Annotated in this window: 52 protein-coding genes and 1 tRNA gene (2 of these 53 only partly in view); 26 read left to right on the plus strand and 27 right to left on the minus strand. The window is 70.9% G+C overall.

The annotated features are described in order from the left end of the window. The 3 genes from ACIBSV_RS19405 to ACIBSV_RS19415 all read left to right on the plus strand — a co-directional run. A protein-coding gene (locus ACIBSV_RS19405; RefSeq protein ID WP_395864505.1) for a PrsW family glutamic-type intramembrane protease crosses the window boundary here: on the plus strand, positions 1–837 show its 3' end. It extends 864 nt beyond the left edge of the window; 837 of the gene's 1,701 nt are visible here — the last part of the coding sequence; the start codon falls outside the window, past its left edge; its stop codon occupies positions 835–837. A 34-nt stretch (positions 838–871) separates the two neighbouring features. After that, a complete protein-coding gene (locus tag ACIBSV_RS19410) occupies positions 872–1,360 on the plus strand; it encodes a YcxB family protein (protein WP_395864507.1) in 489 nt (162 codons plus the stop codon). Positions 1,361–1,854: 494 nt separating this feature from the next. Beyond that, positions 1,855–2,058, plus strand: a complete 204-nt coding sequence (locus ACIBSV_RS19415; protein WP_395864509.1) for a hypothetical protein — start codon at positions 1,855–1,857, stop codon at positions 2,056–2,058. A 130-nt stretch (positions 2,059–2,188) separates the two neighbouring features. On the opposite strand, the gene ACIBSV_RS19420 is transcribed toward ACIBSV_RS19415, so the two are convergent. The 3 genes from ACIBSV_RS19420 to ACIBSV_RS19430 form a co-directional block, all read right to left on the minus strand. Further along, complete coding sequence (locus ACIBSV_RS19420) at positions 2,189–2,479, minus strand: hypothetical protein (protein ID WP_395864511.1); 291 nt, start codon at positions 2,477–2,479, stop codon at positions 2,189–2,191. 67 nt (positions 2,480–2,546) lie between these two features. After that, positions 2,547–3,086, minus strand: a complete 540-nt coding sequence (locus tag ACIBSV_RS19425) for a nuclear transport factor 2 family protein (RefSeq protein WP_395864512.1) — start codon at positions 3,084–3,086, stop codon at positions 2,547–2,549. Positions 3,087–3,099: 13 nt separating this feature from the next. Continuing rightward, the gene (locus ACIBSV_RS19430) at positions 3,100–3,846 is read right to left on the minus strand and encodes a nuclear transport factor 2 family protein (RefSeq protein WP_395864514.1); all 747 of its coding nucleotides are present in this window, start codon (positions 3,844–3,846) and stop codon (positions 3,100–3,102) included. 230 nt (positions 3,847–4,076) lie between these two features. Here ACIBSV_RS19430 and ACIBSV_RS19435 point away from each other — a divergent pair, with 230 nt between their 5' ends. Continuing rightward, positions 4,077–4,499 (plus strand): hypothetical protein, encoded by a 423-nt coding sequence (locus ACIBSV_RS19435; protein WP_395864516.1) that lies wholly within the window; start codon positions 4,077–4,079, stop codon positions 4,497–4,499. Between the two features lie 28 nt (positions 4,500–4,527). Here ACIBSV_RS19435 and ACIBSV_RS19440 read toward each other — a convergent pair whose 3' ends face one another. After that, entirely contained in the window at positions 4,528–6,576 is a 2,049-nt protein-coding gene (locus ACIBSV_RS19440) for a serine/threonine protein kinase (RefSeq protein WP_395864518.1), read from the minus strand. 308 nt (positions 6,577–6,884) lie between these two features. Here ACIBSV_RS19440 and ACIBSV_RS19445 point away from each other — a divergent pair, with 308 nt between their 5' ends. After that, positions 6,885–7,076 (plus strand): ferredoxin, encoded by a 192-nt coding sequence (locus ACIBSV_RS19445; RefSeq protein WP_395864520.1) that lies wholly within the window; start codon positions 6,885–6,887, stop codon positions 7,074–7,076. A 32-nt stretch (positions 7,077–7,108) separates the two neighbouring features. On the opposite strand, the gene ACIBSV_RS19450 is transcribed toward ACIBSV_RS19445, so the two are convergent. Both ACIBSV_RS19450 and ACIBSV_RS19455 read right to left on the minus strand, forming a co-directional pair. Beyond that, positions 7,109–8,080, minus strand: coding sequence for an RDD family protein (locus ACIBSV_RS19450; protein ID WP_395864522.1), 972 nt, complete (start codon positions 8,078–8,080; stop codon positions 7,109–7,111). A gap of 218 nt (positions 8,081–8,298) precedes the next feature. Continuing rightward, entirely contained in the window at positions 8,299–9,408 is a 1,110-nt protein-coding gene (locus tag ACIBSV_RS19455; protein WP_395864524.1) for a S1C family serine protease, read from the minus strand. Positions 9,409–9,631: 223 nt separating this feature from the next. Here ACIBSV_RS19455 and ACIBSV_RS19460 point away from each other — a divergent pair, with 223 nt between their 5' ends. From ACIBSV_RS19460 to ACIBSV_RS19490, 7 genes are all read left to right on the plus strand, one after another. Beyond that, entirely contained in the window at positions 9,632–10,072 is a 441-nt protein-coding gene (locus ACIBSV_RS19460) for a nuclear transport factor 2 family protein (RefSeq protein WP_395864526.1), read from the plus strand. A gap of 53 nt (positions 10,073–10,125) precedes the next feature. Continuing rightward, complete coding sequence (locus ACIBSV_RS19465) at positions 10,126–10,602, plus strand: GNAT family N-acetyltransferase (RefSeq protein ID WP_395864528.1); 477 nt, start codon at positions 10,126–10,128, stop codon at positions 10,600–10,602. A 128-nt stretch (positions 10,603–10,730) separates the two neighbouring features. After that, positions 10,731–10,925: a hypothetical protein gene (locus tag ACIBSV_RS19470; protein ID WP_395864530.1), complete on the plus strand. Its 195-nt coding sequence runs from the start codon at positions 10,731–10,733 to the stop codon at positions 10,923–10,925. Further along, on the plus strand, positions 10,909–11,421 hold the full coding sequence (locus ACIBSV_RS19475) for a DUF6879 family protein (RefSeq protein WP_395864532.1): 513 nt from the start codon (positions 10,909–10,911) through the stop codon (positions 11,419–11,421). The genes ACIBSV_RS19470 and ACIBSV_RS19475 overlap by 17 nt, the downstream gene beginning before the upstream one ends. After that, entirely contained in the window at positions 11,418–12,284 is an 867-nt protein-coding gene (locus ACIBSV_RS19480) for a helix-turn-helix domain-containing protein (protein WP_395864533.1), read from the plus strand. Before ACIBSV_RS19475 ends, ACIBSV_RS19480 begins: the two co-directional genes overlap by 4 nt. Before the next feature lie 194 nt (positions 12,285–12,478). Beyond that, the gene (locus tag ACIBSV_RS19485) at positions 12,479–13,693 is read left to right on the plus strand and encodes a methyltransferase domain-containing protein (protein WP_395864535.1); all 1,215 of its coding nucleotides are present in this window, start codon (positions 12,479–12,481) and stop codon (positions 13,691–13,693) included. Between the two features lie 92 nt (positions 13,694–13,785). Beyond that, positions 13,786–14,319, plus strand: a complete 534-nt coding sequence (locus ACIBSV_RS19490) for a DUF6879 family protein (RefSeq protein WP_395864537.1) — start codon at positions 13,786–13,788, stop codon at positions 14,317–14,319. Between the two features lie 20 nt (positions 14,320–14,339). Here ACIBSV_RS19490 and ACIBSV_RS19495 read toward each other — a convergent pair whose 3' ends face one another. From ACIBSV_RS19495 to ACIBSV_RS19505, 3 genes are all read right to left on the minus strand, one after another. After that, on the minus strand, positions 14,340–14,663 hold the full coding sequence (locus tag ACIBSV_RS19495) for a hypothetical protein (protein ID WP_395864539.1): 324 nt from the start codon (positions 14,661–14,663) through the stop codon (positions 14,340–14,342). Positions 14,664–14,881: 218 nt separating this feature from the next. Continuing rightward, positions 14,882–16,030: a CapA family protein gene (locus tag ACIBSV_RS19500; RefSeq protein ID WP_395864541.1), complete on the minus strand. Its 1,149-nt coding sequence runs from the start codon at positions 16,028–16,030 to the stop codon at positions 14,882–14,884. Positions 16,031–16,111: 81 nt separating this feature from the next. Beyond that, the gene (locus tag ACIBSV_RS19505) at positions 16,112–16,648 is read right to left on the minus strand and encodes a hypothetical protein (RefSeq protein WP_395864543.1); all 537 of its coding nucleotides are present in this window, start codon (positions 16,646–16,648) and stop codon (positions 16,112–16,114) included. Between the two features lie 234 nt (positions 16,649–16,882). Between ACIBSV_RS19505 and ACIBSV_RS19510 the strand changes: the two genes are divergently transcribed. Next, positions 16,883–17,599, plus strand: coding sequence for a DedA family protein (locus ACIBSV_RS19510; RefSeq protein ID WP_395864545.1), 717 nt, complete (start codon positions 16,883–16,885; stop codon positions 17,597–17,599). A 111-nt stretch (positions 17,600–17,710) separates the two neighbouring features. Here ACIBSV_RS19510 and ACIBSV_RS19515 read toward each other — a convergent pair whose 3' ends face one another. After that, complete coding sequence (locus tag ACIBSV_RS19515; RefSeq protein WP_395864547.1) at positions 17,711–18,937, minus strand: LLM class flavin-dependent oxidoreductase; 1,227 nt, start codon at positions 18,935–18,937, stop codon at positions 17,711–17,713. A 356-nt stretch (positions 18,938–19,293) separates the two neighbouring features. After that, the gene (locus tag ACIBSV_RS19520) at positions 19,294–20,286 is read right to left on the minus strand and encodes a PP2C family protein-serine/threonine phosphatase (protein ID WP_395864549.1); all 993 of its coding nucleotides are present in this window, start codon (positions 20,284–20,286) and stop codon (positions 19,294–19,296) included. Between the two features lie 648 nt (positions 20,287–20,934). On the opposite strand from ACIBSV_RS19520, the gene ACIBSV_RS19525 reads away from it, so the two are divergent. Further along, positions 20,935–21,264 (plus strand): DUF2277 domain-containing protein, encoded by a 330-nt coding sequence (locus ACIBSV_RS19525; protein WP_395864551.1) that lies wholly within the window; start codon positions 20,935–20,937, stop codon positions 21,262–21,264. 209 nt (positions 21,265–21,473) lie between these two features. Next, positions 21,474–25,022, plus strand: a complete 3,549-nt coding sequence (gene dnaE, locus ACIBSV_RS19530; protein ID WP_395864553.1) for a DNA polymerase III subunit alpha — start codon at positions 21,474–21,476, stop codon at positions 25,020–25,022. Between the two features lie 149 nt (positions 25,023–25,171). On the opposite strand, the gene ACIBSV_RS19535 is transcribed toward dnaE, so the two are convergent. Continuing rightward, positions 25,172–25,573, minus strand: a complete 402-nt coding sequence (locus tag ACIBSV_RS19535) for a winged helix-turn-helix transcriptional regulator (protein ID WP_395864555.1) — start codon at positions 25,571–25,573, stop codon at positions 25,172–25,174. A 176-nt stretch (positions 25,574–25,749) separates the two neighbouring features. Between ACIBSV_RS19535 and ACIBSV_RS19540 the strand changes: the two genes are divergently transcribed. Then, the gene (locus tag ACIBSV_RS19540) at positions 25,750–26,610 is read left to right on the plus strand and encodes an SDR family oxidoreductase (RefSeq protein WP_395864557.1); all 861 of its coding nucleotides are present in this window, start codon (positions 25,750–25,752) and stop codon (positions 26,608–26,610) included. 238 nt (positions 26,611–26,848) lie between these two features. Here the strand turns inward: ACIBSV_RS19540 and ACIBSV_RS19545 are convergent, their stop codons facing one another. Then, positions 26,849–27,631 carry a helix-turn-helix domain-containing protein gene (locus tag ACIBSV_RS19545; protein WP_395864559.1) on the minus strand — a complete coding sequence of 261 codons (783 nt, stop codon included), beginning with the start codon at positions 27,629–27,631 and terminating at the stop codon, positions 26,849–26,851. Between the two features lie 321 nt (positions 27,632–27,952). On the opposite strand from ACIBSV_RS19545, the gene ACIBSV_RS19550 reads away from it, so the two are divergent. Then, the gene (locus ACIBSV_RS19550) at positions 27,953–28,381 is read left to right on the plus strand and encodes an SRPBCC family protein (protein ID WP_395864561.1); all 429 of its coding nucleotides are present in this window, start codon (positions 27,953–27,955) and stop codon (positions 28,379–28,381) included. Between the two features lie 20 nt (positions 28,382–28,401). On the opposite strand, the gene ACIBSV_RS19555 is transcribed toward ACIBSV_RS19550, so the two are convergent. Continuing rightward, positions 28,402–29,577, minus strand: a complete 1,176-nt coding sequence (locus ACIBSV_RS19555) for a macrolide family glycosyltransferase (RefSeq protein ID WP_395864563.1) — start codon at positions 29,575–29,577, stop codon at positions 28,402–28,404. Between the two features lie 269 nt (positions 29,578–29,846). After that, positions 29,847–30,680, minus strand: coding sequence for an NAD(P)H-dependent oxidoreductase (locus ACIBSV_RS19560; RefSeq protein ID WP_395864565.1), 834 nt, complete (start codon positions 30,678–30,680; stop codon positions 29,847–29,849). A 188-nt stretch (positions 30,681–30,868) separates the two neighbouring features. Here ACIBSV_RS19560 and ACIBSV_RS19565 point away from each other — a divergent pair, with 188 nt between their 5' ends. Next, positions 30,869–31,843: a helix-turn-helix transcriptional regulator gene (locus tag ACIBSV_RS19565; RefSeq protein ID WP_395864567.1), complete on the plus strand. Its 975-nt coding sequence runs from the start codon at positions 30,869–30,871 to the stop codon at positions 31,841–31,843. 69 nt (positions 31,844–31,912) lie between these two features. Here the strand turns inward: ACIBSV_RS19565 and ACIBSV_RS19570 are convergent, their stop codons facing one another. Both ACIBSV_RS19570 and ACIBSV_RS19575 read right to left on the minus strand, forming a co-directional pair. Next, on the minus strand, positions 31,913–32,044 hold the full coding sequence (locus tag ACIBSV_RS19570; RefSeq protein WP_395864569.1) for a hypothetical protein: 132 nt from the start codon (positions 32,042–32,044) through the stop codon (positions 31,913–31,915). Positions 32,045–32,189: 145 nt separating this feature from the next. Beyond that, positions 32,190–32,792 carry a CGNR zinc finger domain-containing protein gene (locus tag ACIBSV_RS19575; RefSeq protein ID WP_395864571.1) on the minus strand — a complete coding sequence of 201 codons (603 nt, stop codon included), beginning with the start codon at positions 32,790–32,792 and terminating at the stop codon, positions 32,190–32,192. A 200-nt stretch (positions 32,793–32,992) separates the two neighbouring features. Here ACIBSV_RS19575 and ACIBSV_RS19580 point away from each other — a divergent pair, with 200 nt between their 5' ends. Then, complete coding sequence (locus ACIBSV_RS19580; RefSeq protein WP_395864573.1) at positions 32,993–34,417, plus strand: MFS transporter; 1,425 nt, start codon at positions 32,993–32,995, stop codon at positions 34,415–34,417. A 6-nt stretch (positions 34,418–34,423) separates the two neighbouring features. Further along, the gene (locus ACIBSV_RS19585; RefSeq protein ID WP_395864575.1) at positions 34,424–36,148 is read left to right on the plus strand and encodes an MFS transporter; all 1,725 of its coding nucleotides are present in this window, start codon (positions 34,424–34,426) and stop codon (positions 36,146–36,148) included. Positions 36,149–36,219: 71 nt separating this feature from the next. Here the strand turns inward: ACIBSV_RS19585 and ACIBSV_RS19590 are convergent, their stop codons facing one another. After that, the gene (locus tag ACIBSV_RS19590; protein ID WP_395864577.1) at positions 36,220–37,587 is read right to left on the minus strand and encodes an MFS transporter; all 1,368 of its coding nucleotides are present in this window, start codon (positions 37,585–37,587) and stop codon (positions 36,220–36,222) included. A gap of 257 nt (positions 37,588–37,844) precedes the next feature. On the opposite strand from ACIBSV_RS19590, the gene ACIBSV_RS19595 reads away from it, so the two are divergent. After that, positions 37,845–38,291 (plus strand): winged helix-turn-helix transcriptional regulator, encoded by a 447-nt coding sequence (locus ACIBSV_RS19595; RefSeq protein ID WP_395864579.1) that lies wholly within the window; start codon positions 37,845–37,847, stop codon positions 38,289–38,291. A 285-nt stretch (positions 38,292–38,576) separates the two neighbouring features. Here ACIBSV_RS19595 and ACIBSV_RS19600 read toward each other — a convergent pair whose 3' ends face one another. Then, the gene (locus ACIBSV_RS19600; RefSeq protein WP_395864581.1) at positions 38,577–39,731 is read right to left on the minus strand and encodes an NAD(P)-dependent oxidoreductase; all 1,155 of its coding nucleotides are present in this window, start codon (positions 39,729–39,731) and stop codon (positions 38,577–38,579) included. A 207-nt stretch (positions 39,732–39,938) separates the two neighbouring features. Here ACIBSV_RS19600 and ACIBSV_RS19605 point away from each other — a divergent pair. Continuing rightward, a tRNA-Lys gene (locus tag ACIBSV_RS19605) sits at positions 39,939–40,011 on the plus strand. 601 nt (positions 40,012–40,612) lie between these two features. Here ACIBSV_RS19605 and ACIBSV_RS19610 read toward each other — a convergent pair. After that, complete coding sequence (locus ACIBSV_RS19610) at positions 40,613–42,118, minus strand: ATP-binding protein (RefSeq protein ID WP_395864583.1); 1,506 nt, start codon at positions 42,116–42,118, stop codon at positions 40,613–40,615. 662 nt (positions 42,119–42,780) lie between these two features. Further along, positions 42,781–43,515, minus strand: a complete 735-nt coding sequence (locus ACIBSV_RS19615) for a TetR/AcrR family transcriptional regulator (protein ID WP_395864585.1) — start codon at positions 43,513–43,515, stop codon at positions 42,781–42,783. A 121-nt stretch (positions 43,516–43,636) separates the two neighbouring features. On the opposite strand from ACIBSV_RS19615, the gene ACIBSV_RS19620 reads away from it, so the two are divergent. Continuing rightward, positions 43,637–45,265 carry an MFS transporter gene (locus tag ACIBSV_RS19620; RefSeq protein WP_395864587.1) on the plus strand — a complete coding sequence of 543 codons (1,629 nt, stop codon included), beginning with the start codon at positions 43,637–43,639 and terminating at the stop codon, positions 45,263–45,265. A gap of 160 nt (positions 45,266–45,425) precedes the next feature. On the opposite strand, the gene ACIBSV_RS19625 is transcribed toward ACIBSV_RS19620, so the two are convergent. Beyond that, the gene (locus ACIBSV_RS19625; protein WP_395864589.1) at positions 45,426–46,937 is read right to left on the minus strand and encodes an MFS transporter; all 1,512 of its coding nucleotides are present in this window, start codon (positions 46,935–46,937) and stop codon (positions 45,426–45,428) included. A 326-nt stretch (positions 46,938–47,263) separates the two neighbouring features. Then, positions 47,264–47,641: a nuclear transport factor 2 family protein gene (locus ACIBSV_RS19630; protein WP_395864591.1), complete on the minus strand. Its 378-nt coding sequence runs from the start codon at positions 47,639–47,641 to the stop codon at positions 47,264–47,266. Positions 47,642–47,856: 215 nt separating this feature from the next. On the opposite strand from ACIBSV_RS19630, the gene ACIBSV_RS19635 reads away from it, so the two are divergent. Next, complete coding sequence (locus ACIBSV_RS19635) at positions 47,857–50,619, plus strand: AAA family ATPase (protein WP_395864593.1); 2,763 nt, start codon at positions 47,857–47,859, stop codon at positions 50,617–50,619. A 48-nt stretch (positions 50,620–50,667) separates the two neighbouring features. Here the strand turns inward: ACIBSV_RS19635 and ACIBSV_RS19640 are convergent, their stop codons facing one another. Further along, the gene (locus tag ACIBSV_RS19640) at positions 50,668–51,453 is read right to left on the minus strand and encodes a hypothetical protein (protein WP_395864594.1); all 786 of its coding nucleotides are present in this window, start codon (positions 51,451–51,453) and stop codon (positions 50,668–50,670) included. A gap of 112 nt (positions 51,454–51,565) precedes the next feature. Further along, positions 51,566–52,144 (minus strand): TIGR03086 family metal-binding protein, encoded by a 579-nt coding sequence (locus ACIBSV_RS19645; RefSeq protein WP_395864596.1) that lies wholly within the window; start codon positions 52,142–52,144, stop codon positions 51,566–51,568. A 93-nt stretch (positions 52,145–52,237) separates the two neighbouring features. Between ACIBSV_RS19645 and ACIBSV_RS19650 the strand changes: the two genes are divergently transcribed. Next, entirely contained in the window at positions 52,238–53,050 is an 813-nt protein-coding gene (locus ACIBSV_RS19650; protein ID WP_395864598.1) for a DUF6597 domain-containing transcriptional factor, read from the plus strand. Positions 53,051–53,116: 66 nt separating this feature from the next. Further along, the gene (locus ACIBSV_RS19655; RefSeq protein WP_395864600.1) at positions 53,117–54,343 is read left to right on the plus strand and encodes a DUF2786 domain-containing protein; all 1,227 of its coding nucleotides are present in this window, start codon (positions 53,117–53,119) and stop codon (positions 54,341–54,343) included. Positions 54,344–54,446: 103 nt separating this feature from the next. Here ACIBSV_RS19655 and ACIBSV_RS19660 read toward each other — a convergent pair whose 3' ends face one another. After that, positions 54,447–54,995: a winged helix-turn-helix transcriptional regulator gene (locus tag ACIBSV_RS19660; RefSeq protein ID WP_395864602.1), complete on the minus strand. Its 549-nt coding sequence runs from the start codon at positions 54,993–54,995 to the stop codon at positions 54,447–54,449. 99 nt (positions 54,996–55,094) lie between these two features. Next, positions 55,095–56,834 carry the 3' portion of a DEAD/DEAH box helicase gene (locus tag ACIBSV_RS19665; RefSeq protein WP_395864604.1) on the minus strand. It continues 570 nt past the right edge of the window, so the window shows 1,740 of its 2,310 coding nt (coding positions 571–2,310); the start codon falls outside the window, past its right edge; its stop codon occupies positions 55,095–55,097.

Below are 56,834 nucleotides of genomic sequence, written 5' to 3' on the forward strand. Positions count from 1 at the left end.
GTCATGATGCCGATCCTGGGCGCGCTCGTCTGGTACGCGGTGATCGTGCGCCGCGATCAGTTGCGGGCGGTCGAGGACGAGTTGCCGGGGTATGTCGCGGCGGGCTGGTTCCGGCCGCACGAGCCGCTGCTGCTGTCCTCGATGGCGGACCGCTCGCGGGCGCTGCGGACCGCGCGGACCACACTGGGCCCGGCCGGCGTGGCGCGGCTGCGCGCGTATCAGGCGGACGCGACGCTGCTCGCCGAGCTGCGCCGGCGCGCGGGCCGGTCGCGCCGCGGGCCGACGCCGGAGTATCCGCAACAGGAACGGGAGTTGCTGAACCGGCTGTGGGCCGCGAAGCCGAGCCTGGGACACGTGATCGACCACACCATGCCCTCGCCGCGCTGGCGCTACATCAAGCCGCCGCCCGGGTGGGGCCCGCCGGGGCCGATGCGGTACGGGCCGCCGGGCGTGGCGCCGTACGGACTTCCGGCCGGAACGGCCCCGTACGGGGCGCCGATCGGCTGGGGGCCGCCGGCGGGAACGGCGCCGTTCGGACCGCCGCCGCCCGGGTGGGTGCCGCCGGCTCGGCATCCGGCCGCGCACCCCGCCTGGGGACCCGCGCCGTCGTACGGCGCCCCGGTGCCGTGGCAACCGCCCCGGCACGCGGCCGACGGCGCCCGGGCCGAGCCGACCGGGCCGCCCGGCTCGCCGTGGGGTCCGCCACAGGCGTCGGCCGACGATGCCGTGCCCGCCCGGACCGGGCCGCCGGGCCCGCCCATCTGGTACGCCCGCCCCGGCGACGCCCCGCACCCGCCGCCCGACGGCCCGCCGTACGGGGAGCGCCGGGAGGCGTAGCCGGCCCGGGTCGACCGCGTGCGACCATGGCCGGGTGCATATCTCGACCACCTACGTCCCGACCGAGGCCGATATCGCGGAGGGCGTGCTCGCCTTTCGGCGCGGGCTCTTCCGGGGTCTGTTCGGGGCCGGGGCGGTGCTCTCGGTGCTGGGCGTCGTCCTGGTGACGAAGGCGCTGCTGTCCGGTACGACCGTGTTGTGGCCGCTCGCGTTCGTGGGTTTCGGCCTGGCGATGCTCGCGCTGCGGTTCTGGGCACCGATCCAGGCGGCGCGCCAGAACAAGCACATGCACGGGGTGCCGTGCGAGGTCACCTTGACCGACGAGGAGTTCGTGACCACGCTCGGCGGCAGCCGCAGCGCCACCGAGTGGGACACCTTCCGCAAGGTGCGCTCGGTGGACGCGCAATGGATCTTCGAGTTCGGTCCCACCCAGGCGATGACCATTCCCCGCCGGGTCTTTTCGGACGCCGAGAACCTCGAACTGGAGACGTTTATCCACAGCCGGAGCCGGGCAGCCCGCTGATCTTCCACAAGGAAGATCCACATCCTGTGGAAAACCTGTGGGCAAAGGCTTTCAGTACGGCCCGGCTGCTCGAAATGGCGAGAATCAATACCGATTCGACCTGATCGGGCGCGTTTATCCTGCCATGCGAGCATCATTGGCCTTCATCCGTTCCGCATTTCCCGCATTCATCACAAAGGCGACCCCTCGCGGGATCGCCTTCGGGTGCCTCCGGTCGCCCACGCACACCCGGCGGGGCATGCGCGAGCCGTTCCTCAGTGGGTACGCACCGACTCGGTCGACCCGTCGGCCGCGGCGCGCACGTGGCCGGACGTACGGGACATGCGGGACGCGAGTCCCGAAGGGGTGCCCGCCGACGCGCTGCACACGGCGAACGCGGCCGCCGGGCGGCTCTCCGGGCAGGCGCGCGACCGCGGGGTTCCCACCCCGGTCGCAACGGGTAGTCGGGTGCGGTGCGGGGGCACCGACTCCACTTCCGAGCGAAGGACGGCGACATGAGTGACGAGCGGATTCCCGTGGACGAGATCCCCGAGGGCGACCGACCGCGGATGGACCTGCGCAGCGGCGCGGAGACGCCCGTCGACCCCGAGGACCTGGTGCTCGCGGAGGGCAAGGACCTGACCGAGAAGAACATCGAGGAGGCCCGGCGGCGGCTGGCCGAGCTGGGTGCCGCCGCGGTGGAGCGCATCGTCCCCTGACCGCTCGCGGCTCGCGCGGCGCGGCGCCGATCGGGGTGCCGCGCCCCGTGCCGGGCGCGACGAAGCGGGCCCGCGGGTGGGGCGGGCGACGTGGGGGCGATCGCGCGGCGGGGGCCGCTCCGGCGCCGGGTCAGCGCCCGGTGCGCCGCCGGGGGCGCATCTCGACCGGTCGTACCTGGTAGACGCCCCGGTCCCGGTCCCGCTGCTCCTCGGCCACCTGGAGCGCGATCAGGATCTCCAGCGCGCTCCACGCCATGCCGAGCATGCCCAGGCCGACGAACAACATCGCCCACACCCAGAACCACGTGTGCGCCCAGACGCCGAGCAGCGCCACCATCGCCGCGACGATGGTGAGCGCCAGGAGCACACCGGTACGCGCCGCCGCGTTTCTCGCGCCGTCCGGAAGCCTGTCGCGCGCCATGGCCGACCTTCCCACCGCCGAGTAGGCAGTCTGCCGCCGAGTATCCGGTTGCTCCTCGCCTGCCCCGTCATCCCCGGACGGAACCCGATCGGTCCCCTTCGTCCGAGGATCGATGGAACTCCCGCCAGGTGTCCCAGATGGCCGGCACCGTGCCCGAGCCGTAGGAACGCTCGGGCCAGTTCGCCGGCGGCAGCCCCACGGGGTTGGCGCCGACGTTCGCGCCGTACCACAGGTCGTGTCGCCGGCGGGCGAAGTACCAGGTGCCGTCCCGCCGTTCGTACACGTCGCGGTAGAGGATCGCCTGGTGCAACCAGCGCGGCCCCTCCTGGATCTCGGCCTTGCAGTACACGTGCCCGGTCGCGTGATCCGCGTCCGACAGGTCGATCACGTGTGTGCCGACATTGAGGATGCTCACCCCCAGCGGGGCCAGTTGGGCCGCGAACGACGCCCGCAGCGCGGTGCGCCCGGACTCCTGCCGACTCACCCGCACATCGGGCACGAACAGCGCGCACAGCGCGTCCAGGTCCCGACTGTCCAGAGCCAGCGCGTAACGCGCGGCGAGTTGACGGATGTCTTCGTAGGCCAGCAGCCGTTGCACGTCGTCCATACCCGACACCTTGTCAGGCCGGGGGACGACCGATCTCCTGCGGGTTGTACACGACCTCCACATAGGACCAGCGGCCCTCGCCCGCGTAGTGCAGCACCACGTTGACGTCCAGGCTGCCGACGGGCCCCTCGGCGCGTACCACCGTCGAGACCCGATTGCCGTCGATGATCCGCAGCCGGATCGGGTAGCGCGTGAACGGCGAGCGGCGCACACCGTCGCGGATGTACGCGCTCAACGCGTGCCGGCCCTCGACGAAGCCGATCACGTGGTCGCGCACCCGCACCTCGTCGGTGAACACCGCCGCCACCGGCGCCCATTCGCCGCCCGCCGAGGCCGAGGTCAGTCGCACGGTGAAGTCGCCGAAGGCGCGCTCGATCTCCTCGCGCGGGGTCGGCACCGGCATCGGCTCCGGCGCCCAGCCGACGATGCCGCGCAATTCGGCTCCGTCGTGCCCGGCGGCCGGCCCGCCCGCCGCGTGCCAGCGCGCGATCATCGCGTCGGCGTCGTCGCCGTTGCGGAACTCGCCCACCGTCTCGAAGCGATCGCCGTCGCCGAGCCGGCGCACGATCTCGGTCCCGGGCACCGTGTACCTGGTGGCGCCGCCGGTGGGATCCGGCAGGTTGTGCCAGACGTAGCGGCAGACCAGGTCGCCGTCGACCATCGTCCACTCGGTGAATCGGCACACCCGGTCGCCCACATCGCCCGCGCCCGGCCCGCCCCGTGCGAGTGCCGCCGCCACCTCGTCCCGGCTGCCGCCCATCGTGCCTCCCCGCATTCGTCCGGCGAGCCTGGGCGCACGGAGAGATCCGGGCGCTGCCTGCCGCCTCCGGTGCGCGTGATCCTGCCCGCGCCCCGCCGGGAAGTCCAGCCCTCGCCCGATCGACGAAACGGAACCGTCGCCGGCTGGTATACGTATTACCGGTCGCAACAAGCCGGCCGGGCTCCGAGCGAGCACGCCACCAAGACGAAAACGAAGCGGAGGGGACGCGAGTGATCCGGTACAGGGTCCGGGTGGACTTCTACCAGGACGTCCCACCGGACCGTCCCCCGACGGGGTACGTGGGCTCGTTGCTCTCGGGCGACTTCGCCGGGCCCGCCCTGCCGCGCGGCGGCGACTCGGTCTCGGCGATCCCGCTGGGGGGCGCGCACATAGGGCCGTGGACCGGCGGACCGTACATGATGGTCCACCGGGTCGAGCACCACCCCGTCCCGGTGGACGGCGAGGGCCACATAGTCCAGTGGTGGGAGCAGTATCCCCAGCCCTCGGTGCATGTGGTCGTCAACGCCGAGTGGCCGGACACCGAGGAGTCCGAGCACGAGTTGATGAACCTCTACGAGGAGCAGAGCTGGAGCTCCTTCCCGGCCGGACCGGAGAACCCGTTCCTGCCGGTGGCCGCGGCGGCCGACTTCTAGCCCACCGCGTCCCGCCGGACGTGACGGGCTACACCTTGGGTTTCTTGTAGCTCGTCACGTCCACGGACGCCAGGATCTTGTTCAGGTCCGCGTCGTACTCGCGGGACAGGCCCGCCGTGGAGAACGAGATCATCGACTGCGGCAACCACCACAACTGGGGCTGGAACGAGTCGCCGCTCTTGCAGGTCACGCTGTACGACGCGTACTCGTACTTCAGGCTGCCCTTGCCCGGCTCGGCGTACTTCTTCCCGTCCGTCTTGCTGGTCGGTGCCACCGCGTCGTCGGCCCGGGTCACGCAGGTCGCCTTCGCACCCAAGGTCCAGTTCGCCTGATTTTTGAAGTCGATCTTGCGCTGGTCGTTCTTGCCGACCCAGATCCGCAGCCCGGCACGCTCGCACGTGGTGCGCAGCGCGGCCGGCGTCGCGGTCGGCAGTACGCACACCTCGGTGTCGCTGACCTGCTTGAGCTCCCAGGTGACGGGCACCGCGAACTTCATCCCCTGGATGTCCTGGGTGAAGCCGCCGGGTTTACCGGTGAGTTTGGGCGCCTCGGCGGACGGGCTCGGGTTCGCCTTCGGCTTGGTCTTGTCCCCGTCGTCGCCGCGCAACGCGAACACCGCGCCGACGGCGATCGCGACCACCGCCACCGCGGCGCCGGCCACGATGACCACCCGCTTGCGGCCCGCACCGCCGCCGGCCGCGCCCTGCCGGGCCGCGGCCCGCCCGGTGGGCGGCGGGGTGTCCGCGCCGCGGCCGGCCGGGGGCGGGGTGAACGCGCCACTGGCGGGCGCCTGATGCTGATGGGTGCCGTGCGCCTGGCCGGCGGTGCCGAACTGGCCCGACGGCGCGCCGTACTGGCCGGATGGGGCACCGTACTGGCCGGAGGGAGCGCCGTACTGGCCGGAGGGCTGCGAGGGGATTCCGTGCGCGCCCGAGGTCGGCGTGTCGCGATACAGCGGCGGTTGCGTCGGGGAGGCGCCGTACGGGTCGTGCGAGGGCCCGCCGTGCGCGGGCGGTGGCGGCACGCTGGGTGCCCCGAAGGCGGCGGTGCCGCCCGAACGCGCGGGACCGCGCGGCGGCTCGTACACCCGAGGCTGCGGCGTCTGCGGCGTCTGCGGCGTCTGCTGCTGCTGGTTCTGCTGGACCTGCCACGGGCCGCCGGACGCGGGCGTGGTCCACAACTGCCCGATCAGCGACGTCGCGTCCGCGACCGGGTCGAGCGAGGGCGCCGCGGCGGTGCCGAGCGCGCCACGCCACACATGGGTGACCGAGGCCAGCAACTCGCGGGCGTGCGGCCGGTAGTGCGGTTCCTTGTCGGCCGCGCGCTTGACGATCAGGCGCAACGCGTCCGGCACACCGGACAGGTCGGCCTCCTCCTGGAGCACGCGGAGCGCGACCACCTCGGGCGCGCCGGTACCGAACGGGATCACCCCGGTGGCCGCGTAGGTGATCAGCATCGCCCACGCGTACACGTCGGCGGCGGGCGTGCTGTCGTGGCCCTTGAAGCGCTCGGGGCTCATCCACGCGGGCGAGCCGATCATCATGCCGGTGCGGGTGAGTCCGCTGTCCTCCATCGAGCGCGCGATGCCCAGGTCGAGCACGCGCGGTCCGGCGGGCGAGCAGATGATGTTCTGCGGTTTCAGGTCGCGGTGGATCACGTCGGCGTCGTGCAGCGCCACGAGCGCCTCGGCGAGCCCGGCCGCGAGGCCCATCAGCTCGTCGCCGCGCATCGGGCCGCCCTGGTTGACCCGCACGTCCAGGGTCGGGCCCGGGACGTATTCGGTCGCGAACCACGGTGTCTCGGCGTCCACATCGGCGTCGAGCACCGGTGTCGTACACGTGCCCTTGATCGCGCGCAGCAGGTTGACCTCGCGCGTGAACCGGGCCCGGAACTCCGGGTCGTCGGCGTACTGCGCGTGCACGACCTTGACCGCGACGCGGCGTTCGTAGCCGTCCAGGCCCGCGTACACCGCGCCCATTCCACCCGCGCCGAGTCTGCCCGTGATCCGGAACGGTCCGATGTGTTGTGGGTCTCCCGGACGCAACGGACGTATCTCGGCGCCGCCCTCGGCCGTCATGGACGTGCCTCCCGTGTTGGTTCGCCGGCCCGCGGCTGCGGCCGTACCGGGATGGAATCCTCTCATCCGGTCTTGTGACCTCCCCAGGGCACCGGCTGGTTCCCCGTTCGGGCGAAAAGGCTCGCCTTACCCGAGGGGTCGCGTGATAGGCCAGCGGTTGCGCCGGGTGTGCCAACGCCCCGGCGCGGGACGACGGTTCGCGTGTCGGCCGGCGCGGCCACCGGGTCGCACCGCCGCGGAAGGCCGTCGTTCGGCACCGCTTCGAGGTATCGCCGCATCGCACCGCTTCCACGACCGAAGGGCCGAATGTGAAGATCGTCGTCGACTTCGACAAGTGCAAGAGCAACGCACTCTGCATGGCCGAGGCACCCGAGGTGTTCGAGGTCCGGGATGACAACTTCCTCTACATCCTGAACGAGAACCCGGGTGAAGGGTTGCGGCCGCAGGTGGAGGAGGCGGCTCGGCTCTGTCCGACCCGAGCCATCTCGATCCAGGATTGACCCGCGGCCGGCCCGGGGTGGCGGGTAGGACCTCAACCCGCCCCGGGTCGGCCCGAGTCGCCGGGGCCGGACGACGGATCGTCGGAGCGGGCCCTGGTCGACTGCCACCGCTCACGTGCGCCCAGAGCGCCCTGGACCACCGCGCCGGACGCGCCCCGAGCACCTTGGGCCACCCTGCCGGACGCTTCTCGCGCGCCCTGGGCCATCGCCGCCGAAGCGTTGCGGGTGGCCGACCAACCCCGGGCGAGCAGCTTGACGTTGACCACCACGGTGCCGGCGGTCCGGTCGTGCCACGTGCGCCGGCGCGGGCCGAGCACGGCCAGCGGATCCAAAAAGCCGATCAGGGTGATCAGCGCGAACAGGCCCGCCATGCTCCACTGGCGCAGCGCGATCTCGTACCAGGTGAGCAGCAGCGCGGCCCACGGCACCACCACGGCCACCAGGGTGCGCCGGGCCGATCGCCACCCGCCGACCGGCACCCTGCCGCGCACCGCCTGCGCTGACGTGCCCACCGGCACCACCTTCGCGCCCACCATGATCTTGCCCAGCGTGCGGCCGAACCTGGCGTGCATGAACCAGTCGTAGACGGTGGGCACCAGCAGGTGCGCCAGGATCAGCAGAAGCAGCAGGGTCTTGGTGGTGCCCCACAGCCCGTCCACGGCTTCCAGCGGCGCGCGTTGGGCTTCGCCGGCACGACCGAACACGACGTCCAGGAACGCGTCGCGAACCACCTTCGTGGGCAGGTCGGTGGCCTTGGTCTGGAGGTAGTGGTAGGCCAGGAACCACAGTGGCAGCACCAGCGCGGTGGTGAGCAGGTAGTCGGTGGTGCGGGCGATCAGGCGCATGGTCCGCGACGCGAGCGGGAGTTCGCCGGAGTCGGTCGGGCTCGCGGCCGGTGCCGGTGCCGGTGGCGGCGGCGGCGGCCGGGTCGGGTCGAAGTGCGCGGCGGGCGGCCCGGGCAGCGGCGGTTGCCCCTGATCGGGGATCAGGGGTGCTGCGGTCACGGGCGGTTGGTGCCAGGACAGGTGTGGGTCACCGTCGACGGATGGTTGCTCCCCGTACGGCGACCCGGGCCCGCGTGGAGGCTGGGGGATCGTCATGACCGGGACGGTATCGCGTAGATCGTCCCTTGCGCCGAGGGACGGTGGATCGGGTCGGGGGCGTGTCGGGGTCGGGGGCGTACCCGGACCGGGAGGCCGTTTCGGGTCGGGAAGCCGTCCGCTCAGCTCTTGAGTTCGCCCAGGGTCGCTTCCACGGTGGCCTGGCCGCCGGCGCCGGCGCGGACCAGGCTCACCGTGGCCTTGTCGCCCGGTCGTTTGCCGCCCAGTGCCTCGGACAGGCTCGCGACGTCGGTGATCGGCTGGTCGTCGATCGAGGTGATCACGTCGCCCTGCCGGATGCCCGCCGCCTGGGCGGCGCCGCCCTCCTGGACGGAGACGACGCCGACGCCGGCGGCCCGCCCGTTGGAGCCCGCCACGGTGCGCACGGTGACACCCAGCGCGGCCTTGCCGGAGTTGTCGACCTTGCCGTTCCGGATGATCTGGTCGGCGATCGATTTGACCGTGTTGGCCGGGATCGCGAAGCCGATGCCGGGCGCCGCGCCGCCGTTGCTCTCCGGGTCGGTCGCGGCCAGGGTCGGGATGCCGATCACCTGGCTGTCCAGATCGACCAGCGCACCGCCGCTGTTGCCCGGGTTGATCGCCGCCGAGGTCTGGATCGCGCTGGAGATGGTCGCACCGGTCGAGCCGGTGCTCTGCGGTTCGCTGACGGTGCGCCCGACGGCCGAGACGATGCCCTCGGTGACGCTGGAGTCCAGGCCGAGCGGGTTACCCATCGCCATGGTGATCTGGCCGACCTGGAGCTTGGCGGAGTCGGCGAACCTGGCGGGCTTGAGGTCGCCGGGCGGGTTGTCCAGGCGGATCACCGCGAGGTCGTCGGGGGCGAACGCGGCGACCAGCTTGGCGGTGACCGGCTTGCTCGCGTTCGGGAGGGTGACCTCGAAGGTGGTGGCCTGACCGACCACGTGGGCGTTCGTGACGATGTTGCCCTTGTCGTCGTAGACGACGCCCGAGCCGAGCCCGGTCTGCGTGGTGATCTGGACCACCGAAGGCAGCACGTTGCGTACGACCTCCTGGTACTTCGCCTGGAGGTCGTTCGCGAGCGCGTTGCTCGGCGCGGCCGAACCCGAGGCGACGTTGCCGCCGGCGGTGGCGCCGTCCTGGGACGAGTCCTTCTTCGACCCGTCGTCGTCGCTGCACGCGCCCAGCCCGCCCAGGGCGATCACGGCGGCCGTCAGCGCGACCGTGACCCGTCGCCGCGTCGTCCTGCCCACGATGTCTCCCTCGGGTTCGGCGGCTGTCGCCGGCGACGGCCCGGATACCGATAGCGGGGCCGGTCCCCCGAGCATTCTTCGTACTAACCCCAGGATCGGACTTTTCACCGTCCCGCCGAGGCGGTGCCCCTTTCGCCATGTGCTTGTTCGTGTCAAGTTGGCCCCTCGGATCGACCCGTGATCACGGAACGACGCCGCAGGGCCGGAGAGGGTGGGCACGCACATGCTGACGCTTCAGGAGATCTCGGACCGGATGGAGATCCAGGACCTGATGGTCCGTTACTCGCACGCCGTGGACACCGGCGATTGGGACGCCCTGGACACGGTCTTCACCACCGACGCCCTGATCGACTACTCGGCGATGGGCGGCTCCAAGGGCGGCCTGAAGGAGACGAAGGAGTTCCTGGCCTCGGTGATGCCGGGCTTCGGCGCCTACCAGCACCTGATATCGAACTCGTCGATCACCGTCGACGGCGACACCGCCACGGGCCGCACGATGTGTCACAACCCGATGGTCTTCAAGGGCGAGGACGACGAGACGCCGGGCCCGGTGATGTTCTGCGGTCTGTGGTACATCGACACGTTCACGCGCGTGGCCGGCGAGTGGCGGATCTCCTCGCGCAGCGAGGAGAAGTCCTACATGTACGTGGCACCCACGGCGTAGCGAGGGCGGAAAATCCGCCGAACCGACCGGTGGGGTCGCGATAGCTTCGAACCATGATCCGCGAAGCCACCGCAGCAGACGTCCCCGCCATCCACACCCTCGTCCGCGAACTCGCCGACTACGAGAAGTTGCTGCACGAGGTCAAGTCGACGCAGGCCCAACTGCACACGGCCCTCTTCGGCCCGAACCCGGCGGCCTTCGCACACGTCGCCGAGGACGAGGAAAGCGGCGAGGTGGTCGGCTACGCCCTGTGGTTCACGACGTTCTCGACCTGGGAGGGCGTACCGGGCATCTATCTCGAGGACCTGTACGTCCGCCCCCAGGCCCGCGGCGGCGGCCACGGCACGGCGCTCCTCAAGCGCCTCGCCGCCATATGCGTCTCCCGCGGCTACGCGCGCCTCCAGTGGGCGGTCCTGGACTGGAACGAGCCCAGTATCGGCTTCTACGACTCCCTGGGCGCCCTCCCCGAACGCGAATGGCTCGGCTACCGCCTCACCGGCAACCCCTTGGCCCGCCTCGCCGAACGCTGACCCGACGCCCTCGGCACAGGCCACGTCCCCGCACCCGTTTTATGCAGCAACGCGGGTAGCCCTTGCCCCGGCTCGTCGCCATCTCCTAGCGTCCCCATAGGTAGTCGAACGAACACGGAGGGCGAAACATGAAGCTGTCGCGCGTCGCGGGCGGGAATCCGGAATGTCGGTCGAACGACTGCCCGACTGTCTTCACCACCGACCTGAACGGCACGATCGCCGTTCAAGGCTTCCTCGTGGATCACCGAACGCCCGAGGGGGAGGCAGTCGTCTCGCTGCCGGAAGAGGTGCTCCGGGAGGCCGCGCGTGCACTTGGCTGGTGAGCGCTGGACCGCGTTCTTCGACTCGTTCGCACACGAAGCGTTCAGACTGGAGACGCTGTCCGTATATTCCATGGTCGACGAAGAGCAGGAATACTCCGATTTCCTGGCCACCGGCCGTCTGGTTCTTCCCGAAGATGATCCGTGGCTTTTGAAGCTCGCCCACTACCGGAGGGGTGGCCGCCGGATTCGACGGGTCCACGTCGTCACACCGCCCCTGTCCAATTATCTTCGATACGAGTTCGCGGCGTATCGCTACAACGTCGCGGCCGGTGAAGACGTCAGAATTCTCGACACGACGCGCCTTCAGGACGTCCCGTCACTGCCTTCGGATTTCTGGATGCTCGACGACTCGAAAGTCGTAGAGATGCGATACGACGAACACGGCGCTCAGATCGCTCGCATTCTGCTGGAGTCTCCGGATCTCGCCTGGTATCGCCGGGCGAAGGAAACGGCAATCGCCCTGTCCGTCCCCCTCTCGGAATATCTCCCGGATTGACCTTCGACCCGCGCCAGGCGGGCCGGGACCGACTGCGCCTGGCCTCGGCCCTGCGTGCCCTGCGGAACGCAAGCGGTCTCTCCGGCGAGCGCTTGGCCGTTCGATGCGCCATGTCGCAGAGCAAGATCTCCCGGATCGAATCCGGACGGACTCTGCCGTCCATCCTCGACGTGCGGCAGATACTGGAAGCCCTCGACGTGGATACCGCAACCGCAGACGAGATCACCCGCCTGGCGGAAGTTGCCAATACCGAGTACGAAGACGTCCGCACGTCGGTCCGGCGTGGTCTCCATCACCGCCAACGCGAGCTGGCGGCGCTCGAGGCCGGCGCCGATCACATCCGACATTTCCTGCCGGTGATGATCACGGGCCTGCTCCAGACGCCGGAGTACATGCGGCAGGCCCTGGCACCGGCCGTCGACCCCGCGGCCGGTGACACGGCACGGATGATGGCCATAAAGCTCGAACGACAATCGGTACTGCATGATCGTCGGAAACGATTCGACTTCCTTTTGACGGAGTCGGCGATCCGCTGGCAACTGTGCCAAGCATCGGCAATGGCGCTACAACTGGATCACCTTGTTGCCGTATCGAGACTCCCACAGGTCCACGTGCATATATTACCGCTCTGTCGCCGACTGGCGGATGCTCCGTTCAATACGTTCGTCGTCTATGGCGACCACCTGGTGACTGTCGAGTTGTTCAGCGGACAACTGGTCTTCCGTGACCCGAAGGACGTCTCATATCACCGAAGCCTGTTCGAGTACTTCACCGGTCTCGCGCTTTCCGGTGACGAGGCGCGGGCGGAAATCGAATCCTGGGCCGCATCCTTCCGGACGCAATCGATGCAGGAACGTGACTGAAATTGGACATCCGACAGCAGGCCCGAGTATCCATGGAAAGCGACTTCGAACTTTATCGAGGAGATATCCATGGGAAAGCACCGCGACCCCGCAACCGATGACGGACACAAGCCGCAGAAGCCGGTTCCGCCACCCATTCCACCGGACAAGCCCGCTCGTCCCGGCACGCCGAAGGGGCGGTGAGGCGGGTGTCCGTGGGCGCAGAGGGGACGCAGGAGGCCCGACTGGGTCTGCTCCGCCTGATCGAGGAGTCGGTCGGTGACTTGCCCGAAGGGTGGCGGGACGCCTTCGTGGGCATCCCGCGCCATGCGTTCCTGCCCCAGGCGGTGTGGTTGCGTCGGTCGGACGGCGATCGACACGAGCGCTGCGAGCGTGACGAGGACCCCCGACGCTGGTGGTCGGCCGCGTACGCGAACGAGCCGGTGGTCGTGCAGGTGTGCGACGGTGGCGCGCCGAGACCGGGCGGGCCGGAGTGGCCGTCCTCTTCCGCGTCGCAACCCTCGATCGTGGCGGCGCATCTGTTGGCCCTCGAAGTCACCGAAGGGCACCGCGTCCTGGAGATCGGCACCGGGACCGGTTGGAGCGCCGGACTGCTCGCGTATCGGCTGGGCGACCGACACGTGGTGACCATCGAGGTGGACGCGGCGCTCGCCCGCGCCGCACGCACCCGCCTGGCCGCGCTCGGGTGGCATCCCACCGTCGTCTGGGGAGACGGTGCCGATGGCTGGGCCACCGGCGCCCCCTACGACCGAATTCTGTCGGGCGCGGCGGTGACCCACCTCCCGCCGGCCTGGATTCGGCAGTGCCGGCCCGGAGCCGTGATCGTCACGCCGTGGGCGACCGCCTGGACCGCCAACGGCACCCTCGTGGCCACCGTCGACGACCTGGGCCGAGCACACGGCCGCTTCCGCGCGGGCGGAGCGTTCATGCACCTGCGCGGACACCGCTCCCGGATCACCGACATCCGCCAGGTCGTCCTCTCGGACCAGGTCCCCGCGTCGAGCGGCACCACGCTGTCACCCTGGGACGTGGCCGGCGGCGACCCCGTCGCCGAGTTCGCGATCGGCCTGATGGTGCCCGGCGTCTGGCAGCACTGGGACGACGACCCCGACGTCGAGGGCGTACACACCCGCCTGTGGGTGGGCGACGAGGCCGGCACCTCGTGGGCGAGCGTCGACTACGACGGCCGGCAACTCGACGCCTTCACCGTGCGTCGACACGGACCGCGCCACCTGTGGAACGAGATCGAGGCGGCGTGGGCCCGCTGGTGCGCGGCCGGCCGGCCGAGCGTGGAGGCGTTCGGCTGGACCGTCTCCGCCGACGGCTCCCAGGAAGCCCGGATCCCCGCCCCCACCTCCGGTGGGCTTCCGACCATGCAGGGTGTCGAAGCGCTGTCCTGGACGCTGTGAGCAAGACCGCGCCTTGCCGCTTTCGCTCCCGGGGGCGAGCCTCGCGGCGAGAATGCGGACCACGCAAGCATCCGATCCCCCGGAGGCGCACGATGCCCGACCCGCACAGCGGATTCGCTGAGCTCTTCGACTCGTTCGACACCGACGCGTTCCGATTGGAGACCCTCGACGACTACGGCCGGTCCGGCAATGTCGACGCCTACCAAGCGTTCCTCGCCGGAAAACCGCAGGCCGCCGACTACAACGCCCCCTGGCTCGCGAAACTTCGTACGCACACGGCGGCAGGCCGCCGCGTGCATCGGGTGCACGTGCTCACTCGCCCGCTCAGCCCCTATCTCCGCTTCGAACTGGGCTGGGGATACCGCAAAAACATGACGGCCGGTGAGGAGTTCTTCATCCTCGACGTCACCGAACGCGCGAATCCTCTCGAAGGAGTGCCGGACTTCTGGCTCTTCGACTCGACCACCACCGCGGTGATGAACTACGACGAGGACGGAGCCTTCCTCGCAGCCGATGTGTTGCCGCTCGACTGGTCGGGGGAGTTCTGCCGTCTCCGTGATCTCGCGCTCGCCGAGGCCGTGCCGTTCGAGTCCTGGTGGGCCGAGTTCGGCGACCCCGCGCACTGAAGCCGTGGTCCGACGAAACATCACGACTCCGGCGAGGCAGGCGCGATGACGATCGTCGCGGCGGCGAACAGCGTCGGGAGGGCCGCCACCGTGAAGATCAACGGTAGTGGCACCCGGCCGATCAGGAGGCCCGTGGTCGCGGTGCCGGTCGAGGCGCCCGCGTTGAGTGCGGTGTTGACCCACGCGCCCACCCTGGTCCGGGAGTTCGCGGTCGCGCACGCGTCGGCCGACAGGTAGGCGGTGGTGATCGTCGGCGCCACGAAAGGGATCCGCAGCACGGCGGCATAGGAGGGAACCAGCGCGGGACGCGCGTCGGCACGAACGAAAGCGGGCTCGTCAGCCACGGTGTCGGGATTCCTCCGCGAAGTCGGCGCGACCCGGCCGCACCGAAAACCTGCGTGGACGCTCGAACGACCGACCCCGTCGACGGCGGCTCGGCCGGAGCGGTCCTACGCACAGAGGAGGAACATGCCCGGCAATCTACCAACACCCCCGCGATCTCGACCCGGTCCCGAGCCGGCCGACATCGCCCCGCACGCCCGCGGAACGCCCGAGTCCCGCGCTACTTCTTCGGCGCCGCGGTCAACCCCGTGCACGGCCGCAACGTCTCCCGGCGGTCCAGGATGCGCCTGGACTCGGCACCGGTCACCGGCATCGGCACGCCGCGCTTGTCGATCGAGGCCGGGGTGAACTTCTCGCCGACGACCTTGCCGTCCTTGATGGTCAGGGTCGCCACGCCGGTGTCGTTCGAGTTCGGGTACGGCGACGTGCCGTACCACAGGAAGTTGCCGTAGCCGTAGCCCACATACGTGTCACCCAGCCAGCCCGCGCCCTGCATCACGTGCGCGTGCGTGCCCAACACCGCCGCCGCGCCCGCGTCCGCGAGCTTGCGCGTCACGCTCTTCTGGTCCGCGCTCGGGCACTTGTCGCCCTCGATGCCCCAGTGCATGTACACGATCACCACGTCCGCCTGTGCCTTCGCCTCCCGCACCGCGCGCACCAGGCGGTCGGTCTGCAACGCGGTGGCTATCCCGGGCTTGGCGTTGCCCGCCTGGTAGAGCTGGTTGGTGATGTCCTGCACCTGGCTCGCGGCCAGGAACGCGACCTTGACGCCCTTCACGTTCTTGACGAACGGGCGGTACGCCTGCTCGGCGTCCTTGCCGATGCCGACCACGCCGATCGGCGGGTTCCGCACCGCGGCGATCGAGTCCTCCAGGCCGACCTTGCCGTAGTCCACGGCGTGGTTGTTGGCCATGCTGACCACGTCTATGCCGGTCGACTGGAGCTCGGTCAGCGCCTTGGCCGGGGCCCGGAAGTGGTACGTCTTGTTCTCCGGCGTGCCCCGCTCGGTGATCGCGCTCTCCAGGTTGAGCATCGCCAGGTCGGCCTCCGCGAGCGTCTTGCCGATCGGGCCCAGCGCGCCCTCGGTGCCGGCGTTCAGCCGCGACTGGGTGCGTTCGAAGAAGTGCACGTCGCCCGCGAGCGCGACGGTGATCTCCGTCCCGGGCGCGGCCGCGGCCGGCGGCGGCGCGGAGCCGGTGCCCGGAGCCCCCGAGGGGTCGGGCCTGCCGACCACGGGATCGGCGTCCGAGGCGTTCTTCGTCCTGCCCGACGAGTCGCCGGAGTCGGAGAGCAGTCCGCACGAGGCCAGACCGGCGATCAGCAGCGGAACGAGGCCGAGCGCGACGGTCCGGCGGCGGGGTATAGACACGCGGACAAGGTAGCCCAGCGACGTACGCGCCCGTACGTGCGCCGTGGCGTGACGAGGATTACCTCGTCCGCGTGCCACGCATCAGCCGTTCAGGGCCTCATAGACCCGGTCGCACAGCTCGGGGTGCATGTCGAAGTAGCCCTCTTCGTCCACCTCGAAGGCCCCGGTCCGGAAGCTCTCGGTGACCGTGCGCAACATCAGCGGGATCGACGCGTACACCATCGGCTCATCCGCGCCCTGCACGTAGCTCGCCACCTGGACGTCCGCGCCGTCCCAGACCGCCGCGTAGAAGTCGGCGGCCGGCGACACCAGCAGCGGCAGCCACTGCACGCCCTCCGGCTGGTCCATCTCGACCTCCTCGCGAAACTCCAGCGCCTCGGCCAGGCTGACCAGCACGTAGCCCGGTATGAACGACGCCTCGTCCACCAACTGGTCCGGCTCCTCGCGGGTGCCGTCCGCCCAGCCGAACCAGGAGACCAGTTCGGCGGGCACCTCGGCGCCCACCCGGGTACGGACCGCCTCTGCCGGCAGACCCGGCTCCAACAGGCGCACCACGGGGCGATCGAGGCCGACCAGCTCCGCCCGCACGGCGTCCAGGCCTTCGTGAACGGCGTCCATGCCACGTCCCTCGCGTTGTTCGTCTGCTTCGAATGCTTCGCGTCGCACGACCCGCGTCGATCGAGGGGCCGAGCCGAAGGGATCAAGCCTGACAGACGTTCGACCGATCGGCGCACGGTGCCTTGTTTCCGGGTTCGACGGGTAGCCGCCGAACAGACGGCCGGACCGACCGATCGAGCGAGGCATCGGCCAACCGGTCGCGGACCGCCACCGGACGACAAGGAGGGAGTGCGCGTGGACGCGTGGTTCGACCCGATCATGTCCTTCGCGGGTTCGCCGTGGGCCTACCTGATCGTCTTCCTCACCGCGCTCCTGGACGCGATGTTGCCGATCCTGCCGAGCGAGAGCTCGCTGATCGCGTGCGGTGTTTTCGCCACCGTCACGGGCTGGTCGCCCAACCTCTTCCTGCTCATCCTGGCCGGCGCGATCGGCGCCTTCCTCGGCGACAACATCACCTACGCGATCGGCCGGTGGGCCGAACCGTTCGCGAACCGGCACATGCTGAACGGCGAGCGCGGCCGACGGGCCCGCAAGCAGGCGGAACGCTGGTTGGCCGAACGCGGCGGCGCGATGATCGTGGTCGGCCGGTACATCCCCGGCGGTCGGACCGCGATCTCGCTGGTCGCCGGCATGGTCGAGTATCCGATCGCGCGATTTCGGGTGTTCACCGCGATCGCGGGCCTGACCTGGGCGATCTACGGCGTGATGCTGGGTTTCTGGGGCGGGACCGCCTTCAAGGACAGCCCGATCAAGGGCATCGGCGCGGGCCTGGCCACCGCCGCGGTGATCGCCGCGCTGGTCGAGGTCGTCCGCCGCGTCCTCGCCGCCCGCAACCGCCGCAGGCGACGCCGTGCCGGAGACGACGGGGACGGGCGTCCCGACGACGACGCGCCCGAGGAGCTCGAACCTCACACGGCGCGAACCCGCCCGGTGGACCCACCGGCGCGCTGATCCGCCCGTGCGCCGCGGCATGTGGCGACCCGGTGCCGAAACGCACGAGGCCACCGGGATGCCCCGATGGCCTGGTGCGTGTCGCCTGGTTCCGCCCGCGTGCTGCTCGCGTTACGCCGAGGGGTACGGGAGCGGCAGGACCGCGCTCGTCGGGAGCACCTCGACCTTGAGGTCGGGGTCCGGGCCCGCGCCCTGGAAGCGACCGAACTTGGGCACCGCGGTACGGCGGTACTTGGTGGTCGAGTGCTCCGGGTCCTTGTCGAACGCGGGGATGACCTTGTCGCCGAAGAGCTCGATCATCTCGAGGTTCTCCTCGTGCGTCATGCCGTCGTTGATACCGAAGACGAGCTGGTCACAGCCCACGTTCTGGTACGCCTCGACCTGCTCGCACACCTCGTCGGGGGTGCCGACGAGCATGTAGCCGCCCTTGATCAGCTCGTCGAGCAGCTCGTCGCCGCCCATCGAGAGGTCGAACGTGGGCGACGGCCAGGTGATCGCGTCCGCCGACTTCGGCATGGTGTCGTGGTACAGGTTCACCAGGGTGACCAGGTAGCCGCGACCCTTGCTGAGCGCGATCTCGCGGGCGCGCTTGCGGTCGGACAGACAGATGACGGCGTTCGTCATCATCACGTTGTTGTTCTGGTAGTCGCCGATGATCTCGACCGGGTTCTCGGCGGCTTCCTTGTATGCCTCGATGCGGCCCTTGAGGTTGTGGACCGGTTCGAAGTTGAACGCGATCGCGCCGATGCCCATCGAGCCGGCCTTGCCGAAGGTTGCCGGGTTGCCGCAGGCGACCCAGATCGGCGGGTGCGACTCGCCGTACGGCTTCGGGTGGATGTCGTGCGGGGTCGGCACGGTGAAGTGGTCGCCCTCGAACGTGTAGTCCGTCTGCGCCCACATTCGGGGGATCTCGCGAACGACCTCGTCCCACTCGGTCTTCGTCGAGTTCTTGTCCATGATGTTGAACGAGGCCATCTCGTGGCTACCCGCACCACGACCGGTGCCCCACTCGAAGCGGCCCTCGGTGATGTGGTCCATCATCGCGGCGCGCTCCGCGTAGCGGACCGGGTGCTCCTTGCGCGGCGACAGGCTGTTGATGCCGGTCGCCAGGTGGATCCGCTCGGTCTTCGCCGCGACGTAGCCGATGACGACCTCGGGGGCCGACATGTGGCTGTACTCGACCAGACCGTGGTGCTCGCCGAACCAGGCGTACTTCCAGTTGTGCTTGTCGGCCTTGATGGCCAATTCCATCTCGCGCATGAGCACGAGGTGCTCGCTCGCGCGATCGTGAGCGGCCGGACCGGGGGTGTACCCGTTCAGGAAGATGCCGAACTCCACGTGGAGCCTCCCAAAATCGCCTGGTTCAACCAGCGCTGCGTACGCCTGTATGAGGTCTGCGTACGGGACAGTATGCGAGCGTCGGCCGGAACTTTGTTTACACGTGGCTAACGTCACGTCAGATGTCAGGCGCCGCCCGGGACATCGAGCTGACGCATAGTCAGATCCTCTCGCGGCAAAGGCCGAAGATCCAGCGGAACGGCCCTTTGTGGCCCGCGACACCCCTGCTGCGACCGCGCGGAAGCGCCCCGATGAACGCACCGGAAAACACCGACCGGCCCGAAATCGAAGGGTGGTCGACAATCACCGCCGCGCTTTTAGGGCAAGATCGTTTCGACGGGCGAAATGGGGCGCGTTCAAACCGCCTTGGTACGCGCCAACAACAAGGTCACGTCGTCCCGATGACCGGTCAGGTCGGCAAGCCCGAACAGGCGCTCGGCGGTCGCCTCCAGATCCAGGCCCCGGCTGCGCTCGAAGCGGTGCGCGAGCCGTTCCATACCCCGATCCAAGGACAACTGCGGTCCCTCGACGAGCCCGTCGGTGACCAGCACCAGGGTCTCCCCCGGGGCCACGGTCAGCGTCGTGCACGGATAGCCCTGATCGGCCAGCATGCCCAGCGGCAGCCCGCCCTCGACGTCCTCGATCCGCGGCGTGCCGGCCGGATCCGCGAGCAGCAGCGGCGGGTGCGCGGCACGCGCGACCCGGAGGCTGCCGGTGGCCGGGTCCAGGTAGGCCAGCGTGCAGGTGGCGTAGGCCGGGCCGGGGAACCGGTCCAGGAAGTCGTTCACCAGGGCGAGCGTCCGGCCGGGGTCCGGGGTGACCACCGCGTACGCGTGCAGCAGGGTGCGGATCCTGGCCATGATCGGCGCCGTGCCCGCGCCGTGACCCTGGACGTCGCCGACCACCAGCGCGACCTGGCCGTCGTCCAGCGTGAACACGTCGTACCAGTCGCCGCCCACGCCGAACTCGTCCTGCGCGGGCCGGTGCCGCACGGCCAACTCCAAGCCGGCGACCGGCTCCGGGTGGGACGGCGTCACGCCCGCGCGAAACGCCTCGGCGAAGTCGCGGTACGGCGGTGGCGGGACCGGCTCGGTGCCCAGCGCGCGAGTGACCCGGCCGGCCACGTCCGGCGGCATCCCGCCCGCCGCGGAGGCCGCCGCGGCGTCGGCGTACCAGTCGGTACGGATCGCCATCAGCGTGTGCGACTCCTCCTGCCACGCGTCCGTGCTGACCGTGAGGCTGCCGTCCTCGCCCTGGTACACCCGCCAGGCGGTCGCCGGATCGTAGCGGTGGTCACGTGTCCCCGACGAAACCAACAACCGCCCGGGCTCCGCACCGACCGCACCCATGCGCCCTCCTCCTCACACCCGACCGACACAAGTCCCAACGCCCAAACCCCCCCAAGGCAACGGCCACTGCGCCGAACACCCACCCGAACCCCGCACCCGACCCGCCCAGCGCTCGACGACAACCGGCCCACAACCCAACCCAACCCGCCCTGCACTCGAGGACAAGCAGGCCACAACCCAACCCGCCCTGCACTGAGGACAAGCAGGCCGCAACCCAACCCAGCCCGCCCGGCGCCCGAGGACAAGCAGGCCGCAACCCACCCCAGCCCACCCGGCGCCCGAGGACAAGCAGGCCACAACCCACTCCAGCCCGTCCGGCGCTTGAGGACAAAGCAAGCCGCAGGCCCGCAAGCCCACGACAACGGGCAGCCACCCCAGCCCGCCCGGCGCCCGAAGACAAGCAGGCCGCAACCCACCCCAGCCCGTCCGGCGCTTGAGGACAAAGCAAGCCGCAGGCCCGCAAGCCCACGACGACAGGCAGTCACCCCAGCCCGCCCGGCGCCTGAGGACAAGCAGGCCGCAACCCACCCCAGCCCGTCCGGCGCTTGAGGACAAGGCAGGCCGCCCGCCCCACAACCCACGCCCACCGGCAACGGCAGCGCCGCGCGCGCCGCGTGCGTGTCAGCCACCCCGCCTAGCCTGAAAGGTATGTGCCGAAACATCACGACGCTCCGCGGACTCGACCCCGCCGCCACCGACGTGGAGATCGAAGCCGCCGCCCGTCAATACGTCCGCAAAGTAGGTGGCGTGCAGACCACGTCGACCCGCACCGAGGAGGCCGTCGAGCGCGCCGTCGCCGCGATCGCCGAGGCCACGAAGGTGCTGCTCGCCGAGCTCCCCGAGCGCCGCCAACCACCGCCCACCCTCCCCCCGCTACGCCGCCGCGAAGCCGCCGCACACGCCGCCGCCGAAGCCGCCCGAGCGCACACCCACCCGCACCCCCACGCTCCCGCCGAGGAGCCCGCCGACGCCCGCTGACCCCCTTCGCGAACCCCCACCAAACCCCGCCGAACCACCGCACAGACCACTTCGCGGGCCACTCCGGGGCCACTCGGATACGGGTCGGAAACGACTCGGAAAAGCCTTCGCCGACAGGCGTGGACACCCGCCTCGGACACCCGGTTGCCGGCCTCCGCCGCGTTATGGTGGATGGTCCCCGCCGCCCCCTTCGAGGAGCCTCACACACCGTGTCTGACTCGTTCGTTCACCTGCATGTCCACACCGAGTACTCGATGCTGGACGGAGCGGCGAAGAACGACAAGCTGTTCGCCGAGGTGGCCCGCCAGGGCATGCCGGCGGTGGCCATGAGCGACCACGGCAACATGTTCGGCGCCTACGAGTTCCAGGGCACGTCCAAGAAGCACGGCGTCAAGCCGATCATCGGCATCGAGGCGTACGTCGCCCCCAGCACCCGGCACGCCCGCCGCCCCGAGTTCTGGGCACCCGGCGGCAAGCGCGCCCCGAGCGAGGACGGCGAGGGCGGCAAGGACGTCTCCGGTGGCGGCCGGTACACCCACATGACGATGTGGGCGGAGAACGCCCAGGGCCTGCGCAACCTGTTCCGGCTCTCCAGCCTGGCGTCCATCGAGGGCTACTACATGAAGCCCCGGATGGACCGCGAGCTGATCGCGCAGCACCACGAGGGCATCATCGCCACCACCGGCTGCCCGTCCGGCGAGGTGCAGACCCGGCTGCGCCTGGGCCAGTACGACGAGGCGATCAAGGCGGCCTCGGCGTACCAGGACATCTTCGGCAAGGAGAACTACTTCCTGGAACTGATGGACCACGGCCTCGACATCGAGCGCACCGTGCGTCAGGACCTGCTGCGGATCGCCAAGGAACTGAGCATCCCGCTCCTGGCCACCAACGACTCGCACTACGTCACCGAGGACCAGGCCGACGCGCACGACTCGCTGCTGTGTGTGGGCGTGGGCAAGAACAAGGCCGACCCGAACCGGTTCAAGTTCGCCGGCACCGGCTACTACATCAAGACCTCCGACGAGATGCGCCGGCTGTTCGCCGAGGTGCCCGAGTCCTGCGACAACACCCTCGCGATCGCCGAGCGCATCCTGCCCTACGACGAGGTGTTCGCCGAGGTCAACCGGATGCCGCAGTTCGACGTCCCGGAGGGCGAGACGCAGGCGACGTACCTGCGCAAGAAGATCGCCGCGGGCCTCAAGCACCGGTTCGGCGACAACCCGAGCCAGGAGGTGCTGGACCGGATCGAGTTGGAGATGGGCGTGATCACGCCCATGGGCTTCGACTCCTACTTCCTCGTGGTCGCCGACATCTGCCAGTACGCCCGGGACAACGGCATCCCCGTCGGCCCCGGCCGCGGCTCGGCGGCCGGATCGATGGTCGCCTACCTCACCGGCATCACCGGCCTGAATCCGCTCGACTACGACCTGCTGTTCGAGCGCTTCCTCAACCCCGAGCGCATCAACCCGCCGGACGTCGACATCGACTTCGACGACCGCCAGCGCGACCAGATGGTGCGCTACGTCACCGAGAAGTACGGCTCCGCCTACACCGCACAGGTCAACACCTTCGGCACGATCAAGGCCAAGGCCGCGATCAAGGACTCCAGCCGGATCCTGGGCTTCCCGTTCGCCACCGGCGACCGCATCACCAAGGCGTACCCGCCGGACATCATGGGCAAGTCGATGCCGCTGGCGGGCATGTTCGACAAGGACCACGCGCGCTACACCGAGGCCGGCGAGATCCGCGCGCTGTACGAGTCCGACCCCGAAGTGAAGATGGTGATCGACACCGCGCGCGGCATCGAGGGCCTGACCCGCGGCACCGGTGTGCACGCCGCCGCGGTCATCCTGTCCTCGACGCCGCTGATCGACCTGATCCCGCTGCACCGGCGGGACAAGGACGGCGTGATCATCACCGGCTTCGACTACCCGTCGTGTGAGGCGATGGGTCTGGTCAAGATGGACTTCCTGGGTCTGCGGAACCTGGGCATCATCGATCACGCCATCAAGATCATCAAGGCCAACCGGGGTGTCGACGTCGACATCGAGAAGATCCCGCTCGACGACCCGACCACGTTCGAGCTGCTGTCCCGGGGCGACACGTTGGGCGTGTTCCAGCTCGATGGCGGCCCCATGCGCGCGCTGCTCAAGCTGATGAAGCCCACCGAGTTCGAGGACATCTCCGCCGTCTCCGCGCTGTACCGGCCCGGTCCGATGGGCATGAACTCGCACATCAACTACGCACTCCGCAAGAACGGGCAGCAGGAGATCACGCCCATTCACCCGGAGTTGGAGAAGCCGCTCAACGAAGTGCTGGGCCCCACCTACGGTCTGATCGTGTATCAGGAGCAGGTGCAGCGTGCCGCGCAGGTGTTGGCCGGCTACAGCCTCGGCCAGGCCGACCTGCTGCGCCGGGCGATGGGCAAGAAGAAGAAGGAAGTCCTGGAGAAGGAGTTCATCCCGTTCCAGGCGGGTTGTCGCGAACGCGGCTACGGCGACGAGGCGATCCAGGCGGTGTGGGACGTACTGGTCCCGTTCGCCGGCTACGCGTTCAACAAGTCGCACTCGGCCGCGTACGGCCTGGTGTCGTACCAAACGGCCTATCTCAAGGCGAACTTCCCCGCCGAGTACATGGCCGCGCTGCTCACCTCGGTGGGCGATGAAAAGGACAAGATGGGCATGTACCTGGCCGACGCCAGGTCGGCCGGCATCCGGGTGCTCTCGCCGGACGTCAACGAGTCCGTGGCCGACTTCACCGCCGTCGGCTCCGACGTGCGATTCGGCCTGCGGGCGATCCGCAACGTGGGCGACAACGTGATCAACGACATCGTCGAAGCGCGTACGAGCAAGGGGAAGTTCAACTCGTTCGCCGACTTCCTGACCAAGATCGGCCTGCCCGCGTGCAACAAGCGCGCGGTGGAATCACTGGTCAAGGCCGGGTCGTTCGACGCGCTCGGGCACACCCGCCGGGCCCTGGTGGACGTCCACGAACAGGCCCTGGACGCGGTGGTGGGCCTGAAGAAGCAGGAGGCGGCGGGTCAGTACGACCTGTTCGGCGGCGGCGACGAGGCCGCCGCGGAACCGGCCGTCGGGCTGGACTTCACGCTCACCGACCAGGAGTGGCCGCGCAAGCTCAAGCTGGCCACCGAGCGCGAGATGCTCGGCCTGTACGTCTCCGCGCATCCGCTCGACGGCGCCGAGCACATCCTGTCCCGACACCGCGACACCTCGATCACCGAGCTGAAGAACTCGGGCCGGACCGAGGGCCAGGTGCAGTTGGCGGGCCTGATCACCGGCATCCAACGCAAGGTCAACAAGAGCGGTTCGCCGTGGGCGATGATCAACCTCGCCGACCACGACGGCGAGATCGAGGTGTTGTTCTTCCCGCAGTCGTACACGCTGGTCGCGCACGCGCTGGAGGAGGACGTCGCGGTCAGTATCAAGGGCCGGCTCAACGAACGCGACGGCGCGCTGAGCGTGTTCGGCTCCGAACTGGTCCCGCTCGACATCGGCTCGGCCGAACACGGCGGCAAGGCCCCGGTGTGCCTGCGGCTGCCCACCACCAAGGTCAACGAGAAGCTGGTGAAGGACATCAAGCGGGTGCTCTCCTCACACCCCGGGGACAACCCGGTGCACCTGATCCTGGAGAGCGCGCGCATGCGCACCCGCTACAACCTGGACTTCCGGGTCAACCCCGAGGGCGGCCTCGCCGGCGAGATCAAGTCGATGCTGGGCGCGGGGGTCTGGAGCATCTGAGCCGGTCCCGAACGGACCGGACCGACCGAGGGGTCGGGAGCACGAGCGTAACCCTCGTGCTCCCGACCCCTCGGCCGTCTCCGCCGACCCTCGGCTCTGTCCGCGGATCCCTCGATCGTCTCCGCGACCGGCGACCGGGCGCGGGGTGCTCAGGTGTGCGTGCGGTCGTACTCCTCGCGCGCGATCAGCACCTGCGCCATGTGGCCCTCCAGGTGCTTGATCAGGTCGAGCAGCTTGGCCGCCGTCGCGGCGCCCAGTTCGGTGAGCGTGTACTCCACCCGGGGCGGGATCGCGCTGTGCACCTCTCGGAGCACGAAGCCGTCCCGCTCCAGCGCCTGCAAGGTCTGCGCCAGCATCTTCTCGCTGACCCCGTCGACCCTGCGGCGCAGCGCGTTGAAGCGCATCGGGCCGTCGTACAGCCCGCCCAGGACCAGCACGCCCCAGCGGCCGGTGATGTGCTCCATGGCCGCACGCGAGACACACGCCTTCGCGAACACGTCGAACTCGAACTCGGGGGTCGGGTCCGGCCCGGTCTCGGTCTCGGTTTCCATCGCTGCCCCCTTCGTCGTGTGCGTCTGCGGCTGCGTCTGCATGCCTTGAGGCTACCTCCGAGTCAGCACTTTCGAAAGTGCTGCACTTTCCTGACGCTTGCGCTTTCGAAAAGTTAGTGCAATCGTTTGGACAGCGGCCGGACGACGGGTTCGGCGCGGAAGAGAGGAAGCTCGCCATGATCGTCGTCACCGGAGCCACCGGGCAGTTCGGCCGCCTCGTCATCGACGCCCTGCTGGAGCGCGGCACCCCCGCCTCGGAGATCGTCGCCGCGGTACGTACGCCGGCCAAGGCCGCCGACCTCGCCACCCGCGGGGTCGAGGTGCGCGAGGCGGACTACGAACGGCCGGAGACCCTCGTGCCGGCCTTCACCGGCGCGGACAAGCTGCTGTTCGTGTCCAGCAACGGTCCAGAGGCGGACCGGATCGCCCAGCACACCGCCGTGGTCGCCGCCGCCGCCGAGGCGCGGGTCGGACAGTTGATCTACACCTCCATCTACGCCGCGAGCGAGAGCCCGCTGGGCCTGTCCCGGGTGCACCGCGACACCGAGGCGCGGATCGCGGCCACCGGCCTGCCCGCCGTGCTGCTGCGCAACGGCTGGTACACCGAGAACTACACCGGCTCGCTGGCCGGCGCCGTCGAGCGCGGCGCGGTCGCCGGCTCCGCAGGCGAGGGCCGGATCGCGTCCGCCTCGCGCGCCGACTTCGCCGAGGCCGCGGCCGTCGTGCTGCGCAGCGACGACCAGGCCGGGAAGGTGTACGAACTCACCGGCGACCACAACTGGAGCCTGGCCGAGCTGGCCGCCGAGGCGGCGAAGCAGAGCGGCAAGGAGATCGCGTACGTGAACCTGCCGGCCGAGCAGTACACCGAGATACTCAACGGCGTCGGCCTCCCGCCGTTCCTCGTCGAGCTGATCGTGGACGCCGACGTCCAGATCTCCGACGGCGCGCTCGCCGGCGTCACCGGCGACCTGTCCGGCCTGCTGGGTCGCCCGACCACGCCGCTCGCGGACACGGTCGCGCTCGCGCTCAAGGGCTGACCGCGCACCCGTTCCGACGCCTCCCGACAGCAAGCGCCCCGAGCACGGCGGCAAGCCGACGCCCGGGGCGCTTCGGGCGCTCTCGGCGCTTCGGGCGGCGCGGCGCCTCCCCACGTGCTCCACCGGATGGAAACCGCGCCGGGTACCCGCCCTCGGCACCCGCGTCCGGTCCCGCCCGACCGACTGCGGGGACACCACGAGCGCATACGCATCGGTGCCCGCCGGCGACACCGCCGCTTCACCGGGTGAGCGTCTCCCCCGGCGCCGCCGGGGCGAGCAATCGCCGGAGCGCGGTGGGGGTGTACCCGAGTTCCTTCCGCACGGTCCGGGAAAGGTGCGCCTGGTCGGCGAAACCGAGGTCGACGGCGAGTACGGCCAAGCCGACCTCACCGGCCTCCAACCGATCCAACACCGAACCGAGCCGAACCCGGTTCCGGTATCGGGTGATCGAAACACCCATCTCCCGGGAGAACACCCGACTCAGCCGGAACGGTGACACCCCGATCGACTGGGCCAGCGAGAGCAACGCGCCGGAGGCGGCGTCGCCGGTCGTGATCGCCTCGCGCGCCGCCGCGACCAGCCGCCGGTCGTCGGGCGCCGACTCGACCGGACGCGGTCGCGCCGCCATCCGGTCGACCGCGCACCGAATCAGGGTCAGCACCTGTTCGGCCAGCGCGTAGTCGACATCGCCGTCCTCGGCGGCCGACAGACACCGCCGGTGCGCGAGGTCGAGCGCCGCGTCGACGTACAGCGCCGAGCACGCGGGGCCGCGACCCGGCTCGCCCGCCGCGTCCGCCCACAGTTCCGGCGCGACCCGCACGGACGTACACACGTCGCCACCGGCGGGGTGCGCGAAACGCTCCTCCTGCTTCGGGACGCCGACATAGCCGACGGTCGGATCCAGGTCGACGTCGACACCGTCGACCCAACGCCGAAATCGGCCACTGCGCACCAGCACGATCCGGTGGTCGTCACGCTCCTCGGGCGATGTCCAGTCCCGATGGTCACTCCGGCACCGCACCGCACTCACCACAAACGCGGGCCGATCGACAACATCCACCACGGACAACACACCTCCACGCTACGCCCGCCCCCCGACAGCACCCCCGCGTCGGCCGCACGGCACGCCACCGCCACCCCGCTCGGGCCGGCGCCCGCTCCGCTCCACCCGCGACCCGCCTTCACCCGAACTCCACGCCCGTGCTCGCCCCGCCGCACATCGCCCCCGGCCACCCCGCGTGGTCCACGCAAGGATGTTCAAGACCCGGGGGCGCGTGGGCGGCAGGCTCGTAGTGGGCGTGTATCGCGCCTTTGATGTTTCGATTCGGACCGGAGGATTGCCGTGACGCGCATCCAAGAAGAGCGCATCGTCGAAGCCGACGCCGATGACGTCTGGGCGATCATCGGCGAGTTCGAGACGGGGCCGGTGCGGATGGCTCCCGGGTTCGTCGTGGACAGCCGGCTGGAGGAGCCGGGCACACGGTTCGTCACCTTCGCCAACGGCATGACCGCCCGCGAGCGCCTGATCGAGCTCGATGCCGAGGAGCGCAGCTTCACCTATGCGGTGACCGGCGGCAGTGTCACGCCCACCCACGACCGGGCGACCATGCGGGTGCGGCCGACGGCCGAGGGCCGCTGCGTCTTCAGTTGGACCCGCGACGTACTTCCCGACGGTGTCGTGGAGCCGATGCGGCAGGCGATGGCGTACGGCGCGGACCTGATCAAGCTCACCATGGAGGACCTGGCCAAGGCGGCCGGCCGGGCGGGTTGAGCCCGGCCGGCCGCCCCGATTCAGCCCAGTTCGGCCTCGATCAGGTCGGCCGCGCGACGGGTACCGCCCTCCGCGAGGGCATCGGCCCGCAGTCCGGCGGAGCGCGCGGCCACCTCCGGGTCCGAGGTCAGCGCGAGGAGCGCGCCGCGCAGGGCTTCCGGCGTGGCGTCCTCGGTGTCCAGGCGGCGGGCCACGCCCAGCTCGACCAGCCGATCCGCGTTGCCGAACTGGTCGACGCCCTGCGGTACGGCGATCATCGGCACACCGGTGATCAGCCCTTCGCCGCTGCCGCCCATCCCCGCGTGCGTGACGAACGCGTCGGCCTGCCGCAGAATGGCCAACTGCGGCACCCAGGAGTGCAGTTCCACGTTGGCCGGGAGTACGCCGAGGTCCGCCGGGTCGGTGTGCCGGCCGATCTGGAGCACCACGTGCCACCCCGGCAGGTCGCCGAAGGCGGCGAGGCACCGCCGGTAGAACTCCGGCTGTCGGGTGAAGGCCGAGCCCAGCGAGATCAGCAGCACCCGCTCCGCGCCGACCGGGCGGGCCCATTCCCCCTGATCCTCACGGCGGCCCAGGCACGGGCCGACGAAGTCGACCACGTCCGGGTCCACGAGTTCCGCGTTCGGCTGCATCGCGCGCGCGACGGTGGCCACCACCCGGCGCGGCCGTCCACCGAACGTGTCCACGTCCGTGGTGGTCGCACCGGCTTCCGCCAGCCAGGCGGCGAAGCGCGCCCAATACGCGTCCGCGCCCGGCAACTGCTTCATTCCGGGCAGCACTTCGTCCTCGTACCCGCGCCAGGCCACGTACGTCGGCGACAGTTGCACGATCGGCCGGTCCTGACGCTCGGCCAGCGCGCGGGCGGCGTACGCGCCGATGTCGTAGAGGTAGAGGTCCGCCGGGTCGTGGTCGTACGCCGCGCGCAGTTGCGGCAGCGCCTGGATCGCGTCGTCCAGGAACACACCCATCGCGGCGATCGCATCGGCCGGCCAGTCGTTGTCGGCGACCGGCAGCGTGGAGCGGTACGGCACGAACTCGGCGCCGGTCGGCGCGATCAGTTCGGCGACGGCGGGGTCGTTGGCGTAGCTGACGCGGTGGCCGCGATCGGCCAGTTCGCGGATGACTTCGAGGCTGGGCAGGACATGGCTGACGGCGGGGATGCCGATCATCGCGATGTGCGCACGGCGACGTGACATGGGAGTTCTCGTTTCGGATCTACGGCGGGTGGACACGGCAGCCCGACCACCCGGGCGTCGGCGCACGATGCGGGCGCCACCCGGTGCGGGCCGATCGAGGGCACGGCCCTCGCCGGTGTCAGCCGTAGAACTGAAGGAAGTACATCCCTCGACGATATCCCGAGCACTCGGCACCGACCAACCGACTTTCCGGATCACACTCATCCTGCCGCGTGGAGTCGCATGCAGGCCGAGGTCGACCCGGGTAACCGCGTGGGCGGCCGTCCGGGTCACGCGGGCCGGACGTGCAGATCCGTCCCGGTCGTCCCCGGCACCTCGACACCCGGCAGCAGCCGCATGTCGTGGTCGTAGTCGCCACCGACCAGCGACCGGAACGCGACCGGCTCGTCGGTGAAGAGCCCTTCGAGGCGTCGCCCGAACTCCAGCTTCGCCGCCTCGAACCGCTCCTCCGACACGTCGTGCGCGCCGAACACCGCGAACGGTTCCAGCGGCGTCATGCCGGCGAACCAGAACAGGCCGTGCTGCACCGGGTACAGCAGATCCGCCAACCGCCCGTGGATACCCCGGTCGGAGAACGCCGACTCCCGGGCACCGGCCGTCACCGACACCAGCGCACGCCGCCCGGCCAGCGCGCCTTCGCTGTACGGCGGCGGGACCGCCGGACCGTAGCCGAATCCGGCGGTGAACACCCGGTCGATCCAGCCCTTCATGATCGCGGGCACCGAGAACCACCACATCGGGAACTGCAGGATCACCGCGTCCGACCAGCGCACCTTCTCCTGCTCGACGGCGATGTCCGCCGCCAGGCGCCCGGCCAGCGTGGCCTGCTCCGAGTCGGCCATCACCGCGAACCGTTGTTCCGGGTCCCGGCTCGGGAAGTCGTCGGTGTCCACACTCGCCTTCCACTTCATCGCGTAGAGGTCCGACACCCGCACCTCGTGGCCCGCGGCGCGCAGTTCGTCGACCGCGAAGGCGGCCAAGGCGGCGTTGAGCGACCGGGGTTCCGGGTGGGCGCTGACGACGAGGATCTTCTTCGGCTCCTCGGTCCGGCCGGACTGCTGCCGGTGCTGGTGCTGGTGCGACTGCGACGTGGTTTCGGTCATGACGCAACGCTCTCCCGGACGCGCCGGGGCAGCCAGTACCCGGTTCAACCGGCGGAATGGCGTTCCTGGTATTCCGAAGACCAGGAACGGGACGGCAGGGCACGGCAGACGGGACGAGACGCGGCGCCGGTGCGCCGGGCCACGCACGCACCGCCCGGGCGCCGCAAGGGCCACGCATACTGGACCACATGAACGGCGTGAACCGCACCGAACGCACCGACGACATCGAGAACCGCACCTCGGGGGCCGTCGACGGCGTCGGCGACACCCGGCGCGCGCTCGGCGGCTTCCTGCGCGCTCGCCGCGAGCGGATCGCCCCGGAGAACGTCGGACTCGTCGGCGGCGGCCGACGGCGGGTACGCGGGCTGCGTCGCGAGGAGCTGGCCCAGCTCGCCGGGATCAGCGTGGACTACTACGTCCGGCTCGAACAGGGCCGGGCCACCCAGCCCTCCCCCGAGGTGCTGGACGCGCTCGCCAGGGCGCTCGGCCTCGACGCGGCCGAGCGCCGGCACCTCACCACGCTGACCGCCGCCAGGCGCGATCCGGCGCCCGCGACCCGGGTCAGCCCGCTGCTGCAACAGGTGCTGGACTCGATGACCCGGTTGCCGGCCTTCGTGACGAACCATCGCCTGGACGTGGTGGCCTGGAACGACCTGGGCGCCGAGCTGGTCGGCGGCCTGGCCGACCCGGGCCACCGGGATCCGAACAACGCCCGGTACTTCTTCCTCGACCCCGGCTCCCGAGTCGTCTTCCCCGAGTGGGAGGAGCGGGCGGGCGACGCGGTGGGCCAGCTCCGAGTCGCCGCCGGGCTCTACCCGGGCGATCCGGAACTGGCCGAGCTGATCACCGAACTGTCCGCGCACAGCGCCGACTTCCGGCGGATCTGGGCGACCGGCAAGGTGCTGATGTGCTCGGCGGGCCGCAAACAGGTGCGACACCCGCGGGTCGGCCTGATGCACCTGGACTACGAGACGTTGCGGGTACCCGTCCCGTCCGGCGAGACCGGCCTGGAAATCCACATCTTCTGCGCCCCCGAACACAGCCCGGACGCCCGGGCCCTCGCCGAACTGGCCACCATCACGGCATCGGCATCGGCGACAGCCTCGGCGTCGGCCGAAGACGCGACACCCGCGACGGAGGCGCTCAGCCCTTCGATCGGGTGAAGCACACGAACCGGCGGACCGTACGCCCGCCCATCCGCACCGCCACCCGCACCGCCGGTCCGTCTCGGCTCACACGTCGAGGATCTCCGTGTTCTGGCAGGCGACCAAGAGCCGGCGTCCCGCCTCCTTCGCCATGACATAGAGCGGCGTGCCCGGGTTCCCGGTGGGCCGACCGTCGAGCGTCAGGTACTGGGCGTGCACCTTGACCGCCGCGACGTCGGGGCGGATGTGCGTGTTCGAGCGTTGCGATCACCCGCTTGATCGCCGCGATCTCGACTTCCCGTACCGGTCCATTGCCATCGGTCGTAGTCATGGGACCAGCCTGCAACTTCAACCGAACTTCAGATCAAGAGCCCGCAGGACCGATCGGCTCCACGTCCACCGCGTCCTGCTTTCGAGGCGACGGCGCGTGCTTGGCCGCGTAGCGGCGGGCCTTGGTGCGGTTTCCGCAGACGCGCATCGAGCACCAGCGTCGGCTGCGGTTCTTGGACACGTCCCAGAACACCCACGCGCAAGCGTGCTCCGGGCAGCGTTTGAGCCGGGTCGACTCGCCGGTGCCGACCAGGTCGCCCCAGGCGATCGCGAGTCGGGCCAACGCCCCTTCCAACGGTGGCAGTTCCGGACTCGGTACGAAGCGCCCGGGTGGCTCGCCGGTGCCCAACTCGAACACCACCGGCAGGGCGCGCAGCACCTCGTCGGCCTGCCGGAGCGATTGCGGATCGGGCACGTCACCGACCGGTACACCGAGCCTCTCCCGCAGGCCGGCGCGCAGTCGTAGCGCCGCGTCGAGGTCCGCCTGGCCGAGCCCGGCACGGGGGTCGAGCAGTTCCCAGGCGACCAGCCACGCGCCGAGTCGGGACGGCGTGACCAGTTCGTCCGTACCGAGTTCGACGTCGACAGTGTTCACGAACGCCTGGATCAGCACTGCCGAAGCGGGTGCTTCGAGCATCGGGGCCTCCATGGTGCGCGTCGGGTCCGGTCGGGCCGGGCCGCGTTCGCGGCGCGTCGCGACCTCGGTGCGGCCCGGGCACCAGTCTACCGCCGCGCTAACCGGCTATCGAGTTTACCGGTTGACGTGTCGTGCGTGCCGATGTCACCATCGACGCGGCGCACTAACCGGTGAAAGCCTTTGGGTAGTTAGGACATGCGATGGCCCCGCAGAACGTCCGAACCGTGCCGACCGCCCCGAAACGCGAGCGGGACCGCAACCGGCCGGCTCCTGCGAAGCCCGAGCCCGAGCCGAAGCCCACGCCGCGACCGAAGCCCGAGCCGAGCCCGGCGCCGAGCCCGCCCGGCACCCGGAACACCGCCGTCCTGCTGGCCTTCACCCTCGTCACCAACCTGGCGGACGGGATCACCAAGATCGCGCTGCCGGTGCTGGCCACCCGCAGTACCGATTCCCCGGCGCTGATCTCCCTGGTCTCGCTGACCCTGACCCTGCCGTGGCTGCTGTTCGCGCTGCCCGTCGGCGTACTGGTGGACCGCGCCGATCGGCGCAGGTTGTTGTGGCTGGCCGACGGGCTGCGGTTGCTCGCCATCGGCGGGCTGATCACGATCGTGCTCGCCGGCCGGGTCACCGTCGCCGTGCTCGCGATCGGCGGGCTGGTCCTGGGCGTGGCCGAGGTGATCGCGCTGACCTCGACCTCGGCACTGATCCCGGCGATCGTGCCGCGCGCGGACCGGGAACGCGCCAACGCGCTGATCACCGGTGTCGAGACGGCCGCCAACGAATTCGCCGGACCGTTCGTGGGCGGCCTGCTGCTCGCCGCCGGCACCGGCCTCGCGCTCGGTGCGACCTGGGTCGCCTACCTCGCCGCGAGCCTGCTGCTGCTCCTGCTCACCGGCCGCTTCCGGGCCGTACGCCGGGCCGACCCGGGCGCGGACGACGCTGCGGGCGAGCCGTCGACCGGTACGCCCGGAGCCGGTGTCGCCGCCGAGTCCATCGGTCGGCAGATCGGCGCCGGTCTGGGCTTCCTCTGGCGCGATCGCCTGCTGCGCACGATGTCGCTCATCCTCACCGTGCTGTTCGCGAGCTGGGGCGCCTGGCTGGCTCTGATGCCGCTGGTCGCGCACGACCTGATGCACCTGTCCACCCGCGAGTACGGGGTCGTGCTGAGCGCGCTGGGCGTCGGCGGCCTGCTCGGCGCGGTGCTCGTCGGCCGGCTCAACCGACTGATCGGCCACCGTCGGGTGCTGCTCGCCGACCTGATCGGCACCGTGGCGATGATGGCGGTGCCGGCGGTGACCACCGACCTGTGGGCGGTGGCCGGCGCGGCCTTCGTCGGCGGCATGGGCGGCACGCTGTGGTCGGTGAACTACCGGCTGATCGGTCAGAACCTGGTTCCCGAGCACATGATGGGCCGGTACAGCGGTGCCTCCCGGCTGCTCGGCTGGGGTGCGCTGCCGGTCGGCGCGGGCCTGATCGGCGTCCTCGCGCAGTGGTTCGGGGTACGCGCCGCGTTCCTGGTGTTCGCGCTCGCCGCGGCGGCGACGATCCCGGTGTTCCTGATCGCCGTCACGGAGGAACGGCTGGCTCCCGCGCTGCGCATGCCCGATTCGGCCGACGCCGGGTGACACCAGGTGACGCCCGGTGCGGGTGACGCCGCGAGCCGGTCGGCCCCGACCGATCCGCGAGACATCCGCCGCGCGGCGGTCCCGGCCGATCCCGTCTACACGCCCATGTCCTCCGCGAGTTCGCCGCCGACCTCGGCCGTGGCCCGCCCCGCGCTCACCGTCGTGCTCGCCTGTCTGGGCGTGTTCGCCTCGTACGTGCCGATCGGCGGGGTGGCGGTGTCCCTGCCCACCATCGCGCGCGGGTTGCACGCGTCCACCAGCGATCTCCAGTGGATCAGCGACACCTTCATCCTGCCGATGGCGGCACTGAGCCTGACCTTCTGCCTGATCGGCGACCTGTACGGGCGCAAGAAGGCGTTCCCGGCCGGCCTCGCCCTGCTCGCGATCGGCTCGGCCACCAACCTCACCGCGCACAGCGTCACCCAGGTCTGGGTGGGCCAGGCACTGTCCGGCGCGGGCGGCGCGGCCCTGCTCACCTCCAGCCTGGCGCTGATCAGCCACGCCTATCCGGACTTCCGGGCCCGCGCCAAGGCCATCTCCGCGTGGGCCGCGTCCCTGGGCCTGGGCCTGTCGCTGGGCCCGCTGCTGAGCGGGATCATCCTCGAACACGCCTCGTGGCGATGGATCTTCGCGCCGATCGTGCTGGTCTGCCTGATCGGCGTCCTGGTCGCGGCGATCCTCCTGGAGGACTCCCGGTCGCCGCACGGCCGGGCGATCGACGTCCCGGGCCAGATCGCCGCGATCATCGCGATCACCGGCCTGATCTACGGCGTGATCGAGGGCGGCACGATCGGCTGGACCGACGGCCCGGTCCTGGCCGCGTTCGCGCTCGCGGTGCTGGGCCTGGCCGCGTTCATCGTGATCGAGCACCGCTCGGCGACCCCGATGTTGTCGCTCAGGCTGTTCTCCTCGCGCGCGTTCACCGGCGCCGGTGTGGTCACCATGCTCACCATGTTCGGCCTGGTCGGGATCGTCTTCTCGCGCAGCCTGTTCTTCGGCAACGTCCAGCGGCCGAGCGCGCTCGAGATCGCCTACCGGTTCCTGCTCATCAACGGGCTCACCGTGCTGATCGGCCCGATCGTCGGCCGGTTGATGGGCCGGATCGCCTCCGGCGCCCTGCTCACCGCCGGGCTGGTGATCACCGGCATCGGCATGCTGACCCTGAACACCCTGGAACCGGACACCGGATTCGCCGCGCCGGTCGGACCGCTCGCGGTGATCGGGGTGGGCTTCACGTTCGTGATGACGCCGATCACCTCGGTCGCGGTGACCAGCGTGCCGCACCACCTGGCGGGCATGGCCAGTGCGGGCAACAACACCCAGCGCCAACTCGGCGGCGCGCTCGGCCCGGCCGTCCTGGGCGCGGTGCTGACCAGCCGGATCGTCGCGGTCCTGCCGGACCACCTGGCCGGCTCGGGCCTGTCCGCCACCGACCGCGACCACGTCGACGCGGCGGTCTCCGCCGACGGCGTCTCGGCGGCCGGCCATCTGGGCCTGGCCCCCGAGGCCACCGAAAAGGCACTGTCCGCCGTCGGCGAGAGCTTCGCGGACGCGCTGCACCTGTGCATGACCATCGCGGGGGTGGGGATGTTCGTGGCAGCCGCGATCACCGTGCTGATGATCGGTGTGCGCCGGTCCAAGCACGCGGGCGGCGTGACCGCACGGCACGTACCCGCACCCGCGACCGCCGCCACCACCACCGCCACGCTCTCGACCTCCACGTCGGCGTGACGCGGTGCCGCTCGCCGATCCGTACGCTCGGCGAGCGGCACCGTGCCCGAAACCCCGCGGCCGGACAGGACCTAGCCGACCGGCACCCGTGCCCGCCCGCGCAGACCGAACGTGGTGACCACCGCGCCCAGCAGCACGCCCGCCAGCGGCACGAGCAACGCCGTCCGGAAGCCGTCCAGTTCCGAGCCGCCCGCGCCGGCCAGCACCGCCGTCACGGCGGACAGGCCCAGCGCAGCGCCGAACTGGAAGGCGGTGTACAGCAGTCCGCCGGCCAGACCCTGCTCGTCCTCCTCGATGCCGTCCGTCGCGGTGATCGTGAGCGGCCCGTACGCCAGCGAGAAGGCGAGCCCGAGCAACAACATCGTCGGGAACATCGCCGCGTACGAGGTGTCCGCGTCGATCGACAGGAACAGCGCGTACGCGAGCGCGGCCAGCAACATCCCGCCCAGGATCACCCGCAGGTTGCCGAACCGATCGACCAACCGCGGCGTCACCGTCGGCGCGAGCACCGCGTCCACGCCGACCGCCAGCAGTGCGAAGCTGGTCTCCAGGGTCGACCAGCCGCGTACCTCCTGGAGGTAGAACACCGCGACGAACTGGAAGCCGAAGAACGAGCCCGCGAACAACATCGCGCCCAGATTGGCCCGCACCAGCGCGCCCGAGCGCAGGATGCCGAGCCGCACCAGCGGCGTGCCGGCCCGCCGTTCGGCGGCCACGAACACGACCAGCAGCGCGATCCCGCCCGCGAAGACCGCGATCGTCCAGCCCCAGCCGTGTGCCGGGTGCTCCAGCCGGACCACGCCGTACACCAGCAACAACATCGAGCCGGTCACGCTGATCGCGCCCGCGACGTCGAAGCCCTGACCGTTGCGCTCGGGTCGGCCGTCCTTGGGGATCAGCGCCGACGCCACCACCAGGATCACCGCGGCCAGCACGACCGGTACGAAGAACACCAGACGCCAGTCGATCGCGGTCAACAGGCCGCCGATCACCAGGCCCAGTGAGAAGCCACCCGCCGCGGTGCCCGCGTAGAACAGCAGCGCCCGGTTGCGCTGCGGCCCCTCGGGGAAGCTCGTGGTGATGATGGCCAGACCGGCCGGAGTCATGAAGGCGGCCGAGGCGCCGGTCACGAAGCGCGCGACGATCAGCATCCAGCCCTCGGTGGCGAACCCGCCCAGACCGGAGAAGACCAGGAACACGGTCAACCAGAAGAGGAACATCCGCCGCCGGCCGAGCAGATCGGCGGTGCGCCCGCCCAGGAGCATGAAACCGGCGTAGGCGAGCACGTACGCGCTCATCACCCAGCTGACCGCACCGGTGGACATGCCCAGGTCCTCGCGGATGGTCGGCAGCGCCACGTTGAGCATCGCGACGTCGATGCCCTCCAGGAAGATCGCGCCACACAGCACGATCAACATGCCCCACGCGCGGGCACCCATCCGTCCTGCGTCGTTCTCCGCCGGCGTGTGCGGTGCTCTCGGCGAGCCCGCCTCGCTCGGTGCCGGGAGGAAGGCGGGTGGGACGGAGGGAGTGGACGAGGCGGAAGCGGTGGACGAGGACGTGGATGCGGACATGCGGCAGCCCCTGGGGACGCTGGACACGGGTGAGGTGGGGTCGAGGCTCCGGGAGGTCGGTTATCCGAACGAACCCGGTTCCCTCTTGTAACCACCCCCATCCTTGGGCAGCATCGTCTCCCATGGAAGAAGGCACTTCGAAGGAACCGACCCTCTGCACGAGTAACCACGACTACGACGCGCATCAGTGGGACGTCCGCGAAGGGTGCGAGGTACGCCAGATCCTGGACCGGGTCGCCGACAAGTGGTCGCTCCTGGTGATCGCGATCCTGGAGAGCCGCACACTGCGCTTCACCGAGCTGCGCCGGGCGATCGACGGGATCAGCCAGCGCATGCTCACCGTGACACTGCGTCAGCTCGAACGCGACGGTCTGGTGCGGCGCACCGTGTACCCGGTGGTCCCGCCGCGGGTGGACTACGCGCTCACCCCGATGGGCACGACGCTGCACACCACGATCCGGTCCCTGATCACCTGGACCGAGGAGCACCAGGAACAGATCGCACGGGCCCGGGCCGAGTACGACGCACGCGCCGACGCCGACGCCCGATTGGCCTCCGCCGACCTGTGAGCCGGAGCCGGCCGCTGAACCGGGCCGGTCGGAACCGCGGGCCGCGGGCCGCGGGCCGCGGGTGAGGATGCCCAGGTGGAGGTCGTACGACTCGACCGGGTCGTCGCCGCCGTCGTGATCCGCCCGGTGCCGCATCACCGCGGTCGAGACCCCGATGATCGCGGCCCCGTCGAGCCCCATGACCAGCGCGCTCGACATCAGGGCCGCGCGGGCCCACCGGCGACGCGGCGATAGCCGGGGCGGGAGGCGTCCTGACGATCGCGCTCGAGCGTCGGCCAAACGTCGTCATCCTTCGATCGTGGCCACCGGGACTCCCTCCGGATGGGCCGTGGCCACCGGGACTTCCTCCGGATGGGCCGTGGCCACCGGGACTTCCTCCGGATGGCCTGCGATCAGCGCGACGATGTTCTCCGAGAGGGTGCGTGCCGCTCGTCTGATCGCGGTGCCGGTCATGCCCGCGACATGAGGCGTGAGAACCGCGTTGGGGAGACCCGTCAGTGGTGAGGCGAACCGGCCGTGTTCGAGGGCGAAGACGTCGACCGCGGCAGCCGCCAGGGGTGCCGCGTCGTCACGGAGCGCCCGCGCCAACGCCTCCTCGTCGACGACGCCGCCACGGCTGACGTTGACCAGGATCGCCCCCGGGCGCATCAAACCGAGTTCCCGATCCCCGATCAGATCCCTCGTCGCCTCGGAGAGCGGGCAGTGCAGGGAGAGCACATCGACGCCGGCGAGCAGTTCGTCGAGCGAGGCCGCGAACCCCATGCCGGCCTCCCGCGCCATGGCAGGGGTGAACCGCGGTGATCCGAAGGCGGTGACGCCCATGCCGAGCGCCCGGGCACGCCACGCGAGTTCCGTCCCGCTCCGGCCCGGTCCGACGATCCCGAGCGTCAGATCGGCCAGTTCCGGCGGGAACGACATCCGGGCGGGACGCCAGCGGGCCCGATGGGCCTCCCGGTCGAGGGCGACGAGGTTCCTGGTCAGCGCGAGGATCATCGCCAGGGCGTGCTCCGCGACGGCGGCGGCGTTCAATCCCGGCGTATGGGTCACCACGACGCCCCTCTCCCCGGCGGCGTGCTTGTCGATGTTGTCGGTACCGGCCCCCACCTGCCCGATCACCCGAAGCCGCCGATCCAGCCCCGGTCCCGTTGCGGCCCGCAGGAGCGGCTCCCGCAGCGGCAGATTCGCCCTGGTCTTGATCACATCGAAGCCGACGCCGTCCCCGACGACGGCATCGACAACCCGCCCCTCGTCGAACCCATCCACATCAAGAAACCCGACCCGCCCCGCCCACCGTCTCCGAATCTCGTCCCGGTCGGCCAGGCGCCACAGGTTGAGCGTCACCTCGAAACCCGCCCGCAACAACGGCTCCAACTCGTCTGCGACGAACTCATCGGGCGCCGAGTCCAGGATCAGAATCCGGGCGACGGGCTTGACGGCCATATCCAGTGCCTTCCGTTCCGGAGGGGTTCGGACGGCCGGGCGCTTCGACCCGTTCGATCGAGCCGACCCACCGACGACCGGGCATCCCGACCCCTCGCGCTACATCCCCGCAGGTCACGGCGTGTCCGGGGATACTCGCAGCATGTTCGATCCGATACCGGTACTCTGCCGGTGGGCAAATGCGGATCACACCGCAAGCACCCAACCGGGCCGTTAGCTCAATTGGCAGAGCAGCGGACTTTTAATCCGCGGGTTCAGGGTTCGATCCCCTGACGGCCCACCCGCGTCAGGGCCGACTTTAGGCTTCTGACCAGCACGAACATCGCGCGCTGCGGTCTTCTTCACGGCCCTGGACCTCTGGTCCGGGGCCGCTTGCGTGAGCGGACGTCCCGGTGTCAGGTCACAAAGGAGCGGCCGGGCTTCACCGGTCGGCTCGGCGACTTGGTCTTCGGCGGACTCGACCACGGCCTTCGCGGCGCGCGGAACGATGCGACCGACGGCCTCGGCCAAGGCCCGGTCGACCTGCGGCAGCACGCTTAATGGTGACGTCGGGTATGGAACTGTCTGAATGCCTGGGCCCGAGAGACTTCGACTGCCAGGGAGTCGCTGGATGGAGCCCGTGCTCGGCCGGCCACTGGCGCAGATCTTGGTGAGAGGTCTCAACATTGTCGGATATCGACCAGAGACTGACGCGCTCCTGCTCGTCGGGTGCTGATCGAGGGGGGACAGGCGGTGGCCGACGCCTGCTATGCAGGAGGATCTGTGGCTGCGGGTGGTCGCGGCACTGGAGTCGCGGCGGGTACGGCGCTTCCACTGGGAAGCCGGTCACCGGATCGCCCAGGGAATCTGGGCCGGTCCGGAGCCACTTCCGCCAGACCGAATTACTCCCCGTAGAGGGTGGGCAGGTCGACCAGGAGGATGTTGTCACGTCGGCCCACCAGTTCGATCAGGTCGGGGTGGAAGCCGTGCAGGGAGTACAAGGCCAGCGTGGTGCCGGAGGTGTCGTAGCCCTGGTCGGCCAGCAGAGTGCGGATGTGCTCCAGACGTTGCAGGTCTCCGGTGCCGCGGCGGGCGGCGGTCGCCTTGGCCTCCCCGATGAGGGCGATCTTCGCGCGGGGGGACTGCGGTCGTTCGCCGGCAGCCAGGGCGATGACGTCGACCTCGTGCTTGGTCCGGGCGGCCGGGTCGGCGACCTCGGTGGTGCCGACCGGGCCGGGCAGACTTGTGGGCAGCAGGCTGTAGGCGTAGCGGCGGGTGAAGTCGCGGGCCAGGTCCTCGAAGTGTGGTCCGAGGATCTTGGAGTTGAAGGTCGGGGCGGCCTGCTGCCAAACCTGCTCGGCGAAGCCCTGCTCCACTGCGGCCGCCTGCGGCAGCGTGATCAGCTGGTTGAAGCGGATGACCGGGTCCGCGAGCGTGATGACCGGGTGCCGGGTACGCAGGATGTCCTGCTCACGACGGATATAGCCGGTCGACTCCAGCACCCCGAGAGGGTGGGCAACGGCGTTGCGCGGACGCTCAAGGGCCGCGCCGATCTTGGTAGGGGTGGTGGCGCCCTGGGCGATGGCGGTGAGGATGTCGTAGTACAGCGTGTGCTGCGTGATCCGCGGGTCCTCCCGCAGGAGGTACTCGGTCTCGGTGCGCGAGTACACCGCGCGGCCCGGGTCGAGGAGGGTGCGGGTGAGCCAGGCGTCGAAGCCGTCGTCCGGATGCGGGCGGGCGGCCACCGGCCGGTAGCCGGGTGCACCGCCGAGAACCGCGTGCACCTTCAACGCGGTCAGTGGATCCTTGATCTGCCAGAAGGTGCGGCTGTCCCGGTAGTCGAACGGCCCCAGGCGCAGGTCGACCACGGCCCGGCCCCGCAGCGGCTTCGTCCCCGACAACAGCTCATGCATGACACTCATCGCGGAACCGCACAGGATCAACCGCGGGCCCGGCCCGTCCCCCGGCCGCGCGCCACGCTGACGCTCGTCGTAAAGCTGCTGTAGCAAGCCCGGAATCTCAGGTGAGTGCTGCAGCAGGTACGGCAGCTCGTCGATCACCAACAGCGGGTGCGGTGAACGGGCGGTCACATCCAGGGCGTTGGACAGCACATCACGCCAGTCCGTCAGGCGCAGACTGCCGGACCGCAGACCGGCATGGGCAGCGACCGCATCGCTGAACCGCTGGATCGCAGGCAGCCGCCCCTCTTCCCGGACCGCCGTGACATACAGGCCGCCGACCTGCTCGGACAAGGCCTGCAGAAGGTACGACTTCCCGTGCCGCCGTCGCCCGGACACGATGCCGAGCCGCATCGCGGGATCCGGATCAGCGAGGAACTCCGCGAGAAGGTTCCACTCTCGGTCCCGGTCGACCACGTCGCCTGGCTTGACCAGCAGACCGTTCTCCATCGGATCCTCCACACATTGACTGCGCCTGATTACGTCGAAGTCTACTTCGACATTATCCGTCCCGCTGGGCTTCACCACGACTGCTACGACAGCAGGGCCCAGGAGCGCGAAGGCCGTCCCAAAACCCGCCCTGACCTGCTGTTATTTATGCGTCAGAGGGGCGTCATGATGTGAAGCCCAGGAGAATCGAACGTCCGGCAGCGCCAGGATGCCTGCTCAGGCAATCCACCATTGTTCGGATGGACGGCCAACAACCAGGTACGGACCACTCCCAAAGGCTCTGGCTGCGTGAGCGATGCGTGAGCGGATGTGCTCACGCGTCGCATCACGAGGCGGTACCAGCGGGACCCAGCGGTGTGTAGATCCGGACAGAACTGCGCACCGCTACCCGCCCCAACCCCCGCTACCATCACCGCTGTCCAGCTTTTAATCCGCGGGTTCAGAGTTCGATCCCCTGACGGCACGCCGCGCAACACCGCTCCGCCGCTGGTCACGGGTCCGACGATTCGGGCAGCGGCCTTGTGCCGCCGAAGCCGCGTACACGTTTCGTACACATCGCCGTGGGTCGTCATCCGCGATGTGGGCGTCTTCCCGGCTTGTGTCGATCGAGGGCACGCTCGGGATGTCGAGGTCAAGCGCGGTGGCGGGCAAGGGTGTTCGGCCTAGCCGGGCGGGGTCCGGGGTGGTGGGGTCAGGCCCAGGGAGCGGATGAGGTCGTGGATTTCGGTGCGGTAGATGCGGCCCGGGTCGGTGGTCTGGCCGCGTAGGTGGCCGTAGATCTCCAGGGACACCAAGCCGTGCAGCCGGCCCCACACCCGGAGGGCGAGGGCGACCGCGGTCGGTGGCAGGTCGGGGAACTCCGCGCGGATCAGCCCGACCAGCGTCGGGTCGAAGTCGGGCCAGTCGTACGCGTCCTCGGACTGCAACGCCTCGGCGGACGGCCACGCGGCGGCGACCAGGCCGGTGAGCCCGGCGCAGGCCCGGTGTCCCGCCTCGGACGCGGCCCCGCCGACCGGTGCCTGGTAACCCGGTACGGGATCGCCGTAGATCAGTCGGAAGCCCTCCGGGTTGGCCAGCGACCACTCCCGGAACGCCCGCGCCCAGGCCAGCATTCGGCCCGCCGCGTCCTCGACCGGCACCCGGTCCCGAGCGGCTTCCGCGGCCTCCACCAGGGACAGGTAGATCTCGCTGATCAGCACGTTCACCAAGTCGTCCCGGGTCGCGTAGTAGCCGTAGATCGCGTTCGCGGTCATGCCCATCTCCCGGGCGATCGCGCGCAGCGTGATCGCGCCCGGGCCGCCCTCGGCCAGCAGCTTGAGCGCGATCGTCTTGATCTCGCGGGAGGTCTCCACCCGTAGCCGGGCCCGGCGGGTCGGCGTGCGTTCGTCCATGGCCATGACCGAACTCTACAGCGTTGCGATACTGCTCGACGTGCTGTAACTATACGGCGTGCAGTAAATGCACGCCGCATAGTCCGGATCGCTCAGATCGCTCGGATCGCACAGAACGGCTCTCGCTGTGCCTGTTTCCCCTGCCCGGAACACCTCCGTACGGGGCGCCTCCGCAGGTGGCGCCCCCACCCGCGACACCTCCGCCCGCAACGCCCCGGTTCGGGGCGCTCCCACCGCGTGGTTCCTGGCCGTACTCGCGGCCGCGCAGTTCGTGGTCGCTCTCGACTACAACATCGTGTACGTCGCCCTTCCCGACATCGGCGCCGGACTGGGCTTCGGCGCCCAGTCGTTGCAGTGGGTGGTCAGTTCCTACGCGGTGACCTTCGGCGGCCTGCTCCTACTCGGCGGTCGGCTCGTCGATCGGCTGGGCGCGCGCCGGATGTTCCTGCTCGGCCTGGCGCTGTTCGGCCTGGCCTGCCTCGCGGGCGGCCTCGCCGGCAACCCCGGAACCCTGCTGGCCGCCCGCGCGGTCCAGGGCGTCGGCGCCGCGATGCTCGCCCCCGCGACGCTGTCCCTCATCAACACCGGTTTCACGGAAGGGAGCGAGCGCACCCGGGCGCTGTCCGTCTGGTCCGCCGCCGGCAGCGCGGGCCTCGCCGCCGGTGCCCTCCTCGGCGGCGTCCTCACCGAACTCGGCGGCTGGCGCTGGGTGATGTTCGTAATGGTCCCGGCCGCCGCGGCCATCCTGGGCGCCGCTCCACGCACCCTCGGACCGAAGGCGCCGAATGCACCGAAGGCACCGACGACGCCCAGGGCGCCCAAGACTTCCAAGGAACCCGAGGCACCGACCCATCAGCCCGCCGGCCTGGACATCCCAGGTGTACTGCTCGCCACCGCCGGCTCCACCCTGCTCGTCTTCGGCCTGGTCAGCGGGCCGGAAGCGGGCTGGGCCTCACTCCGCGGCGCGGGCGCGATCGTCCTGGGCGTCGTCCTGCTCGGCGCGTTCCTGCTCGTCGAGCAACGCACCCGCGACCCGCTCGTACCGCTCCGCCTGTTCGGCAACCGCAGCCTGGCCGTCGCGATGGCCGTGATCCTGGTATTCCAGAGCGGCCTCGGCGGCGCCTACTACGTGTTCACCACCTATCTCCAGAACGGCCTGGGCTACAGCGCGCTGCGCACCGGCCTCGCCTTCGTCCCGGTGACCGTGCTGTCGGTGTTCGCCGGCATGCGGCTCGGCCCCGCCCTGATCGGCCGCCGGGGCCTACGGACCACCCTGTTCGTCGGAATGCTCGGCAACGGCCTGGGCATCGGCACCCTCGCACTCGGCATGTCGAGCGACGGCTCGTTCGCGGCGCTGCTCCCGGGCATCCTGATCTGGGGCATCGGCGGCGGCATCACCTTCACCGCGATGTTCGTCACCGCGGCCTCCGGTGTGGACGCCCGCGAACAGGGCATCGCGTCCGCCCTGGCCACCACCGCCCAGCAACTCGGCGGTGCGGCCGGGCTCGCCGTACTGATCGCCGTGGCCAACGCGCACCTCGACCCGAACGCCGGCCCGGCCTCCCCCGCCGACCTCATCGACGGCCTACGCACCGCCGGCCTCGTCGCGGGCGCGGCAGCCGTACTCGGCGCCTTCCTGGCCTTCACCCTCAAGCGCCCCCCGACCCCCGAAGCCCGAAACGACACCGACACCGACACCGACGGCACCGCCGACACCGCCGCAGGCCAAACCCAGCCAAGCCAAAACGCCCACTGAATCAGCCGATCCCAACCGACCGCAGACCAACCGAACAAAACCGCCCGCAGACCAACCCATCCACACTCCCGAGAACGACAAGCGCGATGGGCCCCGACCACCCGGCCGGGGCCCATCGCGTCTCACACCCTCGTGCTCACCTCACACCGGCACCGCCACCTCACACCGGCACCGCCACCTTCACCGAATCGTCGACCGCCTCGTCGGCGTCCACGGACTCGGCCTCATCCGCCCCGGCCCGCGCCCGCCGGCTCGGCAGCAGTTGCACCAGCACCGCGACCACCGCGCAGAACGCGGTCAGCAGCCACAGGCCGTTCACGAACGCGTCCCCGAAGGTGTCCGCCGTCGGCGCGTCACCCAGCGTGTCGTAGAAGACGATGCCCACCAGGGCCACTCCCAGCGCGCCGCCCACCTGCTGTGCCGTGGACAGCAGCCCCGCCGCCGAACCCACGTGCCTGGCCCGGATCCCGGACAACACCGTCTCCGCCATCGGCCCCATCACCAGGCCCATCCCGAATCCCGCCAGCGCCAATCCCGGAATCAGCGCCAAGGTCGCGTCGGTGGTCGACAGCGTCTCCACGAGCACCACGTGCCCGACGCCCTGTACCGACGCGCCCACCGCCAGCACCTGTCGCCCGAGCTTCGCCGCGATCTGCCCCGAGACCGCCGAGGACAGGAAGTACCCGACGCCCAGGGCGATGAACAGCAGCCCCGAGTCGAGCGCCGACATCCCGTGACCCATCTGCAGGTACAGCGCCAGGATCAGGAAGAAGGCCGCGTTCACCAGGCCGTACACCAGCGCCATCGTGATGCCGACCGAGAACGACCGCTCACGGAAGAGCACCAGGTCCACCAGCGGCGCACCGCCCTTCGACGCCAGGCCACGCTGGTACAGCGTGAACGCGCCGAGCAGCAGCGGAGCGACGCCCAGCGACAACCAGGTCCACAGCGGCCAGCCCTGCTCGCGTCCCTGGACCAACGGGAGCACCACGGCGACCAGACCGAGCGTGATCAGCGCCGTACCGACCAGGTCGAGCCGAGTGCCGCCGCCCTCGCCCCGGCTTTCCGGCACCAGCTTCGGCGTCAGGGCCAGTGCGACCAGCCCGACCGGAACGTTGATCCAGTAGATGCTGCGCCAGTCGAGCCCGAACAGGTCCACCTGGATCAGCGCGCCACCGATCAACTGACCGAAGACCCCCGCGAAACCCATCGCGAGCCCGTACGCGGTGAACGCCTTGACCCGCTGCCCACCGACGTACAGCACGTTGATGAGGCCCAGCACCTGCGGCATCAGCAGGGCCGCCGCCGCACCCTGGACCACCCGGGCGGCGATCAGCGTCTCCGCGTTGCCGGCCAGCCCGCAACCCGCCGAGGCGAGGGTGAACAACCCCAGCCCGACCGCGAACATCCGCCGTCTGCCGTAGATGTCCCCGAGTCGACCGGCGGTGATCAGCCCGGCGGCGACCGCGAGCCCGAAGCCCGCGACCACCCATTGGATCGCGGCCGGCGTCGCGTGCAGATCCTCCTGCGTGGCCGGGATCGCGACGTTGACGATGAAGAAGTCCAGCGTGGTGATGAAGATCCCGGCGAGCAGGACCAACAGCGCGCCCCACGACTGCCGGGGCGTCGGTGCCTCTGCTTCGGGAGCGATGGCCGTCGTGGTGGCGGACATGAGTGTTCCTTTCGGTTCCATACGAGCGCGCCGACCGGCGCGGGAGAGGGCATACGGCGACGCACGCGGCAAGACCGGGCCGACGGCGCGAAGGCGCGAAGAGGCGAAGAGGCGAAGAAGAGAGATCAATCGGCGCGCGGGACGATCGGCAAGGCGGGAAGGCCGCGCGCGTCCGGATGCCGCCGGGACCCCGGGGGGCCGGGCGCTACCTCCACCCGGCCCCGGGTCCGTCCAGCGGATACGGCACCGACGCGAAGGCGTCGGATCCAATCGACCGAGAGCTCAATGAGAGCTCGCCGGAAACCTGCCGAAAACTCGACGAACGGTCACAACCCCGCCGGAACCTTGTCCAGGAAGCCGCTCACCCGAGCGATCCGACCGTCCTCGGCGATCCGGATCACGTCGAAGCCGACCACGATGGCCTCCTCGCCCGCCGGGCCGAGGTTCCACGTGAAACGCGCCAGGTCGTGGTGCCCGTCGACCGCGCCACCGAGGCTGAACACCAGGCCGGCGAACTGCCCCTGTACCGCGCCCAGCGTCGCGTCGATCGCGTCGTGACCCTCGGCCACCACCAGCGGGTCGACGTACACCGCGTCCGCGGTGTAGACCGCCTCGACCAGCTTGCGGCGGGCGCCCGGGTCGGCCTCGTTCCAGGCGGCGATGTAGCGCTCGGCCAGGGCGGTGAAGTCGATGTTCGTGGTCATGGTGACCGTCCTTGTGCTTCCTCCGGGCTTCCGGCCGTTCCGGCGAGCTCCGTTGGACATGAACCTACGGAGCCCCGAACCGACGGGAATCAGTCCCGCATAGGTACTTTGGCGCGGGGGGATCCGCAGGTGGGATCGGTACCGGATGAGTACCGGACCAGTACCGGACCGGTAGGGCACCGGCACGAGATCGCTAGACACGGGGACGGCGAGAGATGTTGTACGGCAGAGACTCCGAGCTGACGACCATCGAACAACTGCTCGCGGACGCCGAGAAGGGCCGCAGTGGCGTGCTCGTCGTGCGCGGTGAGCCCGGCATCGGCAAGACGGCCCTCCTGGATCACGTAATCGCCGGCACGAGCCTGCGCACCATCCGGGGCACCGGCGTCGAATACGAGGCCGAACTCCCCTACGCCGGACTCAGCCTGCTGCTCCGCCCGGCGCTGGGGTACCTGGACCGACTGCCCGACCCGCAGCGGCAGGCCCTGGAGGCCGCGTTCGGGCTGGCCGTGGGCGAGCGCTCGGAACCGATGTTCGTCGGCCTGGCGGTGTTGTCGCTGCTGTCCGAGTACGCCGGCGACGGCCCGCTCCTGTGCGTCGTCGACGACGCACAGTGGCTGGACCGGGCCTCCAACGACGCGCTCGTGTTCGCCGCCCGCCGGCTGTACGCGGAGGGCATCGCGCTGATCTTCGCCGCACGCGACGACCGCCACGCGTTCTCCGTCCCGGGCCTGCCCGAGCTGCGCCTGAGCGCGCTGCGGGCCGAGCACGCGAGCGCGCTGTTGGCCGGCCAGGCCGGGGAATTGTCCGCCACCGCCCGCTACCGGGTGCTCGCCGAGGCCCAGGGCAACCCGCTCGCGCTGATCGAACTGCCGGTCGCCCTCGCCGGCGAACGGTCCGGCGACACCCTTCGCCCGGGCGCGCTGCCGCTCACCAGTCGACTGCAGATCGCCTTCCACGGCCAGGTCACCCGGCTCGACGAGCGAACCGGGATGTTGTTGCTCCTTGCTGCGAGCGACGACTCCGGCGAACTGGGCATCCTGCTCCGGGCCGGCGCCGAGTTCGGCGCCGGCCCCACCGATCTGGCCGCCGCTGAGGAGGCGTCGCTGATCGTGGTCGACGACGACCGGCTGCGTTTTCGGCACCCGCTGATCCGGGCGGCGGTCCAGCAGCGAGCGCCGATCGACCGCCGGCTCGCCGCCCACCGCGCGCTGGCCGCCGCGTTCGACGCGCCCGATCACGCGGACCGCCGCGCCTGGCACCTGGCCGCCGCCGCGACCGGTGTCGACGAGCCGGCCGCCGCCGCCCTGGAGAGCACCGGCGAACGCGCCCGCGAACGCAGCGGCCACCTGGCCGCCGCACTGGCCTACGAGAAGGCCGCGCGCCTGACCGAGGACGTCGAGGCCCGCACCCGCCGGCTCGTGCTGGCCGCCGAGGCCGCGTCCGAGGCGGGCGAATTGGACCGCGCCCGCACGTTCGCCGAGCGGGCCCAGGCCGGCACGACCGACGACGCGATCCGGGCCCGGCTGCTGCACGTACGCGCCCTGTCCGACTTCTGGCAGGGCGCGTTCGCCGGTGCGCACGAACTGCTGCACCGAGGCGCCGAGCTGACCGCCGTGACCCACCCGGAGCGCGCGGCGCGCACGCTGCTCCAGGCGATGCACACCGCGTGGTATCTGGGCGAGGAGCAAGTACGTTCCACGGTACGGGCGTTGCACGCGCTCGACCTGCCGGCGACGGCCTCCGTGACCCCGGTCGCCGACTTCATCATCGCCGCCTTCCCGCCGAACGAGGACACCGAGCACCCGGAATCCCAGCGCCCCGATCCCGAGCGCCCCGACCTCGGCGACCTCGTCCGAGTCGCCCACCGAACCGGCAACGAAGAGCTGCGCGACCTGCTGCTCGCCTGCGGCGTGGGCCTGACCCTCGGTCAGGACGTGCACGCGCACGACATCGCGGCGATGTTCGCCACCGAGAGCCGGCTGCACGGCGGGATCGGTCGGCTGCCGACGATCCTGTTCTTCGTGGCCGAGGCCGAGGTCTTCGAGAGTCGGCACACCGACGCCCTGGCCACCGCGTCCGAGGCGCTGCGGATCGCGCAGGACAGCGGTCAGCAGCAGTGGATCAGCCAGTTCGAGAGCGTGCTGGCCTACCTGGCGGGCGTATCCGGCGACGAGGAGGCCGCCCACCGGCACGCCGACGCGGCGCTGGCCGGCGGTGTGGGCAGCGCGATGCCGGCCGGCGCGCCGTGGTCGGCGTGGGCACTGGGACTGCTCGACCTGGGTCTGGGCCGGCCCGAATCGGCGCTGAACCGGCTGGAGCGGCTCACCCGGGAACCGATGCGCCATCACATCTGCGCGACCCGTTCGATTCCCGACCTGGTCGAGGCCGCCGTCCGGTTCGGCGCCCCCGAGCGCGCGCACGAGCCGCTGGCCCGCTTCGAGCAGTGGGCCCGCCGCGCCGACCAACGCTGGGCCGACGCGCTGGTGCTGCGCTGCCGCGCGCTGCTGGCGGACGACGACGCGGCCGAGGAGCTCTGGCTCGCCGCGCTGGCCCGGCACGAGAGCGAGCGCCGGCCGCTGGAGCGGGCCCGAACCGGGCTGCTGTACGGCGAATGGCTGCGCCGGATGCGCCGCAAGACCGACGCGCGCGACCGGCTGCGCATCGCCCTGGAGGAGTTCGACCGCCTGGACGTCCGGTCCTGGGCGGATCGCGCCCGCACCGAACTGGGCGCGATCGGCGGCAGCGCGACGCCGCAGGGTCCCCGCCCCGCCGGCGTGCTCGCGCTGCTCACCCCGCAGGAGTTGCAGATCACCCGGCTCGCCGCGCAGGGATTGTCCAACCGGGACATCGCGGCCCAGTTGTTCCTGAGCCCGCGCACCGTCGGCCACCACCTGTACAAGGCCTATCCCAAGCTCGGCATCGTCTCGCGCACCGAACTGTCCGCGATCCCCGAGTTGGCGGGCCGCCCCGGCTGACCGCGACCCGCGACCGCCGCCGCCCGCCCGGACCGCCGCCCGCCGTGCTCAGCCGACGGCGTCGGCCCGAGCGTGCCGGTCCCACTCCGCCGCGACCTGCCGCAGCGCCGGGTGCTCGGCCCCGCCCCCGGCGCGGATGTGCTCGTACACGGCGCGCAGCACCTCCGCACCCTCGGCCGCCCACAACCGTTCCGCGGCCCGGGTCAGGGTGAAGTGGAACCACGCGAAGTTGATCGCGCCGTGCTCGAAGGAGCGCTCCATGTCCGCGAGTTCGCGCACCGGGGTGATTTCGACCGGCAGGTCGTCCACGGTCGAGGTGAAGGCCCGCAGAGCCGGCAGCAGCTCCGGCTCCACCTCGTGCGCGTAGCCGACCATCGCCAGGTTCGCGTGCAATTCGGCGATCCACATGCCCGGATACCCGGGCCAGACCTGGTCCTGGAAGAGGTGGGTGAGCTCGTGCACCGCCACCAGGTCGAAGTACGGCCGCAGCGCGGGCGGCTCCCCGTACACGGCACGCACCGCCCGGGCCGTCCCGGCGCCCAGGTGCGGCCGGATCGCGGCGAACAACTCGGTGCCGAACCAGCCGTCGTCGGCGGCCACCCGCAGGTGGTCCTGTGCACCCTGCGGCGTGCCGTACAGCGGCACCGTCGCCACGCCGTCCCAGTCCGCCGCGTTCGCCACGGACAACCGTATTCGCGGCGCGAAGCCCAGCCGTTCGCCCAACCACGCGGCGGCACGATCCACACGCCCGGCGACGAACTCGGCCCGCTCCCGCGCGCCCGGGCTGAATCGGACCGTACAACCGAAACCGTCGAGTGTCGCCATCGCTGCCACGCATGCCTCCGAGTGGGTTCGGCGGCCACCATAGGCACAGCCGTCCCGCTCCCGCCCGGATTCCCCGCGCGCGCGACGATCCCGACCACCGGCCGCCGCGGTCGGGCCGCCGTCAGGCCTTCCAGCGCGGGTCCCGGCCGGACGCGCCGAGCGCACGCTCGAACGCGCTCGCGTCCTCCCCGACGGCCACCGGCTCGGCGAAGCCGGCGTACTCGCGGTACATCTGCGCGTACTTGGTCACGATGCCCTCGATCGCCTCACCCAGTTCCGCCGACGCCCGATAGTCCTGGCCGGTCGCCCGCGCCACGTCCCAACCGTGCAGCACCGACTCCAGCAGGAGCATCTCGGCGATCTCCGTCGCGGGCATGGTGCCGCCGCCGCCGAAGTCGATCTCGCCCTCCCACACCTGCGGATCGGCCCACGCCGCGACCGCGCGACCCAGTTGCGCGGCGTACGCGTCGGCCCAGTCGGGCTCGGCGACGAAATCGCGCGTGGTCATCTCCTCCGGCAGCGTCGTACGCAGCGCCCGGTGCTCCATGCCGTGCGAGGTGAACACGACCCAGTGGTTGATCAGCGCCCGGGTGTCGTAGTCGCCGCACGGCGTGGGCCCGGCCGCGGGCTCGGGCGGAACACCGTGGGCGATCCGGTCGGCTTCCGCGGCGGCTTCGACGAAGAGGTGGTGAATGTTCATGCGTCAGACGCTATGCGACCTGCGGAAACCGGTCTTGAACAAACGCGACAGGGCTCGACGGGCGGTGTCACCGGCGCCGGCTACGGTGGAGACATGACACTTCCCGATCGCGCTCGCGGGGTGCTGCGCGCGGCCGTCGAACCGGGCAACTGGGACGCGAGCCGGTACGAGCCGGCCCCCGACCTGGCACCCTTCGTCGACTACCACTGGATCGTGCGCTGGGACCTGCACGGTCGGGCGCCCTTCAAGCAGAAGGTGCTCTCGCACCCCAACGTGCACGTGGTCTTCGAGCAGCCGTACCCGGCCGTGTACGGCGTGGTGCGGGACGTGTTCGAGCGCGAGCTGATCGGCGCCGGACACGTGTTCGGGATCCGGTTCCGCGCGGGCGGCTTCCGGTCCGTCCTGGGCGGTCCGGTGGCGGCGCTGACCGATCGGGTGCTGCCCGCGGTCGACCTGTTCGGCCCGACCGTCGGGGAGGTCGGCGAGCGCGTGCTCGGCACCGCCGCCGAGGCCGACCGGGTCGTCCTGGCCGAGACCTGGCTGCGCGGCGTGCTGTCCGGGCCGTCCCAGGCCCCGCCCGACCTCGACCCCGCGGTGGCCGAGGTCGCCGCGATCGTCGAGCGCATCACCACGAACCCGAACCTGTTCCGGGTCGACGACCTGGCCGAGGAGGTCGGCGTCCCGGTCCGCCGCCTCCAGCGCCTGTTCGCCGAGTACGTCGGGGTCGGCCCCAAGTGGGTGCTCCGCCGGGCCCGCCTCCAGGAGGTCGCCGAACGGGCCGAGCACGGCGCCGGGATCGACTGGGCCGCGCTCGCGGCCGATCTGGGCTATGCCGACCAGGCCCACCTGACCCGCGATTTCACCGCCACCGTGGGCACCGCACCGGGCCGCTACGCCCGCACCTGAGCACCCGCGCGCGGCGGCCCGACCGGGCCCGAATCGTTCACGCGCCGACAATGCAATCCTTGACGGGTGCCCACCACGCTCGTCGAAACCCGATTCCACGCCGTCCTGAGCGCGTCCGACGACGCCCTGGAGGACACGATCGACCTCGGCGCGTCCCTGCTCGCGGCCTCCGCCGGCGACTGGCCGGAAATCTCGCGCGCCGTGCTCGCCCTGTACGAGCGCGTCGCCGACGGCTGCTGGCGGCGCGGCTGGCAACCCGCCGACGTGGTTCGCGCGGTCACCCGCGAGCTGGGCGAGCGGCACGCCGCGCTCGCCGCCGACGTGGTCGCCGCGCAGGCCCGCAGCCACCCGGGCACCGGCCGCCGGTGGACCGCCCAACTGCGCGATCTGGACGCGAGCACCCCGTGGTGGAGCTCGGACGACGCCTACCTCGCCGAACTCGGCGCCCGGGAGCATCTGGACCGCTTCGGCACCGCCGCGCGCGTGCTCGAACTGCTCCGCTGCGTTGCCCGGCTGCCCGCCATCGAGCCACTCGCCGCCGCGTCCTTCCAGGAGCCGGCCCGCAAGCAGCCCGCCACCGGCGAACCCCGCCAACTCGGCCGGGTGCGCGCTCTGCTCGCCAAGGCCGAGTCGAGCGAATTCCCGGAGGAGGCGGAGGCGTTCACCGCCAAGGCGCAGGAGCTGATGACCCGGCATCGGATCGACGAGGCACTGCTGGGCGCGCAGGAGGGTTCGCGCCACGCCCCCGCCGCGTGCCGGATCGGCGTGGACAACCCGTACGAGGGCGCCAAGGCACTGCTGCTCGACGCGGTCGCCGACGCCAACGGCTGCCAGGCGATCTGGTCGAGCACGCTGGGCTTCTCCACCGTGGTCGGCTTCGACTCCGACCTGGACGCGGTCGAACTGCTCTACACCTCGCTCCTGGTGCAGGCCACCGCCGCGATGAACCGGGCCGGCTCGCGCTACCACGAGTCCGGCCGCTCGCGCCGGACCAAGACCTTCCGCCAGTCGTTCCTGATCGCCTACGCCGACCGGATCCGCGAGCGGCTGACCGCCGCGAAGGAGGAGGCCGAGGCGAGCGCGGACCGGGCCGCCGAGAACCGCCTGCTGCCGGTCCTGGCCGCGCGCGACGTCGCGGTCCAGGAGACCACCGAGCGGATGTTCCCCACCAAGACCACACACCGTCTGCGCGGCCGCGACGCGGACGGATGGCGACACGGCCAGGCCGCCGCCGACCGGGCCGAACTGGGCCTGCGGGACAAGCTGGAGCGCGGCGGACCGGCCCGCCCGTAACCGGCGCACACCCCCCGAGCATCGACCCGCACCCGCATCGCGGCCGGGGCCGAGCAGGCAGGCGGCCCGGACGACCCAGGCGACCCGAGCGACCCGCCGGCCGCTACATCCCCGGCAACCAGGTCCCCCGTTGCGCCGGCACCGCCGAGGTGGGCGCCCCGCAACGCCCCTCGGCCACCGCTCGATGCGCCTGACGCGCCGTCATACCCGGTCCCGCCAACGGCTCGACGTCCTCCAGATGGAGCGGGTCGCCACACACCGCACAGATCACGGCGGCCTGCGCCTCGTGTCCCTCGGAGCCGCCGTGCCGGTAGACCACCGGCGGCCCGGTCTCGTCCGCGAGCCAGGTGTCGCCCCAGTGCCCGATCGCCACCAGCACCGGGAAGAAGTCGCGCCCCTTGGCGGTCAGCACATACTCGTGCCGGGGCCGCCGCTCCTCGTACGGAACCCGGTCGAGCAGGCCCTCCTCGACCAGCCTGTTCAGCCGCTGCGCCAGCACGTTGCGGCCGATCCCCAGGTTCTCCTGGAGATCCTCGAACCGCCGGACCCCGTAGGACGCCTCACGCAACACGAGCGGCGTCCACCCGTCGCCGAACAACTCGAGGACGCGCGCGATGGAGCACGGCCAGCTTCCGAACGAGGTCCGCTTCATGTCGCCACATTACTGAGCGGGACGGGATCGATACGCGATCGATCCCGCCCCGCTCAGTGTTTTTGACTACACGTCAGTTACAGCTCGGTCACCCGACGCTCAGGCGTCGCGCTTCCAGCGCGGCTTGCGGTCGCCCGCCGGGCCACCGGCCGGACGGTCGTAGTGACCGTCCCGACGCGGGGCACGGTCGTGCGAACGCTCGCCGCCGTAGGACGGGCGGTCGTTGTAGGCCGGCCGGTCGTTGTTGTACGTCGGACGGTCGCCGCGCGGGGCGCGGTCGTTGCCGTAGCCGGGACGGTCACCGCTGCGCGGCGCACGGTCCCCGTAGGAGGGACGGTCGCCCCGGTAGCCACCCTCACGCCGGTCGCCGCCGCCGTAGGACGGACGGTCGCCGGTACGCGGCGCGCGGTCCCCGTACGCGGGACGGTCGCCACCACGCGGGGCCCGGTCGCCGTAGGACGGCCGGTCACCCGTGCGCGGGGCGCGGTCGCCGCTGTTGTACGCGGGACGGTCGCCACGCGGGCCGCGGTCGCCCGACGGACGGTCGCCCCGGTAGCCACCCTCACGCCGGTCGCCGCCGCCGTAGGACGGACGGTCGCCACCACGCGGGGCGCGGTCGCCATAGGACGGCCGGTCGCCACGCGGCGCGCCGCCACGACGGTCGCCGCCGCGGTCGCCGCCGTACGGCGGACGGTCGCTGCCGCGGTCACGGTCGCCCCGGTAGCCACCCTCGCGCCGGTCGCCGCCGCGGTCGCCGCGGTCCGATCGCTCGTAGCGCTCGGTCCGCACCGGCGCGTCGCCGTTCTTGGCCGCCTCGGCAAGTTCGGCGGCCTTGCGGCGCAGCTCGGCGGCCTCGGCCTTGAGCTCGATGATGCGACCCGCGAGGCGCTCCGCCTCGGCCTCGGCCTCGACCGCGGCGTCCGCCACGGACTGCGCCTTGACCTCGGACAGCGTGCGCGCGCCGGTCAGCTTGCGCATCTCCGGGTCGTTGGAGCCCTGCACCCGAAGGCGGGTCGGCTCGACGCCGGCGTCCTCCATCAGGCGATCCACCGTGCGGCGCTGGTGCGGCAGCGCGAGCGTGACCACCGCGCCGGCCTCGCCGGCCCGCGCGGTACGACCCGCGCGGTGCAGGTAGTCCTTCGAGTCGGCGGCCGGGTCCACGTGCAGGACCAGGTCGATGCCGTCGACGTGGATGCCGCGGGCGGCGACGTCGGTGGCGACCAGGACCGGCGTGCGGCCCTCCTTGTACTCGGCCAGAGTGCGGGTGCGCGCGCCCTGGGTCATCCCGCCGTGCAGGGCCTCGGCGCGCACGCCGGCCTCACGCAGTTGCTGCGCGACGCGGTCGGCGCCGAACTTGGTCCGCACGAAGATCATCGTGCGCCCGCGGCGGGCCGCGATGGCCGCCGTGACGTACGTCTTGTCCTTCGGCTGCACGACCAGCACGTGGTGCGACATGGTGGTGACCGAGGACGCGTGCGGGTCCACCGAGTGGGTGACCGGGTTGTCCAGGTACTTGCGGACGATCGCGTCCACGCCCTTGTCCAGCGTCGCGGAGAACAACATCCGCTGGCCACCGGCCGGGATCAGATCGAGCAGCGCGGTGACCTCGGGCAGGAAGCCCATGTCCGCCATCTGGTCGGCCTCGTCGAGGATGGTGATCTCGACGTTGTCCAGCACGGCCGAACCGCGGTCGACCAGGTCCTGGAGCCGACCGGGGGTGGCGACCAGGATCTCCACGCCGCGCTCCAGCGCGAAGATCTGCTTCGGCATCGACATGCCGCCGGTGACCGTCTTCATCCGCAGGTCGAGGATGCGACCGTAGGGCTCCAGCGCGTCGTG

This window comes from Embleya sp. NPDC050154 (assembly GCF_044460165.1).
Lineage (GTDB): Bacteria > Actinomycetota > Actinomycetes > Streptomycetales > Streptomycetaceae > Embleya.

What these genes read in the sequence shown, in the direction of transcription:
- ACIBSV_RS19645 (WP_395864596.1), bottom strand. Translation starts at nt 52,144, where the DNA reads ATGAACATTCACCACCTCTTCGTCGAAGCCGCCGCGGAAGCCGACCGG.
- ACIBSV_RS19520 (WP_395864549.1), bottom strand. Translation starts at nt 20,286, where the DNA reads ATGGGTGCGGTCGGTGCGGAGCCCGGGCGGTTGTTGGTTTCGTCGGGG.
- ACIBSV_RS19460 (WP_395864526.1), top strand. Translation starts at nt 9,632, where the DNA reads ATGCTGACGCTTCAGGAGATCTCGGACCGGATGGAGATCCAGGACCTG.
- ACIBSV_RS19470 (WP_395864530.1), top strand. Translation starts at nt 10,731, where the DNA reads ATGAAGCTGTCGCGCGTCGCGGGCGGGAATCCGGAATGTCGGTCGAAC.
- ACIBSV_RS19565 (WP_395864567.1), top strand. Translation starts at nt 30,869, where the DNA reads ATGAACGGCGTGAACCGCACCGAACGCACCGACGACATCGAGAACCGC.
- ACIBSV_RS19535 (WP_395864555.1), bottom strand. Translation starts at nt 25,573, where the DNA reads ATGGAAACCGAGACCGAGACCGGGCCGGACCCGACCCCCGAGTTCGAG.
- ACIBSV_RS19555 (WP_395864563.1), bottom strand. Translation starts at nt 29,577, where the DNA reads ATGTCACGTCGCCGTGCGCACATCGCGATGATCGGCATCCCCGCCGTC.
- ACIBSV_RS19600 (WP_395864581.1), bottom strand. Translation starts at nt 39,731, where the DNA reads ATGGCCGTCAAGCCCGTCGCCCGGATTCTGATCCTGGACTCGGCGCCC.
- ACIBSV_RS19465 (WP_395864528.1), top strand. Translation starts at nt 10,126, where the DNA reads ATGATCCGCGAAGCCACCGCAGCAGACGTCCCCGCCATCCACACCCTC.
- ACIBSV_RS19575 (WP_395864571.1), bottom strand. Translation starts at nt 32,792, where the DNA reads ATGCTCGAAGCACCCGCTTCGGCAGTGCTGATCCAGGCGTTCGTGAAC.
- ACIBSV_RS19650 (WP_395864598.1), top strand. Translation starts at nt 52,238, where the DNA reads ATGACACTTCCCGATCGCGCTCGCGGGGTGCTGCGCGCGGCCGTCGAA.
- ACIBSV_RS19430 (WP_395864514.1), bottom strand. Translation starts at nt 3,846, where the DNA reads ATGGGCGGCAGCCGGGACGAGGTGGCGGCGGCACTCGCACGGGGCGGG.
- ACIBSV_RS19420 (WP_395864511.1), bottom strand. Translation starts at nt 2,479, where the DNA reads ATGGCGCGCGACAGGCTTCCGGACGGCGCGAGAAACGCGGCGGCGCGT.
- ACIBSV_RS19415 (WP_395864509.1), top strand. Translation starts at nt 1,855, where the DNA reads ATGAGTGACGAGCGGATTCCCGTGGACGAGATCCCCGAGGGCGACCGA.
- ACIBSV_RS19615 (WP_395864585.1), bottom strand. Translation starts at nt 43,515, where the DNA reads ATGGCCATGGACGAACGCACGCCGACCCGCCGGGCCCGGCTACGGGTG.
- ACIBSV_RS19660 (WP_395864602.1), bottom strand. Translation starts at nt 54,995, where the DNA reads ATGAAGCGGACCTCGTTCGGAAGCTGGCCGTGCTCCATCGCGCGCGTC.
- ACIBSV_RS19630 (WP_395864591.1), bottom strand. Translation starts at nt 47,641, where the DNA reads ATGACCACGAACATCGACTTCACCGCCCTGGCCGAGCGCTACATCGCC.
- ACIBSV_RS19560 (WP_395864565.1), bottom strand. Translation starts at nt 30,680, where the DNA reads ATGACCGAAACCACGTCGCAGTCGCACCAGCACCAGCACCGGCAGCAG.
- ACIBSV_RS19525 (WP_395864551.1), top strand. Translation starts at nt 20,935, where the DNA reads ATGTGCCGAAACATCACGACGCTCCGCGGACTCGACCCCGCCGCCACC.
- ACIBSV_RS19540 (WP_395864557.1), top strand. Translation starts at nt 25,750, where the DNA reads ATGATCGTCGTCACCGGAGCCACCGGGCAGTTCGGCCGCCTCGTCATC.
- ACIBSV_RS19490 (WP_395864537.1), top strand. Translation starts at nt 13,786, where the DNA reads ATGCCCGACCCGCACAGCGGATTCGCTGAGCTCTTCGACTCGTTCGAC.
- ACIBSV_RS19425 (WP_395864512.1), bottom strand. Translation starts at nt 3,086, where the DNA reads ATGGACGACGTGCAACGGCTGCTGGCCTACGAAGACATCCGTCAACTC.
- ACIBSV_RS19595 (WP_395864579.1), top strand. Translation starts at nt 37,845, where the DNA reads ATGGAAGAAGGCACTTCGAAGGAACCGACCCTCTGCACGAGTAACCAC.
- ACIBSV_RS19440 (WP_395864518.1), bottom strand. Translation starts at nt 6,576, where the DNA reads ATGACGGCCGAGGGCGGCGCCGAGATACGTCCGTTGCGTCCGGGAGAC.
- ACIBSV_RS19580 (WP_395864573.1), top strand. Translation starts at nt 32,993, where the DNA reads ATGGCCCCGCAGAACGTCCGAACCGTGCCGACCGCCCCGAAACGCGAG.
- ACIBSV_RS19590 (WP_395864577.1), bottom strand. Translation starts at nt 37,587, where the DNA reads ATGGGTGCCCGCGCGTGGGGCATGTTGATCGTGCTGTGTGGCGCGATC.
- ACIBSV_RS19625 (WP_395864589.1), bottom strand. Translation starts at nt 46,937, where the DNA reads ATGTCCGCCACCACGACGGCCATCGCTCCCGAAGCAGAGGCACCGACG.
- ACIBSV_RS19610 (WP_395864583.1), bottom strand. Translation starts at nt 42,118, where the DNA reads ATGGAGAACGGTCTGCTGGTCAAGCCAGGCGACGTGGTCGACCGGGAC.
- ACIBSV_RS19635 (WP_395864593.1), top strand. Translation starts at nt 47,857, where the DNA reads ATGTTGTACGGCAGAGACTCCGAGCTGACGACCATCGAACAACTGCTC.
- ACIBSV_RS19505 (WP_395864543.1), bottom strand. Translation starts at nt 16,648, where the DNA reads ATGGACGCCGTTCACGAAGGCCTGGACGCCGTGCGGGCGGAGCTGGTC.